Origin of the sequence: Kitasatospora sp. NPDC058048 (assembly GCF_042885555.1) — a bacterium.
In the GTDB taxonomy this organism is placed as follows: Bacteria; Actinomycetota; Actinomycetes; order Streptomycetales; family Streptomycetaceae; genus Kitasatospora; species Kitasatospora lactacystinica.
This window is the reverse complement of record NZ_JBHVRT010000014.1, coordinates 1-57,671: the sequence shown is the minus strand read 5'-3', so window position 1 is coordinate 57,671 and position 57,671 is coordinate 1. Positions and strand designations below refer to the sequence as shown.

Below are 57,671 nucleotides of genomic sequence, written 5' to 3'. Positions count from 1 at the left end.
CCCCATCACAGCACAGGCCCGCCCGGCCGCCTCGGCCGGGGGCGAGCTCCGCCGAGGGCAGTCGCCCGGCCCCGCAGGTGACATCCGGTTCGACGGCCCGACTTGAGCGACGGGGTCGAGCCGCCCTGGACCTAAGCCGTAGGGTTGCCGTGTGACGGATGAGCTGTTGTTGGAAACGACGCAGGTTGGCGGGGCCGACGGGGCGGGCTGCCCTCGGTGCGAGGAGACGACAGAGATCACCGTGTTCCGCGAGCGGTACCGGCCCGTGCTCCGGGGCCGGGGTGTCGTGCGGTTCCTGGCGGCGGTGGTGCTCCTCGTCCTGGCCGCGAAACCGCTGCTCGGCGGGCACGCTGTCGGCGTGGTGCTGCTCGCCCTCGGCGTGCTGTCCGCCGTGTCGTGCGCGCGGGCCGTGGCACGGGCTCGCTCCGGCGGGCCGGTCGATGTCGTCTACTGCCACCATTGCACCGCCCGGTCCACGCGAACGGCGTGATGGGCGAGGCGCACACGCGACGAGACCACAGGTATTGACCGCCTCCCGGAGGGCCTCGGCCCGGCGACCTGAGGCGACGGACGCGGAGGACCGCGATCAGCACAAGGGGCTTCCGCCGCACGGAAAGTCGGACCGGCCGACTTCCCGTGCAGCGGGTGGGCTCCGTGGGCCACGCCGCCGTCAGGAGCACCGTCAGGAGCGCCGGCGACCGTTCCGGCGGGCGAGACGGAACACGGCGGCACCGACGCCCACGCAGAGCAGTGCACTCATCAGGAGGGCCGGTGTGCTGCTCCCGGTCTCGGGAAGCTGGCCCCCACCGTGGCCGGGCACCGGACCGGGCGAGTGGTGGTGGCTCGGGCCACCCGTGGGCGACGGGCCACCGGACGCCGTGTGGCTCGGGCCGGTGGTCGGGGACTGCGAGTGGGTGGGCGAAGCCGTCGGTGACGGCGAGTGGGTGGGCGAGGAGGTCGGGGACGGCGAGTGGGTGGGCGAGGAGGTCGGGGACGGCGAATGGGTGGGAGAAGCCGTCGGTGACGGCGAGTGGGTGGGCGAGGAGGTCGCGGTGGAGGACGGGGACGGGGACGGCGAGGGGGTGGCGCAGGCGACCTCCTCGATCACGACCTCCCCGTTGCCGCCGCGCGCTCCGGTGGTGAAGGCCGCGGAGGCCGGACCGAGGCTGGAGCCGCCGCCTCCCCCGCCGCCGTCGAGCGTGCCCTCCGTGGAGGAGCCGCCCGCGCCGCCCCCGTGGGCCCCGCCGCCGCCTCCGCCGCCGGTGCCCATGTGGGGGTCGCCGACGTTGATGGCCGCGTCGCCGCCCTTGGTGCCGGTGGCGCTGCCGCCGGCGAAGCCGTCGCGGTCGGACCCGGTGGTGGCGGTTCCGCCCGCGCCACCCGCTCCCCCGCTGCCGCCGGACTTGCCGCCCTTGCCCGCCGCGCTCTGCCCGGTGTCGGCCCCGTCGGTTCCGGCCTGCCCGCCGTCGCCGCCCCGCGCGGTTCCGTCGTTGGTGAAGCTGCCGGCGCCTCCGCCGCCGCCCCCCGCGATGATCAGTGCGCTGCCACCCGTCGTCACGGTGGTGGCGCCTCCGCCGCCGGCACCGATGGCGCCGTTGCCGGGCCGGTGCTCCGCGTTGTAGGAGCCGCCCTGGCCGCCACCGCCGTACCCGCCGTAGGCCATGCTGCCGGGGACGGAGAGGTCGCCTCCGCTGCCCGCCTGCCCCACGTCGACGGTCAGCACCTGACCGCTCGTGACCCGGACCGTGGCTCGGACCTGACCGCCCTTCCCGCCGGGCGACCCGTAGACGGCGTCCCCTCCCGCTCCGCCGGAGGCCCGCACCACCAACTCGCAGATCCCGTCGGGGACCGCGTACTGCTCGGGCGCGCCCTTGTAGTCGAATGTGTGGATTCCGGGGGCCGCCGACGCCTGTCGCGGGGCGCAGACGAGAAGGGCCGCCAAGGCGGCCGAGGCGGCGATTCCACCGGCTCCGTAGTGGATGTTTCTCATACGAATCTTGTAATCGAGCCGCGTTCCCCTCGGGGGTCAACACACGGTGCCGTCCGGGTGAACCGCGCGGGGCGGGAGCACGCCACTGTCGAGTGACGAGCATCAACCCGCCCCGAGAGCACGGGGGTTGGCGGTCCCCGTCGCTCGGACCACCTGACCGGCCGTCGGCCCGGCGCCGTGACCCCGGAGAAGTTGTCGGCCCCGGAAAGCCGACTGGCACCGGAAAACCCGTTGGTCACGGCAGCCCCATCAGTGGTAAATATGTGACATGTTACAAGGCACTCGCATCACCCTCCGGGCCCGTCACGACGCCGACCTCCCGGTGCTCCTGGCCGAGCTGTACGACGACGTGGCGACCCGCTCGCGGGCCGACTCCCGCCCCTGGCGGCCCATCTCCCCGGGCTCCGCGGACTCCCCGTACGTGGTCGCCGGGCCGTCCGACGAGGCGGCGTGCTTCTCCGTGGTCGAGACGGCCTCCGGGGAGCTGGCCGGCGAGGCGCTGCTGTGGGGCATCGACGCCCACAACCGCAGCGCCCACGTGGGCCTCGCCCTGCTGCCGGGACACCGGGGGCGCGGGCTCGCACCGGACGTCCTGCGGGTGCTCTGCGACTACGCCTTCCCGGTGCTCGGCCTGCGGCGCCTGCAGCTGGAGACGCTGGCGGACAACGCCCCGATGCTCCGGGCCGCCACCGGCGTCGGCTTCACCGTCGAGGGACGGCTGCGCCAAGCCGCCTGGGCGTACGGGGAGTTCGTGGACCAGATGGTGCTCGGACTGCTGGCCGAGGAGTGGCGGGGGTGACCGAGGGCCCGTCCGGGCTGCGGCCCCTCCCGCACGGCTGGACCAACCGCACCGCGGGCGACGGCACCGTCGTGGTGAAACGCTACGAAGGTCCGGACGCCGAGGAGCGGCGCCGGCGCGAGCACCGGCTGCTGACCCTGCTGCACGGGCTGCTGCCGGTTCCCCCGGTGCTCGGCACCGAGCCGGGCGCCATCACGCTCGGCCACCTGCCCGGAGTGCCCGCGCAGGACCTGCTGGACGCCGGGCACGGCGCACAGGTCCTGGCCGCCTGCGGGCGGGTGCTGCGACGGCTCCGGGCCGTCGACCCCGGCGTGGCCGGGGACGGTCCGGCGCCCCCGGGGTCGGTGCTGGTGCACGGGGACTTCGGGCCCAACAACCTGCTGCTGGACCCGGCGACCTTCGCCGTCACCGGCCTGCTGGACTGGGAGTTCGCCCGTCTCGGCGAGCCGGTGGAGGACCTGGCCTGGTGCGAGTGGATCGTCCGCATGCACCACCCGGCCCGGGCGGGCGCCCTGCACCACCTCTTCGACGCGTACGGGCAGCCGGTGCCGCCCTGGCCGCGGCGCCGGGCCGCCATGCTCGCCCGGTGCGCCCGGCTGGAGGAGTTCTGCCGCCGGGGTGACCCGGACGGGCCGGGGGTGCGGCAGTGGCAGGAGCGCGTGCGCCTGACGGCGGGCTGGCCGGAGCGGCCGGGGCCGCCCTCCTGACCCCGGTGGGGCAACGTTCCGGGCCCGCACGCCAAGGGTTGTGACGAACTGTGAACGGATCTGGCGCGCGCGTTCACCGTTCCGATACGGTCTGGACCAATCAGCGGCCGATCTTCCTCCGGCATCGGTCCGCCGCGCTCCGAAAGCCCCCCGGGAGTCGTCATCAGCGCCCAGCCCGTCCCCGTCCCGCTCACGCTTCCGGCGCTCCTGGACCACCGGGCCGCGCTCCATCCCGACCGCACCGCGCTGCTCGTGCCCGGCGGCGGGAGCCTCACCTACGGCCGGTGGCGCGAGCGGGCGGTGCGGGCCGCGCACGGGCTGGCCCGGGCGGGCGTGCGGCCCGGGGACACGGTGGCGCTGCTGTTCACCAACCGGGAGTGGGACGCGTACGCCGTGGCGTTCCTGGCCGCCCACTACGCGGGCGCGGCCGGGCTGGTGATCCGCGAGGACCTGGCCCCGGCCGATGTGGAGCGGCTCGTCGAGGCGGCCGGGGCGCGCTGGGCGGTCGCCGGGAACGGCCCGCGCACCACGCTGCCCACCTTCGCGCTCGACGGCTTGGAAGCCGGGCTCGACGGTCTCGACCCGACGGACGGCGCCCCGGACGGGATCGAGCCGCCGCACCGGGTCGCCCCCGGCGACCTGGCCCAGATCATCGGGACCTCCGGCACGACCGGCACCCCGAAGGGCGTCCGGGCCGCGCACGCGAGCCTGACCGCCGGCCTGGTCCTCAACCCCCGGCCCCGCCCGTACGCGCACTCACGGCACGCGGTGCACGCCTTCCCGATCGGCACCAACGCCGCCCAGGCGGTTCTGGTGAACGCGCTGACCGCGCAGCCCACGACGATCTGCCTGCCGCGCTTCGACGCGGAGGAATTCGGGCGGGTGGTCGAGGAGTTCGGCGCGGGCACGGTCTTCCTGGTGCCGTCGATGGCGGTGGAACTGCTGAACTCCGGGACGGCCGGCCGCCGGGACCTCGGCAGCGTCCTGCTGGTTGGTTCCACCGCCGCCGCGCTGCCGCCGGCCGTCGCCGCCGGGCTGAGCGCCGCGCTGCCGAAGGCGACGGTCGTCAACACCTACACCTCGGCCGAGGCCTCCCCCGCCCAGATCTCCGCGATCGTGGACCCCGGCCGCCCCGGCTCGGTGGGCCGCCCGACCGACCCGGCCGACCTGCGGATCCTGGACGAGGCCGGGGAGCCGGTACCGCCCGGCGGGACCGGCGAGATCTGGCTGCGTCAGCCCGGGCCGCCGCGCGGATACGCCGGGGCGGCCTCCAACACCGTCTTCCGGGACGGCTGGGTGCGCATGGGCGACCTCGGCAGGCTGGACGGGGACGGTTTCCTCCATTTGGTCGACCGGGAGAGCGACATCGTCAAGTCCGGTGCGCTGAAGGTCTCGACGCTGCGGATCGAGGCCGTGCTGCACGAGCACCCGCAGGTCGCCGACGCGGCCGCGCTCGGTCTGCCGCATCCGGTGATGGGCCAGGTGCCGGTCGCCGCGGTGGTCCCGCTGCCGGGCGGAATCGATCCGGACGGTCTGCGGCTGTTCCTGAGCGAGCGGCTCGCCAGGCCCGAACTGCCGGTGCGCATCCTGGTGGTGGACTCCCTGCCCCGCAACCCGAGCGGCAAGGTGGTCAAGCACGAGCTGCGGACCGCGTTCGACGAGCCCGCCCCGGTGACGGGAAGGGCCCCGGAGACGGAGCGGGAGCTCGCCCTGGCCGGCCTGTGGCGGACGGTGCTGGGACGGCCGGTCCGGGCGGTGGAGGAGGAGTTCTTCGCCCTCGGCGGGGACTCGTTCCGCGCGGTCCAGCTGGCCGCCGCGATCTCCGCCGAGTTCGGCGTGGCGGCGCGCACGGCGCTGGTCTTCGAGCGCCCCTCGCTCCGCGCCCAGGCTGCCTGGCTGGAGCGGGCCGAAGCCTCGGCGGCCGGGCCGGTGGAGCGGTCCGGGGCCGAGGTGTCGGACTTCCTCCGCTCGCTGCGCGCACAGCCGCACGATCTGCCGCTCACCTCCCAGCAGGAGAACTTCCTGCGCTGGATGGCCGAGGCCCCGGGCCGCAACGTCGGCGCGGTGGCGGTGATGTTCCGGGTGACGGAGGCCCTGCGGACGGACGTCCTGGCCGACGCCCTGCACGAGGCGATCCGCCGCCATCCCGCGCTGCGGACCAGGTTCGTCCCGGTGCCCGGCGCCGAACCGGGGGTGCTGCGGGCCGTCCTGGACGACGAACCGCACGCGGACGTGGTGCTGGTGGAGGCGCCCGGCGCGAGCGACGACGAGGTGTCGGCGCGGCTGGTAGCCGTGCGCGACCGGCTGACGGACGTCGCCGCGGGGCCGATGACCAGGCTGGCCGTGGTGAGCCGCGGACCGGAGGACCACGTCGTCCTGCTGGCCGTCCACCACCTCGTCAGCGACGGCTGGTCGCTGGGCGTGCTCCTGCGCGAGCTGGGGGTGGCGTACTCGGCGCTGCGCCACGGGCGCCGGGTGCCGGCCGCCCGGCCCGGCCCGGAGTACCGCGAGCTGGTGGAGTGGTCGAACGCCCACTGGCCGGCGTCCCGGACGCACTTCGCGGCGGCGCTCGCGGACGCGCCCGCCGCGATCGACCCCTTCCCGGGGCGCCGGCACACCGAGGTGGTGCTGAGCGCCGCCCACGCGTTCACGGTGCCCCCGGAGGCGGCGGACGCGCTGCGGGCCCGGGCGGCGGAGCTGGGGGCCACGCCGTTCCTGGCGGTGGCGGCGGTCTGGAGCGGCCTGCTGGCCGCCCGCAGCGGACAGCCGGACCTCGTCCTCATGACGCCGGTGCCCGGCCGGACCAGGCCGGAGGCGGAGCGGGCGGTCGGCTGCTTCGTGCAGTCGCTGCTGGTGCGGGTGGACGTGTCGGGCGCGCCGGGCTTCGCCGAACTGCTCGACCGGGTCCGGTCCGCCGCCACCGCCGCGCTCGACCACCAGCTCTACCCGTTCGCGGAGTTCAGCCCGCTGGTGCCGTTCGCGGCCTGGCTGAGGTACGAGAGCTGGAGTGCGCCGGCCCAGCTGCCGGGGGTGGCCTGCGCGGCATGGGAGCTGCCCCGCAACGCCACGGTGCCGTACCCGCTGCCGGGCGGTGACCGGCACGTCCCCGAGCTGGCGGTCACCGAGCAGCCGGACGGCGCGCTGCGGTGCTGGCTGCGGTACAACGAGCACGCCTTCGAGGCGGCGGCGGTGTCGGCGCTGGCCGAGGACCTCGCCGCGGCGCTGGCCGGGGCGGCCGGTATCTGACACGAGGAAAGCGGGGGTGCGGCCATCACGGCCGCACCCCCGGAACGCCCCGGAGCGCCCCCGGAACTCCCTCGAAACGCCCCCGGAACGCCCTCGGGCCCGGCTTCCCCTGCGCGCGGAAGCCGGGCCCCGCCCGTTCAGCCGGAGAGGCGCCCGGCCGCCTCCTCCTCGGTGAGCGCGTCGATCTCGGCGATCAGCAGCGCCTCGATCCGGGCCGCGAGGGCGGCCGGTGTGCTGCTCTCGAACACATCGCGGATGGGGATGTCGAGTCCGATCCCGGCCCGGATCCGCGCGGCGACCCGGGTGACCAGGAGGGAGTCCCCGCCGAGCGCGAGGAAGTCGTCGAACACCCCGACCCGCGGGACTCCGAGGACCTCCTGCCACAGGTCGGTGACCAGCTGCTCGGCGTCGGTGCGCGGCGCGACGTAGCCCGCGCCGGCGGCCGGCCCGGGGTCGGGCAGGGCCGCGAGGTCGGGTTTGCCGTTCGGGGTCAGCGGCAGCCGGGCCAGGGTGAGCACGGTGTCCGGGACCATGTAGGCGGGAAGCCGCAGGGCGAGGTGCTCGCGCAGCTCGGCCGGTCCGGGCTCGGCGCCCGGGCACGGGACGGCGTACGCCAGCAGTCTCCGGCCGTCGCGGACCAGCACGGCGGCCTGGGCGACGGCCGGGTGCGCGGTCAGCGCGGACTCGATCTCCGCGGGCTCGATCCGGTAGCCGCGCAGCTTCAGCTGGGCGTCGCCGCGCCCCAGGAACTCCAGCCGGCCGTCCGCCCGCCACCGGGCGCGGTCCCCGGTGCGGTACATCACGCCGCCGAGGAACGGATCGGGCACGAAGGCGGTCGCGGTGAGGTCGGGCCGGCCCAGGTAGCCCCGGGCCAGGCCGCTGCCGCCGATGTACAGCTCGCCCTCGGCTCCCCGGGGCAGCAGCCCGCCGCGCTCGTCCAGCACGTGCAGCGCGACCCCGGGCAGCGGGCGGCCCAGCGAGGGCCGGCGCTCGGTGTCGGCGGCCGTCAGCTCGGCCGCGGTGACGATCACGGTGGCCTCGGTGGGGCCGTAGGTGTTCACGAGTCGGACGGCGTCCCCGTGCCGTCGGCGCCACCGGGCGACCGTGTCGGCGCGCGCCTCGGAACCGCCGATGACCACCAGGCGCAGTGCCTCCGGCCAGCGGGTCTGCTCGCCGAGGCCGACGAGTTCCTCCCAGTAGGCGGTCGGCAGGTCGAGCACGGTGACGGACCGGCCGGACGGGCCGTCCAGCAGGTCGGGCAGGGTCCGGCCGCCGCCGGGCAGCAGCACGACGCACGCCCCGGCCGCCAGGGCCGGCCAGAGCTCCTCCACGTGGGTGTCGAAGCCGAGGGAGGCGAACTGGACGATCCGGTCGGCGGGGCCCAGCGCGTAGCCGTCCGGGCCCGTCATCCAGTCGATCCGGGCGGACACCGCCGGGTGGTCGACGGCGACGGCCTTCGGTGTGCCGGTGGATCCGGAGGTGTAGAGGACGTAGGCCGGGCCCCGCGGGTCGGGCGGGGCGAGGTCGGCGGTACCGGCGCCCGGCAGGTCCGCACCGGTGAGGGTGAGGACGGCGTCGGCCTCGCGGACCATCAGGGCGCGGCGGTCCTCGGGGTGGGCCGGGTCGAGCGGGAGGTAGGCGGCGCCGGCCTTCCAGATCGCGGTCAGGGCGACGACCAGGTCGAAGGAGGGCGCCATCGACACCGCGACCACCCGGCCGGCCACCGGGCCGAGCCGGTGCGCCAGTTCGGTGGACCGCCGGTCGAGTTCGGCGTAGGACAGCGTCCGGCCGTCGCAGTCCAGGGCGGGCGCGTCCGGCCGCGCGGCGACCTGGTCCGCGAACCGCTCCAGCACCGTCCGCACGGTGGCGGGAGCCGTCGGCCCCGCGCCCAGGGCGAGCAGCGCCGCCCGCTCCCGCGCTCCGACGAACCAGTCGCCGTGCAGGGGGAGTTCCGGGTCCTCGACGATCCGCGTGTACAGCTCGTGGCACCGGCCGCCGAGCGCCTCGACGGTCTCCCGGTCGAAGAGCTCGCGGTCGTAGCAGAAGGAGAGCGTGATGCCGCCGTCGGCGGTGCGCCAGCTGTCGAGCAGCAGGTCGGTCTTGGCCTGCTCGAAGCCGGAGTCCATGCTCGTGGTGCGGACGCCCGCGGGCAGCGCGGGTCCGCCGGAGCCGTCCGCGAGGTCGTTCTGGCTCTGGTGGACGAAGACGGCCTGGTAGAGCGGTCCGGCTCCGGTGTCCGCGGGCAGGCCGAGGTGGGCGGCGAGCCGCTCGGCCGGGGCGTCGGGACGGCTCAGGGCGGCGAGCACGGCGGACCTGGTCCGCTTGAGCACCCCGCGGAAGTCGGGCTCCCCGGTCAGGTCGGACCTGATCACCGCGGTGCGGTTGAAGTAGCCGAGCAGCGCTTCGTGCGCCGCCTCGGTGCGGCCCGCCAGCGGGGTGCCGACCACGAAGTCCCGGCAGCCGGTCCAGCGGGCGAGCACGCACTGGTAGCCGGTGAGCAGCACCATGAACGGGGTGCACCGCTCCTGGCGGGCCAGCCGGTCGAGGGCGGCTGTCAGCTCGGGGCCGAGGTCGACGGTGACGAAGCCGGCGGGTCTGGTGGGGTCCGACGGTCTCGGCCGGTCGAACGGGAGACGCAGCGCTCCGGTGCCGGCGAGCCGGTCCGCCCAGAACCGGAACGCCTCCTCGCCCGCCTCCCCGCCGGTCCTGGCCTGTTCGGCGCGGGCGAAGTCGCCGTACTGCAAGGGTAGTTCGGGCAGCTCGGCCGGTGCCTCGCCGATCGCCTCGCGGTAGAGGGCCAGCAGTTCGCGCCACATCGTGCGGAAGGACCAGCCGTCGGCGACGATGTGGTGGACGACGACGCTGACCGCGTGTTCCCGCTCCCCCGCGCTGATCAGGGTCGCGCGCAGGGGCGGCGCGGCGGCGAGGTCGAACGGCGCGTTGACGTACGGGCGGCAGGCGTCGGTGAAGTCCGCCTCGGTGGCTCCCTCGGGCAGGCGGAGGGTGACCAGGTCGATCGCGGCGGGGGGCTGGACCAGCTGGACGGGCTCCGCGGCCTCGGGGTCGTCGTACCCGAAGCGGGTGCGGAGGATCTCGTGCCGTTCGGCCAGCCGGCCGAGGGCGGTGCGCAGGGCCCGCGGATCGATCGGCCCGGTCCAGCGCCGGTTGAGGTACATGTTGAAGCCGGCGTCGTCCGGGTGGAGCTGCTGGAGGAACCAGAGCCGGCGCTGTTCGGCGGTCAACGGGTGGGTGGCGGTGGTGGTCACCGGACGGTCACCTCGGTCTCGGAGCGGTGCGGGAGGGTGGGCGCGGCGGCGGCGTCGGCGTCGGCGTCGCCGGACGGCCGGGCGGTGCCGGCGGCCCGGTCCTGGATGGCCTTCAGGCCGACCAGGTCGTCGGGCTCGGCGTCGGGGACGTCCCGGTCGAAGTGCCGCAGCACCGGGACGGCCAGGCAGACCAGCGCGAGGGCGGCCATGGCGAGGCCGAACAGCAGGTAGAGCAGTCCGATGCCGCGGCCGTCGCCGGTGCCGATGAGCCGGCCGACGGTGGAGGCGAGCGCGCCGCCACGGTCCATCAGCGGTTGGAGGAGTCCGGGGCCGAAGGGGGCGACGACGGCGAACCCGACCGGCAGGGTCGACCAGGCGACCATGGTGTTGACCGCGATCACCCGGCCGTGGAAGCGCAGCGGCACCTTGGTCTGCACGATGGTCGCGTAGGCGCCGTTGAGCAGAGCGAGCGCGAAGGTCATGCCGAACGCGCCGAGGGCGACCGTCCAGATCGACGGGCGCAGCCCGGTGAGCAGGCAGGCCCCGGCGACCGCCAGGGTGGCGAGCAGCACCCCGCGCAGCTTCCGTCGGCGCGGTCCGCCCCAGGCCACCAGGGTGATCCCGCCGAGCACGGCGCCGAGGCCGGCCGCCGTGGACACCCAGCCGGCCGCGGAGAGCGGGGCGAAGGAGAGCACGAGCGGGGTGGTGAGCAGGAACAGCGGGGAGAGGAAGACGTTCAGGACCGCGAAGTACAGCAGCATCGCGCGGAAGTGGCTGCTGCCTAGGGCCCGTCGGAAGCCTTCGCGGATCTCGGCGGGAATGCTCTCCCGCCGGGTGGAGCCCATCACGTCCGGGAAGCGCACAGCGAGGGTGACGCCGATGGCGACCGCGTAGCCGGCCACGTCGAGGGCGAGGATGCCGCCGAGTCCGATGGCGGCGAGCAGGCCGACGGCGAACAGCGGGACGAGGAACTGGGCGAGGCCGAAGGCCATCTGGACCACGCCGTTGGCGCGGCCGAGGTAGCGCTTGGGGACGAGCTGCGGCACGGCCGCGTTCCAGGCGAGCCGTTGGAAGGAGAGGGCGGCGGACAGCACGGCGACGAGCGCGTAGGCGTGCCAGACCTCCAGTCCGCCGGTGGCGTACAGCAGGAGCAGGACGACCTGGGTGAGGCCGGCGGCGAAGTCGCCGAGGAGCATGGTCCGGCGCCGGTCGCCCCGGTCGACGATCGCTCCGGCGATCGGGGCGGCGAGGATGCCGGGCACCAGGCCGCAGGCGGCCAGCAGCCCGAACTGGGCGAGGGAGCCGGTGCGCAGGTAGATCCAGACCGGGAGGGCGAACTCGGTGAGCGCCGATCCGATCATCGACACCTGCTGCCCGGAGGCGACGGTGAGGAAGCGGCGCATGGTCGGGCGGACGGGCGCCTGCGCGTCCTGCGCGTCCTGCGCGACCGGCCGTTCGGCGTCCCGGGAGAGCCCGGCGAGCCACCAGGTGGCGCCCTCCGTCCGGCGGTGGCGGTCCTCCTCCCCCGCGGCGATCGACCGGTGGACGCCGGTGACGACGGCCGCGAGCTCGGCGGCCCGGTACTTGAGGTAGAAGTGGCCGGCCTCGTCGAGGACCACCACGGCGGTGGTGTCGGCGATCCGGTGCCACTCGCGGAAGCGCTCCTGGTAGAACTCGGTGGCCGGGTCGCGGTCGCCGCAGACCGCGATCACGGGGGCCTTGATCCGTCCGCCCTCGGTCCCGAACATCCGGGTGAAGTACCGTTCGACGTCCTTGGTGCCGGTACGGCGGTTGCGGACGATCAGCCGCAGCTGCTCCGGGTCCAGGTCGTCGGTGTCCATCCCGGCGGCGGCCAGACCGTTGATCATGTCCTGGTCGCTGCGCATCCGGTCGAGGAGTTCGGCCCAGCGCTCGCCGACGGCCGCGCCGCGTCCCCTGGGGCGGGCGAAGGGGAAGATGCCGCCGAGGTGGACGGCGTCGATCTCCCGGCCGGCGGCCTCGACCCGGCGGGCGATCTCGACGGCGAGGCGCACGCCCACCCCGCAGTGCCCGTACAGCACGATCCGGCCCTCGACGCCCTCGACGATCTCGCGCGCGCACCGGTCGGCGACCTCGTCGACGTCCATCGGTTCCTCGCCGAGTTCGTGGCCGGGGACGGCGATGGAGTGCAGCGCCCAGTCCTCGGGCAGGGCGTCGGCGAGCGGCTTGTAGATCAGCGCGCTGCCGCCGCCGTAGGGGGCGCAGACGACGCTCGCGGCGGTGCGGCGGCGTTCGGGGGTGAGCCGGTGCAGCAGCCCCTGCGGACCCCGGTCGGCGCCCGGGTCGGTGACGAGCCCGGCGAGCTGCCGGACGGTCGGAAAGCGGAAGAGGTCCATCACGCCGACCGGGGTCGGCAGGTCGGGAAAGGTGCGGCGCAGCCGGGCGACGACCTGGGTGGCGAGCAGCGAGTGCCCGCCGATCTCGAAGAAGTCGTCCAGGGCGCCGACCTTCGCGACGTCGAGCACCTCGGCCCAGATCGCGGCGATCAGCGTCTCGGTGTCGCCCTCGGGTTCGACGTGTCCGGCGGCCGGGGCGGTGTCCTCGGGTTCGGGCAGCGCCTTGCGGTCGACCTTGCCGTGGGCCAGCAGCGGCAAGCGGTCGAGGACGACGAACCGGGCGGGGACCATGTAGTCCGGCAGGACCTCGCCGAGCGTCACCCGCAGTTCGGCCGCGGCGGGGACGGCCGCACCGGCCGCGCGTTCGAGGTAGGCGACGAGGTTCTGCCGGATCCCCTCGCCGCGGACGGTGACGAAGGCCTGGGTGACGCCGGGCAGCGCGGTGAGCGCGGCCTCGATCTCGCCGGGCTCGACCCGGTAGCCGCGGACCTTGATCTGGTCGTCGGCGCGGCCCAGGTACTCCAGCACGCCTCCGCCGGCCTCCGGCCGCCAGCGGGCCAGGTCGCCGGTGCGGTACATCCGGCCGCCGGCGAAGGGGTCCTCGACGAAACGTTCCGCCGTCAGCTCGGGACGGCCCAGGTAGCCGCGGGCCAGCCGGTCCCCGCCGAGGTACAGCTCGCCGGTCACGCCGGGCGGCACCGGCCGCCGGGCCGCGTCCAGGACGTAGCAGCGCGCGCCGGCGAGCGGGGTGCCGATCGGGGTGTTCCCCGGGCCGTGCTCCCCCGGCAGGACCTCGTGGACGGTGACGCCGACCGTCGCCTCGGTGGGGCCGTAGTGGTTGAACACCGCGCAGTCGCCCCGGCCGGCCAGGTCGGCGGCCCAGGCCCAGGACGAGGCCTCCCCGCCGAGCACCAGGGCGCGGCGCGGCAGCAGGCGTTCGAGCGGGGCGTCGGCGGACAGCGCGGCCAGGTGGGAGGGCGTCATCTTGAGGTAGTCGAGCGCCGACGCCTCGATGTGCGCGGCGAGTTCGGCGCCGGCGATGCGCCGCGGCAGCAGGTGCACCCGGCCGCCGGTGGTGAGCGCCAGGTAGAGCATGGTGATGCTGAAGTCGAACGACAGGGACTGCAGCAGCCCGTAGCGGGCGCCGGGCTCGATCCTCAGCCGTTCCCGCACGCCGGCCAGGTAGTTGAGGATCTCGCGGTGCTGCACCGCGACGCCCTTGGGCTGTCCGGTGGAGCCGGAGGTGTAGATGACGTAGGCGAGGTCGTCCGGCCCGGACGCCTCGGCGAGCGGCGCGTCCTGCGGCACTCCGTCCGGCGCGGGGTCGGCGCGGTCCACCAGCAGCTCCGCGCCCCCGTACGCGGGGAACCGCTCCCGCAGCTCCGTGTCCGTCACCAGCACCCGCACGTCCGCGTCGGCCACCAGGTGGGAGAGCCGCGCGGGCGGCTGCTCCGGGTCCAGCGGCAGGTAGCAGCCGCCGGCCTTCAGCACGGCGACCAGGGCGACCGCCAGGTCCGGGGACTGTTCCAGGCACACCGCCACCCGGTCGTCCCGGCCGACGCCCAGGGCCCGCAGCCGCCGGGCCAGGGCCGTCGCCCGCGCGTCGAGTTCGCGGTGGGTGACGGTGGCGTCCTCGAAGACCAGCGCGGGGCGGTCGCCCGCCTGCCGGGCCGCCGCCGCGAGCAGCGCGGTCAGCGTTCCGGGCCCGTCCTCGGGGAGCTCCGGGCCGGCCGCCCACTCCTCGACCAGGTCGCGGTGCTCGGTGCGGGTCGTCACCGGCAGGTCCTCGACGGCCCGGTCCGGATCGGCCGTGGCCGCCGTCATCAGGACCTCGAAGCGCTCGGTGAGCCGTCGCACGGTGTCGGCGTCGAAGAGGTCGGTCCGGTAGGTGATCAGTCCGAAGAGCCCGCCGTCCTTCTTCTCCCGCAGGTAGAAGGCGAGGTCGGAGTGGCTCGTGGTGGCGGCGTGCCCGAAGCCCTCCGCGCCGGCGGCGGGTGCGGTGGGGGCGGCGCGGTCGCCGTAGTTCTGGAACGCGAAGGTGGCCTGGAACACCGCCGAGCGGCTGACGTCCCGCTCGATGTCCAGGTCGGCGACCATCTGCTCGAAGGGCACCTCCTGGTGGGTGTAGGCGTTCAGCGTGGTCTCCCGCACCCGGCCGACCAGCTGTCCGAAGGTGAGTCCCTCCTCCAGCCGGGCGCGGATCGGCAGCATGTTGACGAAGGCGCCGACCACCGCCTCCAGTTCCCGGTGGAGACGGCCGGCCACGGCCGAGCCGATCGCGAAGTCCCGCTGGCCGGTGTGCCGGCCGAGCAGCACCTGGAGCCCGGCCATCAGCACCATGTACGTCGAGGCGCCGCGGGCGCGGGCGCACTCGGCGACGGCGCGGGCGAGTTCCGGGCTCCAGTGCAGTTCCACGGCGGCGCCGTCGAAGGTGAGCAGCGGCGGCCGGGGCCGGTCGACGGGCAGTTCCAGGGCGGGGACGTCGGCGAGTTCGGTGCGCCAGTAGTCGCGGGAGGCGGCCAGGGCACCGCTGTCCAGCCGGTCCCGCTGCCAGCGTGCGTAGTCCCCGAACTGGACGGGGACGGGCGGGAGTTCGTGCTCCGCGCCGTGGGCGTACCGGGCGTGGAGCAGGTCCAGTTCGCGGTTGAGGATGTCGATCGACCAGCCGTCGCCGACGATGTGGTGCATGACCAGGGCGAGGACGTGGTCCTCGGCGGAGAGCCGGACGAGCAGGGCGCGCAGCAGCGGCCCGGTGGCGAGGTCGAAGGGTCTGGCGACCAGCGCCCCGATCTCGTCGGCGGCTCTTCGGCCGGGGTCGGGATCGTCCGAGGCGTCCACGAACGCGGCGGCGAAGGGGCCCGGTTCGGCGACCAGGACCTCGGCCCTGCCGTCCTCCGTGACCGGGAAGGTCATCCGCAGGCCCTCGTGCCGTGCCACCAGCGCGGCCAGCGCGGTGTCCAGCGCCGAGCGGTCCAGCGGGCCGCGCAGCCGCCGGGCCGGGGCGAGCGTGTAGGCCGTCCCGCCGGGCGAGAACTGGTCCATGAACCAGAGCCGTTCCTGTCCGCTGGACAGGGGCGGGGCGCTGCCCTCCGGGCGGGGCTCGACCATCCGCACCGGGGCCGCGGCGCCGCGCAGGCGCTGGGCGAGGAGGGATCGTTTGGTGGCGGACCAGCCCGCGGGCAGGTCCTGGGTGTCGGTCATCGGCAGTCCGTTCGGGCGTGGAGCGGGGAGGACGCGCAGGGGCGGTCGGCGGCGGTCAACGCCGCTCTCGCACGACGGCGGCCAGGGCGGCCGGGGTGGAGGCGTCGAAGATCAGGTCGAAGGCGAGCTCGACCCCGTAGGCGGCGCGGATCCGGGCGGTGATCTGGATGATCGTCAGCGAGTGTCCGCCGTGGTCGAAGAGGTCGTCCTCGGGGCCGAGGCCGGAGACGCCCAGGACCTCCTCCCAGATCGCCAGGACGCCCGCCGTGACGTCGTCGGCCTCCGCCGCTCCCGCGGCCCGCGCGCGCGGCGGGTCGGGCAGGGCGCGCCGGTCGAGCTTGCCGCTCGGGGTGAGCGGCAGGCGGTCGAGGGTGACGAACTGCCGGGGCACCATGATCGCGGGCAGGGTGCGCAGCAGGTGGTCCCGCAGGTCCGCGTCGGGCAGCGGTGCGCTGCCGGGAGCGGGCACCCGGTAGCCGACGAGGGCGGGCTCCCCCTCGGCCTGCTCGCGGACGGCGACGGCCGCCGCGGCGACGGCCGGGTGGTCGAGCAGCGCGGCCTCGATCTCGCCGAGTTCGATGCGGTGGCCGCGGATCTTCACCTGGTCGTCGATCCGGCCGTGGAACTCCAGTTCGCCGTCCCGCGTCCACGCCACGAGGTCGCCGGTGCGGTACATCCGGCCACCGGCGAACGGGTCACCGACGAAACGTTCCGCCGTCAGTTCGGGCCGCCCCCGGTAGCCGTCCGCGAGGCCGTCGCCGCCCAGGTGGAGCTCTCCGGGGATCCCGATCGGCACCGGGAGGCCGTCGGCGTCCAGGACGTACGCCCTGGTGTTGGCGACCGGCCGGCCGATCACCACGGCGTCCGGCTCCGCGGGGACGTCGGCGCAGGTGGCGTAGATCGTCGCCTCGGTCGGGCCGTACCCGTTGATCAGCCGGCCGAGGGAGCCCCGGAGCTCGCGGGCCAGCGGAAGCGGCAGCGCCTCCCCGCCCACGATCCCGGTCAGCCCGGCCGGCAGCGGCCCGGCGCTGAGCAGCACGCGCCAGCCCGAGGGGGTCGCCTGCAGATGGGTCACGCCCTCCCGCCGGATCAGCCCGACGGTGCCCGGCGCGTCCAGGGCGGCGCCGTCCGGCGCGAGGACCAGCCGGCCGCCGGTGACCAGCGGCAGCAGGATCTCCAGCCCGGATATGTCGAAGGAGAGCGAGGTCAGGCCGAGCCAGACGTCCTGCGGTCCCGAGCCCAGCCGCTCCGCGAAGGAGGTGAGGAGGTTCACCAGGGCCCGGTGCCCGATCTCCACGCCCTTGGGCCGCCCGGTCGAGCCGGAGGTGTACAGCACGTAGGCGAGGTCGCCGGGCGGGGCCGGCTCCGCCCCCGGGGCCGTCGGTTCCGTGCGGCCGCCGCCGAGGCGCAGGACGGCCGGTGCCGCCGCCACCACGTCGGCGGCGGGCTCCCGGTCGGCGACCAGCAGGGCGGCGCCCGAGTCGGCGAGCAGGAACGCGAGCCGCTCGGCGGGGTGGCCGGGGTCGAGCGGCAGGTAGGCGGCGCCGGCGGCGTGCACCGCGAGCAGGACGGCGGGCAGGTCGGCGGAGCGCTCCAGGTGCAGGGCGACGACGTCACCGCGGCGGACCCCGGCCCCGGCCAGGACGGCGGCCAGTTCGTCGATCCGCTCCACCAGCGCGCGGTAGGTCAGCCGCTCGGTGCCCGCGCCGACGGCGACGGCGTCCGGCGTCTCGGCGGCCCGCTCCCGCACCAGGTCCAGCGCCGTGCGCTCGCGCGGGTAGGCCCGGGCGGTGGCGTTCCACTCCTCGGTCACCAGGTGCCGCTCGCACTCGCCCAGCAGCGGCAGGGCGCTCAGCGCGGTGTCGGGCGCGGCCGTCGCGGCCTCCAGCAGCGCCGTCCAGTGCCCGGCGATCCGGTCCACGGCGTCCGGCGACAGGACCGCCGGAGCGTACTGGAGCGAGAACGCGATCCCGTCGGCGGTGTCGACCGCCTGGAGGTGCAGGGTGTTGCGGGCGGCGCCGTTGAACACCGCGCGGTCCACCCGGACGGTGCTTCCCGGGAACACCGGGTCCGCGGCCGCGCCGCGCCGGTAGCCGAACGACACGGGGGCCAGCCCGGCGCGCGGTGTGAGGCCGCCGACCGCCGCGCCGAAGGGCACCGGGCGGAACGGGTAGCCGCCACGGACCTCGGCCCGCACGGCCCGGGCGAAGGCGGCGAAGGACGTCCGGGCGGTCACCCCGGCCGGTGCGTGCACCGGCAGCTCGTTGACGAACAGCCCGATCTCCCCGGCCTGTTCGGGGGTCCGGACGGACAGCGGTACGGCGACCGGGACGGCCTCGCCGCCGTAGCGCAGCAGCAGGGCGTGCAGGGCGGCGAGCAGGAACTCGAAGACGGTGACGCCGCAGCGCTCGGCGGCCTCGGCCAGCTCCGCCCGGCCCCGCGCGTCGATCCGCCACGCGTCGGACCCGCCGGACGCCGGGGCCGTGACGGCGTGCGGCAGTCCCGGGAGGACGGGCTCCGTCGCCGCGGCCCACCGCGGGCCGTACCAGTCGGCGGCCCGGCGGACGAGGTCGGGGTCGGGCGGGGAGAGGGGCGCGGACGGGATCCGGTCGGCGGCCGGGGCGGCCTCGCCCACGGCCTGCGCGTAGGCCGCGGCGAGCTCCGCCACCAGGACGTCCTTCGACTCCCCGTCGAAGACCGCGTGGTGCGCGACGGCCAGCAGTTCCGCCGCCTCACCGCTGCCGCGGTAGAGGGTGAACCGGGCCAGGGGGCCCGCCTGGAGGTCGAACGGTCGTGCCGTCTCCTCGGCCAGCCGCTTCTCCCGGCCCCGCGCGCACTCCTCGGAGGCGTCGACCAGGTCGAGGACCGGGGCGGGGCCGGGCTCCAGCACGAGGCTGCCGTCGCGTTCCACGAACACCCGGGACAGGGCGGGGTGACGTGCCGTCACCGTCGACACGGCCCGGGCGAGGGCCTCGGCGTCGACCCGGTCGAAGGAGAGCAGGACGGGCATGTGGAACACCCCGTGCGCCTGGCCGAGGCGCTCGGTGAACCAGACGCCCCGCTGGAAGGGCGAGGCGGGCAGGGGGAGGGAGTGTGGCATGTGCGGCTCGATTCGGCAGTCGGTGAATGGCGCGTTCCCCGTGGCCGGGCGCCGACGTGGCCGGCGCCGCGGATGCTCTGGCGACCCGGCCGCCGGGTGGCGTCCGACCGGCCCCCGGCCGGCCGACGGGCCGCTCCGGCCTCGACCCTCCCGGCCCGCAGATCCCCCCTGCGCACGACCGGTTCGGAGCCGGTCCTCTCCCCCGATGAAAAAGACCGATCTTGGTCCAGACCTGCCGAGAGGTTGGCAGAGATGCCCACCGCCGTCAAGGGTCGTCCACCCCGCTGACAAAGGCGTCATGAACGCGTCCAGCCTGCGGGAATGCCGTCCCGGCAGGCCTTCTGATCGTTCGTCATCGTCGTACCGCCCGCCGACCGGACCACGGGGCACCGACGGCCCCGCACCCTCGCCCGGCCACGCCCGCCCGGGGCGCGCCGCCCCGGCGCCACCCCGGCGGGTCCGCGTGGCGCCGCGGAACCGCCCGGCACGGGCTCCGGATCAGGCGAGCGGGCGGCAGAGCAGGGCGGCCGGGGCCCCGTACTGGAGGCGCTGCCAGGTGGAGGCGACACCGGCCAGGTACTCGCCGTCCGCGCACTGGCCCTTGTAGCGGCCCGGCGCCCAGTCGCTCGCCACCGAGCCGCCGGCGGCGGGCCGGTTGTCGCCCCGGTCGAACCAGAGGGTGCGGCCGTTCAGCGGCAGCGGGGCGGCCGCGGGTGCGCACAGCAGGGCGGCCATGCCGTTGCCGCGCACGCCGTAGCCGACCGCGAAGGTGCGGTCGGGGCACTGGAGCTTGTCGTAGCCGGACGCCCAGTCGCCCCCGGTGACGTAGCGCTCGTCGGTGACGGTGGTCCAGTCGCCGCTGCCGGCGGCCGGTTCACCCGCGTCGGTGCACAGGGCCCGGCTGTCGCCGCGGGCGAGGGCGGTCAGCCGCTGGCCGTCCGGGCAGTTGCCCTTGCGGTTGCCCGGGCTCCAGTCCGCGCGGGCGAGCATCCGCCGGGAGAGGTCCTGGTCGCCGTGGTCGAGGGCGAGCATGTTCCAGTGGGTCACCGCGGGCACCGGGCCGCTCGCCGCCGGGGCGTCGATCAGCCTCGTCCAGTCGGCGGCCCGCCAGTCGCCGGGGTCGGTGAGGCCGGTGCGCCTGCCGTCGGGGCCGTAGGAGAGCAGCGCCCAGCTGTCCAGCGGGCGGCCGGTGGTGTCGGCCCAGCCGACCAGCGGCCAGACGGCGAAGTCGGTGTCCTCGCGGACCAGGATGTCGGTGAACGCGTGCAGCCAGGCCTGCTCCTTGGCGTCGGTCGAGCCGCGGCCGCCCGCGCCGAACTCGCTGATCCACACCGGGGCGGTGAAGTGCTGCCCGGCCCCGGTGACGAACAGCGCCTCGTCGTCCACCACCCGGGCGAGCTGCTCGGGGGTGAAGTCCTGGTAGCGCGGGTCGGCGGTGGATCCCGGACCGCTGCCCGCACCGGTGTTGGCCGGGCCGGTGTAGGCGTAGAAGTGCGCGGAGTAGACCAGCTTCCCGGAGTCGATCAGCGTGTTGGAGAGGTTGCGCACCGGGGTGAGCATCGGGCGGCCGTGGCTGAACCCCGCGGCGGGGACGCCGTACCAGTTGATGCCCTCCATGACGACCAGCAGGTCCGGGTCGGCCCGGAGGATGCGGTTGCCCGCCTCCTCGAAGGCGGCGTACTCGTCGTGGGCGTCGCCGAGGCCCCAGTTGGGGTCGTCCCAGACGTCCCGGCGGACCTCGTTGCGCAGGTCGGCGCCGACCACCCGCTTGTCGGCCTTGTAGCGGTTCACCATGAACAGCCAGTCGTCCTCCCACTGCGCGGTCGACTGGCCGCTGTTCCAGCGCTCGTTGCCGTCCAGGCCGCAGCAGAAGCGGTAGCTCGTGGTGTGGTTGTTGAGGATCACCGCGAAGCCGTCGGCGGTGAGCGCGGCCACCACGGCGTCGAAGACCTGGAGCGGGGTCCGGCCGCGCAGCTGGGGGTTGGCGGCGACGGCGGAGTCCGGGACGGGGACGGTGTCGTGGATCATCGCGTTGGCGAACGGCAGCCGGATGCTGTTGACGCCGAGCCCGTGGAAGTCGGCCAGCAGCCGGGCCACCGGCACCCGGTCCAGGCCCAGCGGGATGTTGTGCGACACCTGCCCGGCCTGGTTGTTCGCCGGATCGTCGGCGCTCCCGCTGCCCTGCCAGGTGCCCTGCGCGCCGGCCCAGTTGGCGGACTTCAGCTTGAAGCGCTCGCCGTTGGCGTCCACCACGTAGCGCCCGCGGGTGCTCAGCGGTCCGGTCCAGGACGCGGCCGGCCGGGCCCCGGGTCCGTCGTCCGGCGCCGCGACCCCGGGGCCCGCCGCCAGGACGGCGAGCACCGGCAGGGCCGCGGCCAGGGCGAGCAGGCGCGCCGCAAGACTCTTCATCATCGTCCCCGCTGTGGTGAGGTGGCTCGGGCCGTGACCGGGCGCACCGGCGCCGTCGACGGGGGACGACGATATGACGGAACCCCGGGCGCGGGAAGGGCGCGTGCCGTCCTCGCGGGGAAATCCGGGTGAACGTCAGCGGACGCGCCGCAGGACGCGGCGCACCCGGGGCCACCGCGACGCGGCGGCGAGGAAGCCGGCCGCCGTCAGCAGCCAGGCGCCCGCCGCGATCCACAGCAGCACCCGGCCGAGCGGGCGCAGCCAGTCCACCCCCGTCGCGGTCGCGGCGGTCAGGGCGGCGACGGCGGTCATGCCGAGCGGGAACACGGTGGCCCAGCGCCGGAGGTCGTAGTCCGGGCGCGGGTTGCGCAGCTCCGCCGCCAGGAGGACGGCGTAGCCGGCGAGGGCCAGGCCGAGCAGCACCCAGGTGGCGATGCGCAGGGCGTCGTGGAGGCCCGGCGTCCGGTCCGGCAGGGCGGTGAGCTTGCCGGCGGCGAGGGCCGAGATGGACAGCGCCCCGGCGATCACCCACTGGTCGCCGGCCCCGGTGAGGACCTGGCGGAGGTCGAAGCGGACCAGGGCCCCGAGGTAGAGCAGGAGGCCGAGGCAGAAGGCGGCGAGCGCGGCGGGCGCCAGCAGGTCGGGCCCGCCGGCCGGGGCGACGGTCGCGGCGAGGACGGCGAGCGACTGGGTGGAGACACAGACCAGGAAGACCGCCCCGGGCATGCCGCGGCGCCAGTGGCGCACGACGGAGGCCAGCAGGAACGGCCAGGCCAGGGTGGCGAGGGCGAGCAGCGCGAGGGCGGCGCCCTGTTCGCCGAGCAGCGAGATCCGGGTGCCGAGGACGCCGGTGGAGGCGACGGCGGTGAGGGCGGGCGGGGTGGCTGCCTTGAGGGTCCATTCGCCGCGGGCGTTCAGGAAGGTCAGGGCGAAGGCCGTGGCGAGCAGCGCCCAGAGGCCGGCGGCGAGGGCCAGCAGGACGTACGAGAGCACCTCCTGCCCGGTCAGGTGGAGGCCGACGGAGACGATCCCGGTGGCCATCACCGCTGCCCCGGCCGCGGGCGGGACGGTGCTCCACCACCCGTTCCGGGCGTCGGGGCGCGCGCTCCGGGGGCTGGTCGCAGAGTTCATGTGCCCATTCGAGCGGAACTCCGGGCGGGGAGGCCGGAGCCGCCACGCCGGTGCCGCCGTTGTGATGGTTCGTCCGCTTCGTCCGCATAGCTTGGTCCCCGGTCGATCCGTGGGCAGCAGTGGTCAGGAGTCCGTCATGGCTGAGTCGACGTCGGAACCGGGAGAGCTCCTGCTGCGGGCCGGGCGGTTCTTCCGCCCGGGCAGGGCCGCCGCCGACCTGCACCGGGTGGAGGTCGAGGGCGGCCGGGAGGGCGACGCCTTCTACCGCGACCGGTGGAGCCACGACAAGGTCGTGCACTCCACCCACGGGGTGAACTGCACCGGGTCGTGCCGCTGGAAGGTGTACGTCAAGGACGGCATCATCACCTGGGAGACCCAGGCGACGGACTACCCGTCGGTGGGCCCGGACCGCCCGGAGTACGAGCCGCGCGGCTGCCCGCGCGGGGCGGCGTTCTCCTGGTACACCTACTCGCCGACCCGGGTGCGCCACCCGTACGTCCGCGGGGTGCTGCTGGAGCTGTACCGCGAGGCGAAGGCCCGGCTCGGGGACCCGGTACTGGCCTGGGCGGACCTCCAGGCCGATCCGCGGCGCCGCCGCCGCTACCAGCGGGCCCGCGGCAAGGGCGGCCTGGTGCGGGCGACCTGGGACGAGGCGGTGGAGATCGTCGCCGCCGCCCAGGTGCACACCATCAAGGCGTACGGGCCGGACCGGATCGCCGGCTTCTCCCCGATCCCGGCGATGTCGATGGTCTCCCACGCGGCGGGCGCCCGCTACCACGCGCTGATCGGCGCGCCGATGCTGTCGTTCTACGACTGGTACGCGGACCTCCCGGTGGCCTCCCCGCAGGTGTTCGGCGACCAGACCGACGTGCCCGAGTCCGGCGACTGGTGGGACGCGGCGTACCTGCTGATGTGGGGCTCGAACGTGCCGGTCACCCGCACCCCCGACGCGCACTGGATGACCGAGGCCCGCTACCGCGGTCAGAAGGTCGTGGTGGTGGCGCCCGACTACGCCGACAACGCGAAGTTCGCCGACGAGTGGCTGCACCCCCACCCGGGCACCGACGCCGCGCTGGCGATCGGCATGGGGCACGTCCTGCTCAAGGAGTTCTTCGTCGACCGCGAGGTGCCCTTCTTCACCGACTACGTCCGGCGGTACACCGACCTGCCGTTCCTGGTCACGCTGGCCGAGCGGGACGGCGGGTACGTGCCGCACAAGTTCCTCCGGGCGGCCGACCTCGGCGACGGGGGCGAGGGCGCGGACTGGAAGACGGTGCTGCTGGACGAGGCCACCGGCGAACCCGCCGTCCCGGGCGGATCGCTCGGCTTCCGCTGGACACCGTCCGGCGAGGGCCGCTGGAACCTCGACCTCGGCGCGTTGCGGCCCGCCCTGTCCCTGCACGGACGCGCGGGCGAGGCCGTCGAGGTGCTGCTGCCGCGCTTCGACACCGAGGGCGGCGAGCACGGCCAGGGGCGCGGCGAGGTGCTGCGCCGGGGTGTGCCCGCCCGCCGCCTGGGCGGCGCGGACGGGCCGCTGGTGACCACGGTCTTCGACCTTCTGCTCGCCCAGTACGGGGTGGGCCGCCCCGGCCTGCCCGGTGACTGGCCCACCGGCTACGAGGACGCCGAGGCGCCCGGCACCCCCGCCTGGCAGCAGCGGCACACCTCGGTGCCGGCCTCGGCCTGCGCCCGGATCGCCCGCGAGTTCGCCACCACGGCGGAGAAGTCGCGGGGCCGCTGCGTGATCCTGATGGGCGCGGGCACCAACCACTGGTTCCACTCCGAGACGATCTACCGCTCCTTCCTGGCGCTGCTCCAGCTGACCGGCTGCCAGGGCCGCAACGGCGGCGGCTGGGCGCACTACGTCGGGCAGGAGAAGTGCCGCCCGTCCACCGGCTGGGCGACGCTGGCCGGGGCCGCCGACTGGGCCCGCCCCGCGCGGCAGGCCATCGGCACCGGCTGGTTCTTCCTCCACACCGACCAGTGGCGCTACGACCACTTTCGCGCCGAGGTGCTCGCCTCCCCGCTGGGCTCCGGGGCCTTCCGGGGGATGACCGCCGCCGACTGCCTGGCCCAGGCCGCCCGCACCGGCTGGATGCCCTCCTACCCGACCTTCGACCGCAACCCGCTGGACCTCGGGGACGCCGAGGACCCGGTGGCCTCCGCCGTGGCGGAGCTCGGGGCCGGGACGCTGCGCTTCGCCGGCGAGGACCCGGACGCCCCCGGGAACTGGCCGCGGGTGCTCACCCTGTGGCGCTCCAACCTGTTCGGCTCCTCCGCGAAGGGCGCCGAGTACTTCTCCCGGCACCTGCTCGGCACCCACTCCGGACTGCGCGCCGCCGAGGCCCCCGAGCCGGTCCGTCCGCGCGACGTGCGCTGGCGCGACGAGGCCCCGGAGGGCAAGCTCGACCTGCTGCTCTCGCTGGACTTCCGGATGACCTCCTCCACCCTGCTGTCGGACGTCACCCTGCCGGCCGCCACCTGGTACGAGAAGCACGACCTGTCCAGCACGGACATGCACCCGTTCGTCCACGCCTTCGCCCCCGCGATCGACCCGCCCTGGCAGGCCCGGACCGACTTCGACGCCTTCCACGCCATCGCGCAGCGGTTCAGCGAGCTCGCCGTCACCCACCTGGGCACCCGCCGCGACCTGGTCGCCACCGCGCTCCAGCACGACACCCCCGGCGAGACCGCCCAGCCCGGCGGCACCGCCCCGGACTGGCGGGCCGGCGACTGCGCACCCGTCCCCGGGCGGACCCTGCCCGGTCTCACCGTGGTCGAACGCGACTACACCGCGGTCGCCGCGAAGATGGCCGCCCTCGGGCCGCTCGCCGAACGGCTCGGCCTGCCCGCCAAGGGCATCGCGCTGCACCCGGACGCCGAGATCGCGGCCCTGGCCGCGTCCAACGGCACCGCCCGGGGCGGGGCGGCGGACGGCCGCCCGCTGCTGGACACCGCCGTGAAGGCCGCCGACGCGATCCTCGCACTGTCCGGCACCACCAACGGCCGCCTCGCCGTCCAGGGCTTCCACACCCTGGAGCGGCGCACCGGGCAGCCGATGGCGCGGCTCGCGGCCGAGCACGAGGGCAAGCGGGTCACCTACGCGGACACCCGGGCCGCGCCCGTCCCGGTGATCACCTCGCCGGAGTGGTCGGGCAGCGAGGCGGGCGGGCGGCGCTACACCGCGTTCACGCTCAACACCGAGCACCTCAAGCCCTGGCACACCCTGACCGGCCGCCAGCACTTCTTCCTCGACCACGACTGGATCCACGAGCTGGGCGAGGCCCTGCCGGTCTACCGTCCGCCGCTGGACATGCACCGGCTGTTCGGCGAACCCCGGCTCGGCCCGGACGGGCAGCGGGAGGTGACGGTCCGCTACCTGACCCCGCACAACAAGTGGTCCATCCACTCCGAGTACCAGGACAACTGGTTCATGCTCGCGCTCTCCCGCGGCGGCCAGCTGATCTGGATGAGCGACCGCGACGCCGCCGCCATCGGCGTCGCCGACAACGACTGGATCGAGGCGGTCAACCGCAACGGCACGGTCGTCGCCCGCGCCGTGGTCTCGCACCGGATGCCGCCCGGCACCGTCTACCTGCACCACGCCCAGGACCGCACCGTCAACGTGCCCCGGACGGAGCGGGAGGGCCGGCGCGGCGGCGTCCACAACTCGCTCACCCGGATCCTCCTCAAGCCCAGCCACCTGATCGGCGGCTACGCCCAGCTGTCCTGGGGCTTCAACTACCTGGGGCCGACCGGAAACCAGCGCGACGAGGTCACGGTGATCCGCCGCCGCTCCCAGGAGGTGCAGTACTGATGCGCGTGATGGCACAGGTCGCGATGGTGATGAACCTCGACAAGTGCATCGGCTGCCACACCTGTTCGGTCACCTGCAAACAGACCTGGACCACCCGGGCCGGCGTCGAGTACGTCTGGTTCAACAACGTCGAGACCCGGCCCGGCCAGGGCTACCCGCGCCGCTGGCAGGACCAGGAGCGGTGGCGGGGCGGCTGGAGCCTCAACCGCCGGGGCCGGCTCACCCTCACCTCCGGCGGCCGGGTCGAACGGCTGGCCAGGATCTTCGCCAACCCGGTGCTCCCCACGATCAAGGACTACTACGAGCCCTGGACGTACGACTACAACAGGCTCACCGACGCCCCGCTCGGCGACGACTACCCGGTGGCCACCCCGCGCTCGATGCTCACCGCCAAGCCGATGAAGATCGAGTGGAGCTCCAACTGGGACGACAACCTCGGCGGCCTGCCCGAGCACGCCGACGCCGACCCGATGGTCGCCCGGGTCCGCCGGCAGGCCGAGGAGAAGGTCCGGTTCGCCTTCGAGGAGAGCTTCATGTTCTACCTCCCGCGGATCTGCGAACACTGCCTCAACCCCTCCTGCGTCGCCGCCTGCCCCTCCGGGGCGATGTACAAGCGCGCCGAGGACGGCATCGTCCTGGTCGACCAGGACCAGTGCCGGGGCTGGCGGCAGTGCGTCACCGCCTGCCCGTACAAGAAGGTCTACTTCAACCACCGCACCGGCAAGGCCGAGAAGTGCACCTTCTGCTACCCGCGGATCGAGGTCGGCCTGCCCACCGTCTGCTCGGAGACCTGCGTCGGCCGGCTGCGTCACCTCGGGGTCCTGCTGTACGACGCCGACAAGGTCACCGCCGCCGCCTCGGTGAAGAACGAACAGGACCTCTACGAGGCCCAGTTGGGCGTCTTCCTGGACCCGGCCGACCCCGCGGTGCGGGCCGCAGCCGAACGCGACGGCATCACCCACGACTGGATCGAGGCCGCCCGGCGCTCCCCGGTGCACGCCCTGATCGCCCGCCACCGGGTCGCCCTGCCGCTGCACCCGGAGTTCCGCACCCTGCCGATGGTCTGGTACGTCCCACCGCTCTCCCCCGTCGTCGAGGCGCTCACCGCGACCGGCTTCGACGGCGAGGACGCCGGCAACCTCTTCGGCGCCATCGACGCGCTGCGCATCCCCGTCGAGTACCTGGCCGGGCTGTTCACCGCCGGTGACCCCGGGCCCGTCCGCACGGCCCTCGGCCGGCTCGCCGCCATGCGCACCCACCTGCGCGCCCGCAACCTCGGCGAGGAACCCGACCCGGCCGTGCCCGCCGCCGTCGGGCTCACGGCACCGGACATCGAGGAGCTGTACCGGCTGCTGGCCATCGCCAAGTACGAGGAGCGGTACGTCGTCCCCACCGCCGCCCTCGCCGACGCCCGCGCGCTGGAGGAGTCGGCCGTCCCCTCCGAATGCGCCGTCGAGCACCAGGACGCACCGGGCGGCAGCGGCCCGTTCGGGGAGAACTCCGGCCGCCGGGCCCTGCCGATGGTCTCCCTGGAGTCCTTCCACGCGCTGCGCCGCCGCCAGCGCGCCGACCGCGAGGAGGACACCCGATGACCGGCCGAGGACTCCGGATCACCCGCCGGGGAGGCCCGAACAGCCGCGGCGCCCACCGCCGCGCCGTGGTCCGCCAGGCCGCCGCGCTCTGCCTCGTCCACCCGGACGCCGAGCTGTACGAGCGGCTGCCGCTGCTGCGCGAGGCCCTCGCCCTCCCGGGGGTCTTCGCCGGAACCCTCCCCGGGGCCGACGGGCTGCTGCGCTTCCTCGACCACGCCGAACGCATCGGCCCGGCCGCCCTGGCCGAGCACTACGTCGAGGTCTTCGACTTCACCGAGCGCCACAGCCTCCACCTCAGCTGGTGGACCGACGGCGACACCCGGCGGCGCGGCGCCGCCCTGCTCCGGTTCCGCGACACCTACCGGCGCCACGGCCTGGACCAGCTCGACGGCGAACTGCCGGACTTCCTCCCGGTCGTCCTGGAGTTCGCCGCCGCCACCCGCACCGACGACCTGCTGCGCGACCACCGGCCCGGACTGGAACTGCTGCGCCTGGCCCTGCTGGAGGCCGGCACCCCCTACGCCGGCCCGCTCGAAGCCGTCTGCGCCACCCTGCCGGGCCCGAGCCCCGCCGACCGCGCCCAGGCCCTCGCCCTCGCCCGCTCAGGCCCGCCCCGCGAAGAGGTCGGCGCCGGGAGCGGCCTTCCGCCGCACGGGCAGCCGCCGGCGGACGGACCGCTCGCGCCCTACGGACACCTGCACCAGCTCCCCGTGATCACCGGAGACCGCTGATGGACGCCTTCCTGTGGGGCGTGCTGCCCTACCTCGCCTTCGCCTCCCTCGTCCTCGGACTGCTCTGGCGGCACCGCTACGACCGGTTCGGCTGGACCACCCGCTCCAGCGAGGTGTACGAGTCCCGGCTGCTCAACCTGGCCTCGCCCGCCTTCCACTACGGCATCCTCCTCGTCCTCGCCGGACACCTGCTCGGCCTGTTCGTCCCCGCGGGCTGGACGGACGCCCTCGGCATCGACGAGCACGCCTACCACCTGCTCTCGCTGATCGGCGGTACCGCCGCCGGCGTCCTGGCGGTGGCCGGGCTCGCCACCCTGCTCTACCGGCGGCGCACCAACACGCCCGTCTTCCGCGGCACCACGCGCAACGACAAGGCGATGTACCTGCTGCTCTTCGGCGAGATCTGCCTCGGCCTGTACAGCAAACTCACCAACTCCGGCCCGAGCGGGGGCTACGACTACCGCTCCACCATCGCCCCCTGGGCCCGCAGCCTGTTCACCCTGCGGCCCGACACCGGCCTGTGGGCCGGCGTCCCCACCACCTACCAGGCCCACGCCGTGCTCGGCATGCTGGTGATCGCCGTCGTGCCGTACACCCGGCTGGTGCACATGTTCAGCGCGCCGTGGTTCTACCTGTTCCGCCCGTACCTGGTCTACCGCAGCCGCCCCGCCGGGCAGCCGGCCGAGCGCGCGCCGCGCCGCGGCTGGGAGGGCATCGACACCTGAGCCGGCGTCCGGCCGGGCCCAGCAGGCCCAGCAGGCTCCGGCGGGCCCCGGTGGGCCCCGGCGGGCCCCGGCGGGCCGAAATCCCCCAACGGGCTCCGGACGGCCGGCGGGCTCCGTACCATCGAGCCCACGCCCGTACGGCGACACCAGTGGGGGGATCGTGCCGTCAACAGCACTGCGCGCCCTGGCCCGGCTGATCGACCGCACGTTCGCCCGGGTCGCCGCCGCCGCCGTCGACGCCCGCACCTTCGACCGGGCCCTGATCGCCCGGGAGACGAGCTTCTGGAGCGATGTCGAACCGGCCGTCGCCGCCCTCGCCGCCCGCCCCGGGACGGGGCGGGAGCTGCTCGCCCGGCGGACGCTGCGGTGGATCGCCGGCCACGGCGAGGACCGCCACGCCTGGGCGGCGGAGGACCCGGGCACGGCGGGGCTGCTGCTCCCCCCGCGGCCCGAGGATCCGGCCCTGCCCTCCTGGGACACCTGGGGCCACATCGCGCCGCCCTGGAGCCAGCCCCTCGGCGAGGACGCCCGAGCCGCCCTCTCCCCGTACGATCCGGCGGACTGCCGGTTCCTCGGCCTCGAAGCGGAGTTCCGCCGGGACCGGCTCGACGCGGCCCTGACGGTTCAGCTGCCGCGCCGGTACGACGCCGGCGAACGCGTCCGTGCCGGGGCCCGGCTGGGCATCGAACTCGAAGCCGTCTCCGAGCTCTCCTTCACCAGCGGCAGCGGCCCCACCGGCGCCCTCACCTGGCACACCGGGAACGGCCGGGTCGAGGTGCTGGCCGGCGAGCACGGCCGGCTGGTCGCCGAGCGCGCCGTCCTGCGGATCGGTGACGCCTTCTGGCACCTCAGCGAACCCGGCCGGGCCGCCGCCGCCGTGACACCTCGCCACCACCGCGGGCGCCGCCCCGAGGAGTGGCCGCTCGGCCCGGCCTTCGCCCTCGGCGTCCCCCACCACGCGAGCAGCCGGCTGGCCTCCGCGCTGGTACGGCAGGCGCTGGCCGGCATCTCCCGCGCCCGCGGGGTGGAACGGGTCGACCAGCGGCACATCCTCACGCTCTGCCGGGTCTTCGAAGGCGCCGGAACGGAACTGCTCGCCGCCGGCGCGCAGGGCGGACGGGCGTTCCGCCGGCTGATCCTGCGCTGGGTGGAACGCGGCGGGGAGCCGCTGACCGACTGGTTCGCCGGGATCCTCCACGTGAACAGCCGCCGCGGCCCGACCGGCGCCTGGGCCCGGAAGCTGGCCGTCGAACTGACCCGGCGCTCCGGCCCGCGACCGCCCGGGCCCTGGACCCCACCGCCCGAGTCGCCACCGAAGCTGCCCCGGACGGCCGTCCTGCGGCTGCTGTCGGTCGACTTCGACGAGCACCAGCACGAGCGCTCGACCGCCGGGGCCACCGTCCAGTTCGCCGTACCGCCCACCGACGGCGGCGGGCGCAGGGACGGCTGGGACCTGGTCTCGGTCGGCATCGACGGCCTCGACCGGCTCCGCCTCTCCCCCGGAGCCTTCGCCGGCCCCGACCGCCTCGAACCGCTCCGCCGACGGAAGGTGTCGCTGGAGTCGGGCTCCGCGCTCGCCCTGTCCTGGCACGACGGACGGGTTCCGGTGGCGTGGACGGGGTGGCCGACGGCGGTCGGACGGATCCGCGCGGTCGGCCCGGAACCGGTCGTCCCGATCGTGCCGCTGCCGGAGGAGCGGCGGCGCGGCGCCACCGGCTGACGCCTCCGGACCGCTCCCTGCCGAACCGGCCCTACGCCTCCTCCTCCGGGCCGTCCTCGCCGCGCTGGTCCTCGGTGCGCCCGGCCCGCCAGTACCCCATGAAGCAGACCGCGCGCCGGTCCATCCCCCGCTCGCCGACCAGGTGGCGGCGCAGCTCGCGGACCCCGGCCGCCTCCCCGGCGATCCAGGCGTACGGCCGGCCGCCCGGCAGTTCGGCGGCGCGCACCGCCCCGGTCAGGCCCGGCGCGCCGTCCCGGCGGTAAATCCAGACGGTCTCGACGCCGGCGCGGCCAGGCGACAGGTAGGCCTCCTCCCCCGGCCCGTCCACCTCGGCGAAGACCCGGACGGGAAGGTCCCCGGGCAGCTCCTCCAGGATGGCGGCGATGGCCGGCAGCGCCGACTCGTCCCCGGCCAGCAGCACCCAGTCCGGGTCGGCGGGCAGGGTGAACTCCACCCCGCCGGCCCGCTCGACGGCCGGCCCGTACACCGCCACCCGATCGCCCGGGGCGGCCCTGACGGCCCATCGGGAGCCCGGGCCGGCGTCCCCGTGCACGGCGATGTCGATGTCGATCTCGTCGGGCTCGCGGCGCCGGCCGCGGACGGTGTAGGTCCGCAGCACCGGGCGCACCTCCGGGGACATCTCCCGCCAGCTGTGGTACCAGCCGAAGTCGCCGTCGCCGGGCGGGATCAGCGGCTCGGTCTGGCCGGCGAGCGGCAGCAGCAGCTTGATCCGCTGGTCGAGGCCGCCGTTGACGAACCCGGTGAGGCTCTCCCCGGTGAGCGTGATCCGGACCAGGTGCGGCGTGAGGCGCGCGGTGCGGGCGACGCGCAGGGGGAAGAGCGCGAAGCGGGCGGGAGCGGTGACGGTGGACAGGGCGGGCTCCTTCCATCGGTACGGGCGGACGCCGCGGCCGCGCCGGTTCGTACTCTCCCGACGCACATCGCAGCTTAGGTGAGGCTAACCTAATATTTCTGCCGCGAACACCCGCCCGCGGCGGTCCGTGCGAGCACGGGGCCGGACCGTCCCCGGGTCCCGACCTCCGTTCCGGACGGGCCGGACGGGCGGACTCCTGTCGGTGTTCCTCGTCGCGCTCGCCCCCGACCTGGACGCCGCTTCGAACGGTTCTACGCCTGCCTCAACGACGACCCGACGCTTCCGCACGCGACCGTCGCCCTCACCCTCACCCTCAGCGGTGTGTCCCCCTTCTCGACCACCGCGAGGGCCGTCGTCTCGCCCACCGGGCCGTTGCGCTCCGGCGGGCTGCCGGCCGTGGAGGACTCCGGACGCCCTTTCCTGTCCAGAGCCCTGTGCGTTCCCGACCGGGCCGCCGACCACCTCCTCGTCCACGACGCGTTCCCTCGTCGGCTGCGCCCGTTCCTGAACCCCCTCCCGACGCCGCCACCGCTTCCGGGCCCGGCCCAGGCGACCGCCGACCGCCTCGCGGCGATCCTGGGCGCACCCGATCGCTGCCCCGTCCACGTCCGCCACCGGCCCGGGCACGTCGGCGGGGAAGCCGAGACCGTCGCCGCGGCGACCGCGCACGCGCTCGGCCGCCCCCTCCTGCGCCTGGACTGGGACGGCCTCAGCGCCCTTTCCGACGCGGACGCCCTGCTGGCCGAAGCCGTCCTGGAAGCCCGACTGCGCGAGGCTCGCCGGTGTGCCTCGGGCGGAATGCGTGGGATTCTCCGTATTCCAAGGGGAGGGCGGCCGGGTCAAGTCCTTCAACTGGACCTCAAACTCGTCCAATTCCTCGCAATTCTTCGTGACCAACCTGCTCGGAAAGGAGGAGGGCACTTCTCAGGTCTCCCGGAGCTGGGCAGAAGCGATCATGGAAACCTCAACTGCGACTTCGGCGCGTTGACCCGCCGTCGGCGCCTGCTCGAAGCTTTGACCGATCACTTCCACACGCGCACGCTGCTCCGACTCGCGGACGGAATCAGAGGCGACGATATGCCGGAGCCTTCTCCGGCACCGCCGAGAGTCTCGGGGACGGCCGGAAGCTGCGCCGGGCGACGGCGAGGCGCCGATCGGCAGCCAAGTTGTCTGCACGGGATCCGTCTCGTTGTTGATCCCAGTAGGAGTAGTCGGGGCCGCCAATGAGGTCGACCGCGGCCTGCATTGTGTTGCGGCGAAGGTCCTCGGCACCGATCAGTTGCCGCTCCCACAGTTGTACAACTGCCAGGAAGGCCCGGGCGCCGCGGACGCCAACACTGTGAGTGGCGCGGCCGGGCACCGGGCACTGGGGGATTTCCGTCAGCATCCCGTCAACGCGGCCGATGTTGTCGACCGTGACCGAGAACATCTCCTGTATGACCTGATCCGTCTCCCTGTGGAGCCACTGGAGTTCCTCCAGGTCGGCCGGCGAGACTGTGATACGGCGATAGAGCAGGTTGAATGCAATCGCGGTCGGAGGACCAATCCTGTCCAGGAGGCTGTTCCCGGTCGAGATATCCGTCGCGGTCGGGACTGTGAACGAGGTTGCGAGTCGGTGGAACCCACCGCCGGACCACATGGCGACGCAGTCGTTCCAGCCGAGGTCCACGGCCTTGCTCAGGTGCCTGAGCGCGCTGCTCTCGTCGTACGCCGCCTCGACATCAGCCAGCATGGCGTGCAAGTGAGCTTCCATCCACGCCGGCCCGAACTCGGACGCGCGTGTCAACAGCCGTTGCAGGGCGCCGCCTCGCTGCCTCTCGTCACCACTGATGGCCGTCCTGACCGTGTCATAGAACTGCCTGAACGTGACTTCCATGTCCCCATTGCTCCACGTCATGGTCGACGGCCGGTCAGCCGCGCCCGGACGGCGAAAGTCTGACGGGCTCAGCCGGTTCCGTCCAGAGAGAGGATCCGCCAACTTCGGAGTTGGTGATGACACGCTGCCACCGGACCACCAGCGCATCCTCGCGATCGTGCGCGACGCGGGCGGGCCGGTGGCGGTCAAGCAGGTCGGCGAGGAACTCGGGCTGGAGGTAGCGGTGTGGGGCAAGCTGGAGCCGCTGCGCGGGAAGCTGTCCAAGCTCGCCGGGCCGGCTGCGCAAGCTGCCCGACGGCAAATTCACCACGCGCCTGTGACCTGCGGCGCCGCGGAGTGTCGGCCGTAACCACGTTGCCCCCGGCGGCCGTTGGAGTAGTGCGACGAATACCGACGAGCCCGCCGAGGGCAACTCCCTTGTCCACCAATGCCGCCTGGACCTGTCCACGAGCACCAACGTCTACTCCGTGACCTGCTGCGATCCTCGCCTGAAGGCGATCCGATCCCCGTTCCGGTCGCAGCCTGCGGGCCGGACAGCGGTGCTGGTGCCGGCGATGCTGCGGCATGACCAGCGCCTGCTGGACCTGGCCGGCGGCAACAGCGTGCCCGAGTCGACCCTGCGGCGCTGGCGCGACGAGATGATCGACCTGCTCGCCGCGAAGGCTCCGCGCCTGGACCGGGCGCTTCGCAGGATCGCCGCGCGGGGCGAAGGGGTCGTGCTGATCGACGGCACCTTGATCCCCACCCAGCGCCGCACCGGGAAGGCGAATCGGCCTAACTACTCCGGCAAGCACCGCCGACGGGAGACCGGCGACCGCTACTACGCGGCCCTGCGAAACCTGTTCAACCGCACGCTCGGCCGGCTCCGCCACTGCCTGACCAGCCGCCAGAAGTTCGATGAGACGTTTGCGTTCACCCCACCAAAGCCGTCACCGCTCGCCGCAGCTGCTTGACCCCGTAGCCGCCTGGGGTGTCTTGTCGGCACTGACGCTGTCAGGCGTGGTGCGAGGGCGGCCGGTCGTGAGACGCGGAACCCGGATCTTGTCCATGACGGGCTCGAACTGGGTGCAGTCGGCGCATTGTCCCGGCGCGATGGCCAGGGCCAACGCCCGGCAGCGGCCCCCCGCGCCCAGGTGGATCTTGGTGCTGCGACCGCCTAGGGACCGCCCGAGGGCCTCGCCGGCCGCCCGGGCGGCGGGCGAGCCGGGGCTCGGCCCGTGGGTGATGCTCGGCAAGACCTTCAAGGGGCCGACCGACCGGACGCTCGCCCGGCAGACCGCCGAGTTGCTCGCCCGGGAGACCGGGCGGGACGCCCGGGACGGTGCCGGTCCGGCCGGAACCGGTCGTCGAGGTCGCCTTCGACGGCCTCCGGCGCAGCCGCCGCCACCCCGCCGGGCCGGCCCTGCGGTGCGCCCGGGTGGTGCGCTACCGGCCGGACGAGAGCGCCGCCGAGGCCGACACGGTGGCCTCCGTACGGGAGTTGGCCACCGCCGAAGGCTTGTGAGGCCGTCCGTGTGGACGGGTCCGCCGACCCGCCCGGCGAAGTACCGCGGGTTGAACGCATTGTGCCGCCATGGGGGTTCACCCACAGGGGCCGAATCAGCCGTTCTCGGTCCGGCCACCGTACCCGTCCGTAAACGGACCGGCGACGGCTAGTTTGACCGTGACAACGAGAGGCGGCCGCCGGGCAGCCGGCGCCGCCCTGGCGAAAGGTGCCCGACATGCAGGTGAGCGTCGACCGGGACCGTTGCTGCAGCTCCGGCTTGTGCGTGACGAACGCCCCCGCGGTCTTCGACCAGGACGACCGGGACAGTCTGGTGATGCTCCGTCAAATCGTCCTGCTGCCCGAGCAGTTCGACGACGTCAGACTCGCCTCCGAGCTCTGCCCGGGCCGGGCGATCACCGTCACCGGGGACGAGCCCGCGCGGACCGGGGCCTGACGGACCCCCGCCGCCGGCCCCGCAGGCCGCCGGGAACCTTCCCGGGCCCCGAACCCCACGAGAACACCCGCGACGTGAGGAGACCCCCGCCTTGACCACCGCACCCACCACCCCCGTCCTCCCAGTGCCGGCCCGGCACTCCGGCGGCTGCCCGTTCGGCCCGCCGCCCGCGTACTCCGAGGCCGCCGCCACCGGGCCGGTGACCAGGGCCAAGCTGCCCGACGGCGACCTCTGCTGGCTGGTCACCGGCCTCGCCGAGGTCCGCACCGTGCTGTCCGACCGCCGGTTCAGTGCCGACATACGCCACCCGGCCTTCCCGCTGCTGGTCGCCGGCGCTCGCGAGCTGATCACCGACAATCCGGACTTCCTGCGGCTCGACGACCCCGAGCACGCCCGCCAGCGCCGCATGCTCACCGGGGAATTCCTGGTCAAGCGGGTGGAGGTGCTGCGCCCGGAGATCCAGCGGATCGTGGACGAGGCACTGGACCGGATGACCGCGGGCCGGACCACGGCCGACCTGGTCACCGACTTCGCGCTGCCGGTGCCCTCGCTGGTGATCTGCCTGCTGCTCGGCGTGCCGTACGAGGACCACGACCGCTTCCAGAGCCTGAGCCGCACGATGCTCAACCAGGAGAGCACCGTGGAGCAGCTCCGGGAGGCCCAGGAGGAGGTCCTGGACTACCTGCGCGACCTGACGGCCCGCAAGCGCGCACAGCCGGAGGACGACGTCCTCAGCCGACTCGCGGCGCGGGACGACCTGACCCCGGACGACGCGGCCGCCATGGGCGTGCTGCTGCTGATCGCCGGGCACGAGACGACCGCGAACATGATCGCGCTGTCGACCGCGCTGCTGCTGGAGCACCCCGAGCAGATCCCCGGCCTGGCCGACCCGGCCACCCTGCCGGGCGCGGTGGAGGAGCTGTTGCGGCTGCTGACCATCGTGCACACCGGCCTGCCCCGGGTGGCGCTGGAGGACGTGGAGCTGGGCGGCGTCACCGTCCGGGCCGGGGAGGGCGTGATGGCGATGCTCTCCACCGCCAACCGGGACGAGGCGGCGTTCGGCGGCGCCGGCCATCGGGCGACGGACGAGCTGGACCTGTACCGGGACGCCCGGCGGCACCTGGCGTTCGGCTTCGGCGTGCACCAGTGCCTGGGCCAGCCGCTGGCCCGCGCCGAACTCCAGATCGCCCTGGAGACGCTGTTCCGCCGGCTGCCGGGGCTGCGGCCTGCCGGCGAGCGCGAATTCCGTACCGAGTCGTTCATCTACGGGATGCGGTCACTGCCCGTGACCTGGTGAGCGGGGCCCATTGGAGAACTCTCACCGGAGTACCGGGCGGAGCTGTCCGGGCGATCATGTGCGGAGCCGGATGACGAGAGCGGCTGCGGTGACGGCGTGCGCGCGAGGGGCGGGGTCCGAAACCGCCCCGATCGGACCCCGCCCCTCGTTGAAGTTCCGCGCAGAACCGTTCAGTCGAGGGCCTCCCGCTGCCCCCGGGCCCTGCTCCAGGCGCTCTCGCGCAGCAGTCGCAGGCCGTTGAGGCCGACGATGACGGTCGAGCCCTCGTGGCCGAGCACGCCCAGCGGCAGCGGGAGGGTGGCGACCAGGTCCCAGACGACCAGGACGGTGATGAACACCGAGGCGATCACCAGGTTCTGCACCACGAAGGAGCGGGCCCGCCGGGAGAGCGCCACCACGGCCGGGACGGTGGCGAGTTCGTCGCGGACGATCACCGCGTCGGCGGTCTCCAGGGCGAGGTCGGAGCCGGCCCGGCCCATCGCGAGGCCGGCGTGGGCGGCGGCCAGCGCGGGCGCGTCGTTGACGCCGTCGCCGACCACCAGCACCTTGCCTCCGGCCGCCTCCCGCTCCCGGACGGCGGCGACCTTGTCCTGCGGCAGCAGTCCGGCCCGGACGTCGGTGATGCCGACCTCGGCGGCCAAGTGGGCGGCGGCGCGCGGGTTGTCGCCGGTGAGCAGCATCGGCGCGGTGCCGGTCAGCGCCCGCAGGGACGCGACGGTGGCGGCGGCGTCCGGGCGCAGCCGGTCGGCGAGGCCGAGCACGCCGACCGGTACGCCGTCCGCCTCGACCAGGACGGCGGTGCGCCCGCCCTCCTCCAACTCCGCTGCCAGCGCGGCGGCTTCGGCGGAGGCGGCGTCGGTGCGCCCCAGGATCAGCCGGGCCGGCGCGCCGACGGCGAGGACCCGGCCGTCGACGGTGGCGGTGACGCCGACGCCGGGGGTGGAGGTGAAGTCCTCGGCGGCGGCCGGGGTCAGGCCGCGGGTGCGGGCGGCGTCGACGACGGCGCGGGCCAGCGGGTGCTCGCTGGGGTGCTCGGCCGCGGCCGCCAGCGCCAGCAGCCGTTCCTCGGAGAGGCCGGAGCCGGTGAGCGGCCGGAGGTCGGTGAGGCGCGGGGTGCCCTCGGTGAGGGTGCCGGTCTTGTCCAGTGCGACGGCGTCGACCTGGCCCAGACGCTCCATCACGACGGCGGACTTGACCAGGACGCCGTGCCGTCCGGCGTTGGCGATGGCGGAGAGCAGGGGCGGCATGGTGGCCAGCACCACCGCGCACGGGGAGGCGACGATCATGAAGGTCATCGCCCGGAGCAGCGAGCCGGTGAAGGCCGCACCGAAGGCCAGCGGGACCGCGAAGACCGCGAGGGTGGCGGCCACCATGCCGAGCGAGTAGCGCTGCTCGACCTTCTCGATGAACAGCTGGGTGGGTGCCTTGGTCCCGGAGGCCTCCTCGACCAGCTGGACGATCCGGGCGATCACGGTGTCCGAGGCGTCCCGCTCGACCCGCAGCCGCAGCGCCCCGGTGCCGTTGAGGGTCCCGGCGAACACCTCGTCGCCGGTCTCCTTGACGACGGGCAGCGGCTCGCCGGTGATGGTGGCCTGGTCGACCTCGCTCGCGCCGTCGAGCACCCGCCCGTCGGCGCCGATCCGTTCACCGGGCCGCACCAGCACGGTGTCGCCGATGGCGAGCTCCTCCGTGGGCACGGTCTCCTCGCCGCCGTCGGGCAGCAGCCGGGTGGCGGTGGCCGGGGCGAGGTCGAGCAGTCCGCGCACCGAGTCGGCGGTACGGGCGGTGGCCAGCGCCTCCAGGGCGCCGGAGGTGGCGAAGATGACGATCAGCAGCGCGCCGTCCATGACCTGCCCGACGGCGGCGGCGCCGAGCGCGGCCACGATCATCAGCAGGTCGACGTCGAGGGTCTTCTCCCGCAGTGCCTGGAGCCCGGCCCAGGCGGGCTCCCAGCCGCCGGTGGCGTACGCGAGGGCGTACAGCGGGCCCCAGGCCCAGGCGGGGGCGCCGGTCAGCTGGAGCGGCAGGGCGATCAGGAAGAGCACGGTCGCGGCGGCGGCCCAGCGGGCCTCGGGCAGCGACAGCACCCGGGTGCGCCGTGCGGGCACGGTGTCCGGGCGTGGCGCGGCCGGGGGCGCGGAACGCCCGGTCAGGGTGGTGGTGGACATGGCGGGGGGACCCTTCGGGCAGGCCTGGGCAGGGCGGGGCCGTTGACTCGTTCACGATACATGAACATATGAAGGCTCGTTCATCTATGAGTTGTAGGATGGCCCGCATGGGTCATGGAGCCACCCCCGCCACCGCCGTCCCGCACACGCGCCTGGACGCGACCAGCGCTGCCCGGGTGGCCACCACCCTGCAAGCCCTCGCCACGCCCTCCCGGCTGCTGATCCTCTCCCGGCTGCGCGAGGGCCCCTGCGCGGCCACCGAACTCGCCGCCGAGGTCGGCCTGGAGCAGTCCGCCTGCTCCCACCAGCTGCGCCTGCTGCGCAACCTCGGCCTGGTCATCGGCCGCCGCAACGGCCGGCAGGTCGTCTACGCGCTCTACGACAACCACGTCGCCGCACTGCTCGACCAGGCCGTCTACCACATCGAGCACCTGCGGCTGGGCCTCAGCGACGCCGTCGACCCGCAGGACGCGGACGACGAGCACGAGCCGGTCGGCGGCGCCGCGCGCTGACGCGCCACGGCGCCCGATCGGACCTCAGGCGCGGTGTCCTCGGGGCCTCGCACGAGTGTCCCTTCGGACCTCAGGCGCGCGTTCCGCCGCCGGGCCCGGACCCGGCCGACCGGTCGGAGACCCCGGGGCCGAGCCGGGCCTGACGGGCCAGCAGGTCGGCGAACGCCACGGTGAGCGGATCGGGGCGGGTGCGGGTGTAGGCGGTGAGGGTGCGCAGGATCGGGGGGTCCGGGCGCAGCAGGGCGCCCTCGAAGTGGGCCGGGACGATGTTGGCGGGCACCAGGGCGGGGCCGAGCCCGGCCGCGGCCAGCAGCGGGGCGGCCGAGGTCTGTTCGGCGCGGATCGCCGCGCGGGGGTGGAAGCCCGCCCGGGCGCAGACCTGGTCGAGCAGGTCGGCGAGGCCGTTGTCGGGGGCGTAGTGGACCCAGTCGCGGTCGGCGAGTTCGGCGAGGGCGACGGTGCCGGCCGGACGGTCGGCCAGCGGGTCGTCGGCGGGCAGGACGACGGTGAACTCCTCGACGCCGAGCTCCCGGATCGGCCCCTCCCAGCCGCTCGGCGCCGGGCCGATGGCGAGGTCGGCGCGGCCCGCCGCCATGGCCTCCCGGAGCGCTTCGGTGTGCGGGTACTCGCGCAGCCGGATCCGCACGCCGGGGTGGCGGCGGCGCCACTCCCGCAGCACGGGCGGCAGGATCCCGAGGCTGACGGAGTAGACGACGGCGACCTCCAGTTCGCCCTCCTCCAGGCCGGCCGACCGGCGGGCCGCCGCCTGCAGCCGTTCGGCCTCGGCGAGCGCGGCGCGGGCGTGCGGCAGGACCGCCCGGCCCATCGGGGTGAGCCGCACCGAGCGCGGCAGGCGCTCCAGCAGCGGGCCGCCGAGGGCGCCCTCCAGGGCACGGATCTGGTGGGACAGCGCGGGCTGGGTGACGTGCAGCTGTTCCGCCGCACGGGTGAACGATCCGGTGTCGACCACGGTGGCCAGGTATTCGAGCTGTCTGAGCGTCGGCGTTGCCATGAACAGATTTTATCGTCGGGGTAGAAAACAAGCCTTGGACTCATCAGCACTGGTCGGGAGAGGGTCGAGGTGCGGCCGCCGCGGGAAGCAGCGGGCGGCCGGTTCCCCAATCGTCCGAAGGAGTTCCACCATGTCCGACACCACCTCCCTCCAGGGTCAGCGGCTCGTCGTGGTCGGTGCGGGTTCACGCACCGGGCAGGCCGTCGCCAAGTCCGCCTCGGCGGCCGGCGCCGCCCTGGTGCTGGCCGGCCCCGACCCTCGCAAGCTCGAGTGGACGGCCGGCGAGCTGTCCGGACCGTCCGAGGTGATCGCCCTGGACATCGCCGACGAGGCGTCGATCGCCGCCTTCGCCGCCCGGGCCGGCCGCTTCGACCACCTGGTCTCGACCGCCGCGATGCCCGCCAACGGCCCGCTGCGGGAGCTCGAAGCGGCCGACGTGCAGCGGGCGTTCGCGGCGAAGGTGATCGGCCCGCTGCTGCTGGCCAAGCACCTGGTCGGGCAGGTCTCCGAGCGCGGCTCGTTCACCTTCTTCTCCGGTGTGGCCGCGTGGCGCCCGGCGCCCGCGCGCACGGTGATGGCCACCACCAACGGCGCGCTGGCCTTCCTGGTGCAGGCGCTGGCGGTGGAGATCGCGCCGGTCCGGGTCAACGCCGTCTCCCCCGGCATCGTCGACACCGGCTCCTGGGACGGCCTGGGTGCCGACAAGGACGCGTTCCTGCGCGGGGTCGCCGAGCGCAACCCGGCCCGGCGCGTCGGCACGCCGGAGGACCTGGTCAAGGCCGTTCGCTACGCCATCGACAACCCGTACGTCACCGGCACGGTGCTGCACGTCGACGGCGGCGGCCGGCTCGCCTGACCGCCTGACCCGCCGGTCCGCCGGTCCGCCGGTCCGCCGGTCCGCCTCCGGCGGCATGGTTCCCCCGCCCCGGCCGGCCGGAGCTTCCGACCGGCCGACCACCCCCGCACGCCCCGATCCGCCGGCGTGCCCCCGAACCGAGGAGCTGTTCCCATGCGCTCGCGCACCCTGATCCGTACCGCCGCCGTCCTCGCGGCGGCGGCCGGTCTGGCGGGCGGCACCGCCGCGGCCGCCCCCGTCCACGACAGCGGCCACCACGACTCCGCACGCGACTGGCCGCAGCGCCTGATCGACCGTTCGCCCGGCCTCGTCCAGCCGAAGGCGCTCACCGCGGACCGCTCGATCGGCGCCCGGCGCGCCGCCCAGGAGGTCCACCTGGCACAGCAGCTGTACACGTTCTGGAACACCGGGCAGCAGCGGTACCTGGACGCGGCGATCAGCCCGCGGTTCCGGGACAACACGCTGCCGCCGGGCCGCCCGCAGGGCCCCGCCGGACCGGCCTTCGCCTCGAAGAACTTCCGCGCCGCGGTGCCGGACCTGACCTGCGAGCTGTCCGACGTCCTGATCAGCGGCGACAGGATCACCGCCCGACTGGTCTTCCGCGGCCACTTCACCGGTACCTTCGACGGCGTGCGGGGACAGGGCCAGAACATCGAGTTCAATGCCATCGACATCCAGCACGTCGGGGCCGACCGGATCACCGAGGACTGGCACATCGAGGACAACGCGACCCTGCTGGCCCAGCTGGGCGTCCGGGCCTGAGGCCGTGCCGGGCGCACGCGGGCCTGCGGGTGGTCACCGGGCGAAGGCCGTCACCACGTCGGTGTACTCGACCTGCGGCTCGTCCGCCAGGAGTTCCGGGAAGCGCGCCAGCAGGTCGGTCACGTAGGAGGAGGCGAAGTGGGCCTCGCGCGCCGGGCGGTCGGCGTACCGCTCCGTGACCACGAACCGGCCGCCCTCCTGGCGGCCCACCGCGTAGGCAAGCGCCCCCGGCTCCTCCCGGGTGCGCTCCGCGACCTCGCGCAGGGCTGCCGCGAGGGCATCCTCCCGTCCGATCCTGGCCTGCAGGATCGCCACCACCATGGTCATCGCACGTCCGCTCTCCGTCGGTTCCTTCGGTCAGGGCCCAGCCTGGCGGGGAGCGGGCAGCCGCTCATAGTAGAAATGCGACAGGCCCTGACCCAGCAGGGCCATCGGGGGCCGACCGGTGAAATGCCGGAACTCCCGGACGACATGCGCCTGGTCGTAGTAGCCCGCCTCCAACGCCCTTGGCAGGTAACGGCGTTCGCCGGACAGCAGCAGCGCACGGGTGAGCCGCTGGAACCGGGCCACCCGCTGGAACGCCTTCGGACCCGCGCCCACCGCCGCCGGAAACGCCCGCTGCAACCGGCGGACGGTGACCCCGAGGTGCTCGGCCAGCGCGTCCACCCGCACCTCGCCGGGACGCCGGTGGACGAGCCGCACCGCGGCGTCCAGCCACGGGTCGGCCCGGTGGTGGGCGGCGAGCAGCTCGGCGAGCGCCCGGTCGAGGACCGCCGCCTGCTCCGCCGGCCCGGACGCCAGGCACACCTGCTCGGCCGTCCGCCGGGCCCACGGCCCCCAGACCTCGGCGGCACTCACCACCCGGTCGGCCACCTCGTCGACCCCCGGCGCCAGGAAGTGCCGCAGGGCGCCGGCCCGGAACCGCACCGCCACGAAGCCGCCCGCCTCCCGCGAGACCGGCTCCCAGCGGGCCCCGCGGAGGCAGACCAGGTGCGCGGCGGGCAGCGGCACCGGCCCGGCCCCGTCGTCCAGGTGGACCCCGCCGGCCCAGTGGATCCACAGCTCGGCACCCGTTCCGGGCAGCAGCCGGGGCAGGTCGCCGGGGCCTGCCCGGTACCACCAGTAGCGGTCGATCCAGGGCCTCAGCGCCGGGCCCGGCACCGCGTGTTCGACTCGCACCCGTCCTCCCCCCGTTCCGGTGACGGCCGCGCCCCGGTCACGGGCGCTCGGCGGCCACCGACGGTACCCGCCCGGCCGTCGGCCGTCACCCGGGTGGCGGGCCGTGGTGGCGGCGCCGTCCGGCGGCCAGCACCGTGGTCGGGGGGCGACGATCCGCAGGACGGTCAGCCAGGGACGGTGCAGATGAACGCGAACGACTCCGCTCCCCGCGTCGTGGTCGGCGTCGACGGCTCGCCGTCGTCGTACGCCGCACTGCGCTGGGCGGCCCGGCACGCCACGCTGATCGGCGGCGTGGTGGACGCGGTCGGCGCCTGGGAACCCCCCAGCCACTTCGGCTGGTCGGCGCCCGTGGTCGACAGCACCTTCGACCGGGAGCTGGCCGAGCGGCGGTTCGCCGAGGAACTGCACACCGTGCTCGGCGACGACTCCCCGGTGAACGTCCGCCAGACGATGGTCATGGGCGACCCCGCCGAGATCCTCCTGGACGCGGCCCGGGGTGCCGAGCTGCTGGTGGTCGGCAGCCACGGCCGCGGCGGCTTCACCCGCACCCTGCTCGGCTCGGTGAGCATCCACTGCGCGCAGCACGCCGCCTGCCCCGTGGTCATCGTCCGGGCCCCATGACGAGAGGAACACCGGACACCATGCCGTACATCACCGTCGGCCAGGAGAACTCCACCCCCATCGACCTCTACTACGAGGACCACGGCTCCGGGCAGCCCGTCGTCCTCATCCACGGGTTCCCGCTCGACGGGCACTCCTGGGAGCGGCAGAGCGCCGCCCTGCTGGACGCGGGCCACCGGGTGATCACCTACGACCGCCGCGGCTTCGGACAGTCCTCCCAGCCCACCACCGGCTACGACTACGACACCTTCGCCGCCGACCTCCACACCGTGCTGGAGACCCTCGACCTGCGGGACGCCGTGCTGGTCGGCTTCTCGATGGGCACCGGGGAGGTCGCCCGCTACGTGTCCCGGTACGGCTCCGGCCGCATCGCCAAGGCCGCCTTTCTGGGCTCCCTGGAGCCCTGCCTGCTGAAGACCGACGACAACCCGGAGGGGGCCGGTCCGAAGGACTTCTTCGACGGCATCGTCGCCGCCGTCAAGGCCGACCGGTACGCCTACTACACCGCCTTCTACCGGGACTTCTACAACCTCGACGAGAACCTCGGGAGCCGGATCAGCGAGGAGGCCGTCCGCAACAGCTGGAACGTCGCGGCGAGCGGCGGCTTCTTCGCCGCCGCGGCGGCGCCGTCCACCTGGTACACGGACTTCCGGGCCGACATCCCGCGCATCGACGTGCCCGCCCTGATCCTGCACGGGACCGCCGACCGCATCCTGCCGATCGACAGCACCGGGCGCCCCTTCCACCGGGCGCTGCCCTCCGCCGAGTACGTGGAGGTCGAGGGCGCGCCGCACGGCCTGCTCTGGACCCATGCCGAGGAGGTCAACGCGGCGCTGCTCGCCTTCCTGGCGAATTAGTGGCACCGCACGCACCGCCACGGCGCGCACCGCGGGTGCGACCGTCCCTACCGGCAGCGCCCGCCGGGGCATCGGGAGCGGGCCGTGGAGGCCGACAGGGCCGGTCGTCGTGCGCGCGGGCCTCCTGTCACGCATCCGCTGCCTGGTGGAGACCGAGGACGCCGACGAGATCCGCACCCCGGGCGGGGGCGGCTACGGTGGGTAACGCCGTCCGCCCTTCCGCGCTCCGCCCTTGTCCGCCGTACGCCCTGGCCCTGGCCCTGGCCCCGTCACCCCGTCCGGTCCGCCCCCGAGGAGCACGCCGATGACCGACCTCACCCGCCCGCACCTGCTCGCGGCCATCGAACTCGCCGCCTCCGCCCGCGCCCACGGCAACCACCCCTTCGGCGCGCTGCTGACCGACGAGTCCGGAGGCGTCCTGCTCACGGCCGAGAACACCGTGCTGACCGACCACGACGTCACGGCGCACGCGGAGACCAACCTGGTCCGCCAGGCCTGCCGCACCCTGGCCCCGCACCAGCTCTCCGCGACCGTCCTGTACAGCAGCACCGAGCCGTGCGCGATGTGCGCCGGCGCGATCCACTGGAGCGGCATCCGGAAGGTCGTCTACGCGCTCGCCGCCACCGAGCTGAACGCCATCGCGGGAGTGGACCCGGACGAGCCGGTGCTCGACCTGCCCTGCCGCCAGGTCTTCGCGGCCGGCGGCGGCACCGTGGAGGTCTCCGGCCCGCACCTCTTCGAGGAGGCCACCGCCGTGCACACGGGGTACTGGGGCTGACCGGATCGCCACCCTCCCCGGACGGCTTCTCCGCCGTCGAGCACGCGGTGGCCGCCGCGGAGCGGGAAACTGGACCCCGGGCGCGCACCGACCCCGCAGGCCGAGCGGCAGGAGACGGCGATGAGCAGCACGCAACCCCTACCGGCGGAGACCTGGGCCTGGGCGGTGGAGCACCCCGGGCCGGTCGGTGGGCCGGGGCCGGGGCCACTGGTCCGGGAGCGGCGGCCGCTGGACGCGCCCGGCCCCCAGGAGGTCCTGGTCGAGGTGGAGGCCTGCGGGGTGTGCCGCACCGACCTGCATCTCGCGGAGGGGGACCTCTCCCCCAGGCTGGCCCGGTGCACGCCCGGGCACGAGGTGGTCGGGGGCGTGCTGGCGACGGGGGCCGGGGTCGAGGGTTTCGCCATCGGGGACCGGGCCGGGGTGGCCTGGCTGGCCCGGACCTGCGGCGACTGCGGGTACTGCCGCAGCGGGCGGGAGAACCTCTGCCCCGCGTCGCGCTACACCGGCTGGGACCGGCACGGCGGCTACGCCGGGCACCTCACCGCGGACGCCCGCTTCGCCTACCGGCTGCCCGAGGGCCCGCCCGCCGAGGAGCTGGCCCCGCTGCTGTGCGCCGGGATCATCGGCTACCGAGCCCTGGAACGGGCCGAACTCCCGGCGGGCGGGCTGCTCGGCATCTACGGCTTCGGCGCGTCCGCGCACCTGACCGCCCAACTCGCCCTCGCCCGGGGCGCCCGGGTGGCCGTGTTCACCCGGGCCGCGGCGGCCCGCCGGCTGGCGCTGGACCTCGGCGCCGACTTCGCCGGCGACTCCTACGACCCGCCCCCGCAGCCGCTGGACGCCGCCATTCTGTTCGCCCCGGTCGGCGAGCTCGTGCCCGTCGCCCTCACCGCGCTGGACCGCGGCGGCACGCTCGCCGTGGCCGGCATCCACCTCACCGACATCCCGGCGCTGGACTACCGGCGGCACCTCTTCCAGGAGCGCACCCTGCGCAGCGTCACCGCCAATACCCGGGCAGACGGACGCGCCTACCTCGCCGAGGCCGCCCACACCCGCCCGGTCGTCCACGTCACCCGCTACCCCCTGCGCCGTGCGGACGCGGCACTCGCGGACCTCGCCGCGGACCGGGTGACGGGTGTCGCGGTGCTCGTCGCGGAGTAGCGCACGGTGGTCGGCGTCCCGCACGCGATCCGGCCGCCCGACGCGCTCGGGCGTCGGGCGGCCGGGGGGAACGGCGGGGTCAAGGGGTTCAGCAGGTTCAGACGGTTCAGACGGTTCAGAAAGTGAGGTTCCAGGCGTCGATCGTGCCGGTGTCGCCGGAGGCGCCGTCCTTCACCCGGAGCTTCCAGGTGCCGTTCGCCGCACTCGCGGCGGCGTTGACGGTGTAGGTCTTGGCGACGTTGTCGGTGCTGTCGCTGTTCGGGAAGTCCTCCAGGAGATAGACCGTGCCGTCGGGCGCGACCAGGGAGAGGACGAGGTCGCCGCGGTAGGTGTGCTTGATGTCCACGCCGACCTTGAGCGCCGCCGGGGCGTTGCCGCTGACGCCGGTGACGGTGATCGGGCTCTCCACCGTGGTGTTGTCGGGGATCGCCACGTCGGCGGTGTTCTCGAAGTACGTGCCGGTGGGCGGGGTGGCGCCACCGACCGCCTTCAGCGCGTCGACCTGGCCCTCGCCGAAGAAGCCGTTGACGGCGGTGGTGCCGGTGCAGCGGCTGTCGGAGGCGGGGCAGGCCAGGTCGTTGGCCTGGCTCGCCAGCCGGGCCCGGATGTCCGCCGGGGTGAGCGACGGGTTGGTGCTCGCGATCAGCGCGGCCACTCCGGTGACGTGCGGGGAGGCCATCGAGGTGCCGCTCTTGGTGCCGTACTTGCCGCCGGGCAGGGTCGAGTAGACGCCGGTGGCGCCGTCGCCGCCGGGCGCCGCGACGTCGATGACGCCCCGGCCGAAGTTGGAGTAGGAGGCCTTGCCGCTGCCGCTGCCCGTGGCAGCGACGGTCACCACGCCGGGGAGTTCGGTGGGGATGTCGACGCAGGCGTTGGTGATGGTCCGGGTGACCTTGGTGGAGTCGTTCGGGCTCTCGCTGTCGGTGGTCTTGTTGGCCAGGTCGTAGTTGGAGTTGCCGGCCGCCGCGACCTGCAGCGAGCCCTTGCCCTCGGCGTACTCCTGGGCGCGCTTGACGCCCTCGATGATGGCCGCCTGGTCGAGGTCGTTCGGGCAGTTGAACTGCCAGGGGTCGGTGTAGTAGCTGTTGTTGGTGACCTTGAAGCCGTGGTCGCCGGCCCAGACGAAGCCGCAGACGGTGTTCTCGGCGTAGAAGAGGGTGCTGGTCGGCTCGGCGATCCGGACCGAGGCGATCTTCACGCCCGGTGCGACGCCGATGACGCCCTTGCCGTTCTTCGCGGCCGCGATGGTGCCGGCGACGTGGGTGCCGTGGGTGTCCACGTCGCGCCAGGCGCCGGTGCGGGTGTCGGGCTTGCCGTAGGCGCAGGAGGCCGAGTCGGCGGCGTCGAAGTTCGGTGCGAGGTCCTGGTGCTGGTCGTCGACACCCGTGTCGAGCACGCCGACCTTGACGGACGGGGAGCCGGTGGTGACGTTCCAGGCCTGGTCGGCCTTGATCTGGGTCATGTCCCAGCGGTTGGACTCGGTGAGCGTGGTGGCCGCCTGGGCGGGGTTGGCGGGCAGGGCCGGGTTGTAGGCGTCGGCCGGCACGTCGGAGGTGCGGGTCGCGCCGACCTGCTGGATGCCGGTGACGGTCCGCAGCGCGGCGGCGAAGCCGGCGCTGGTGGAGTGGGCGACGATGACGCCGATCGCGTCGTAACTCGCGAAGACCGTACCGCCCTTGGCGGCGACGGCGGTCTTGGCGGCGGCGATGTCGGCGGGGGCGCTGATCACCAGGTAGGCGCGGGTGCCGGCGGCCCAGCCGGCCGCGGCGCCCGCGACGGCGGGGGCCTGGGCGACGGGAGCCTGGGCGGCGGGCGCGGAGACGGCGCCGGGGACGGTGGGGGTGGTGGCCGTGGTGGCGGCGGTCGCGAACGCGGTGGGGGTGGCGAGCGCCATGGCCGAGAGCACGGCGAGGGCTGCGGCCGGGCGGCCGAGCCGCCGGGATATCAGGGGTGACACGTGTCCTCCTGTTCGGCCCGTGCGTGAGGGGGATCGCACGGGAATTGAAGGAAACATGCCAGATTGGGCAGGACTTGGGGAAGACTTTACGCCCGACGACTTCTCACGGAGACGTTACGTTTTGATGTCGCGGGGTCTGCGGCACCCCGGACGGGGTGCGCACGGCCGGCCGCGGGGCCCGCGGCCGCACCTCCGTCGCGGTGGGTCCGGCGGGGCCGATGAACGGCCGGGCGGCATCGGTCAGTTCACGGAGCGACGCCGCATCGTGGCGCCGAACTCGGGACGGACCGACCGGCCCGCCCGCGAGGGAAGAGGATCGCGCAGCCTGGCCACATACCGCTGGTACGCCCGCGCCTCGGCCGAGACGCCCTCGACGGCGGCCAGGCGGTCGGGGAACAGCACTCCCCCCGCGTGCAGTTGGGCATTCGTCCCGAACTGGTTCCCGTGCAGACGGCCGGTGACCAACCGGCCCCGGTTCCGGGAAATCAACCTCGACCCGCCGGCCACCACCGGCCCGCGGTTGACCTGGAACCAGACCTCGCGCCGATTGCCGAACAGCACGACACTCTCGCGGAGATCACGCACGTCGGTGTACACGTCGAAGTCCCAGTCACCCGGGGCTCCGCCCGAGCCGTAGCACCCACGAAGGTGGTGCATGAACCGGGGCAGGCCGACAGGGGCACCGAACGGAATCACCGCGTCGGCACAGGGCTCACCGGCGATGAAATAGACCCTGAACTCCAAGCCGTACAGCCGTCCCCGGACCTTCTTCCTGATCCAGAGCGAGAACAGGTCCGCGTCGCCATGGCTGGAGCGGCTCTCGGTACGGACATGCCGACTCAGGTACTCGAACGACAGCGTCTCCCGATCGACCAACAGGCCGGGGATCCGTTCGACCGAGCCGTGCAGCAGATAGAGGCACATCAGGTCCACCAGATGCCTGTCGTGTGCCAGCCGCGTAAGGAATCCATCGGAAAAACTGTCCCGCAAAAGTGTCTCCAGCCGTCCCATCCACCCTGCGCCCGCATCCTGGGCACGGGTAAATCTACGGCCTTCGGGACGGTTTTCGGCGCCCCATCGAACCGGGGCGGAGACGACCGTGCTCACGTCGTCGGTCGCTCGGTCGGCCGAGGCTCAGGGATCCGTCGGGGGCAGCCTTCAACCTGAGGTGGACTTCGACGGGCGAGAAGATGGGCCCCGGGGCGGACATGCTCCGGACCTCAGACGGACGCCTCGCGTCCCGGCGACCTGGCACAGTGTCAACTGTCTTTGTTGTGACGGATGTTGACGGCATCCGTCGGTCGATTTCGGGAGGACGGCATGGCGGACGGGGCGGCGGATCCGAGGCTCGGGAGGATCGGTTCGAAGGGTCGGCGGTGGCGGGGCACGGCCGGGCGGTCAGCGGTCGTCGTACTCGCCGGCGCGGGCCTGCTGGCGGCCTTGGCTCCGGCCGCCGGTGCGACGGACGCCCCGGCGGCGCCCTACCGGGTGGCGGCGGGCGGGGCGCGGAAAGCGGACGGGGCGGCCCTGGACGCGGTGGTCCGGGCCATGGTGCGGGAGGGCGGCGCAGCGGCGACGCTGGCCCGTGTCCGGGAGAACGGCGCCACGGTCTGGAAGGGTGCGGCCGGCGTGGCCGACCTGGCCACCGGTGCCCCCGCCGATCCGGACGGCCGGTTCCGGATCGGCAGCGTCACCAAGACCTTCGTCGCGACGGTGGTCCTCCAGCTCGTCGCGGAACACCGCCTCGGCCTCGACGACTCCGTCGAGAGCCGCCTGCCGGGCGTGGTGCCGAACGGCGCCGGCATCACCGTGCGCCAACTGCTCAACCACACCAGCGGCATCCACGACTTCACCGAGGACCCGGCGTTCGACGTCGGCAACGAGGCGACGCTGCGGCAGTGGCTGGCGGGTGGGCGCTGGACGTCCTACCGACCGCAGCAGCTCGTGGACATCGCGAACAAGTACCCGCCGTACTTCGCCCCCGGACAGGGCTGGCACTACTCCAACACCAACTACGTGCTCGTCGGCATGATCATCGAGCGCCTCACCGGTCGCAGTTGGGCGCAGGAGGTGAACCGCCGCATCATCCGGCCGCTGGGCCTGACGAGCACCTCGATGCCCATCGACTCGCCCTTCATTCCCGGCTCGCACGCGCACGGCTACTACAAGCTCGCCACCGGCCCCGCCGACGTGACGCTGCTCAACCCGTCGATGGCGTCCTCGGCCGGGGCGGGCATCTCCACCACCGCGGATCTCACCCGTTTCATCTCCGCCCTGCTCGGCGGGCAACTGCTCGGCCCGGCCGAACTCGCCGAGATGAAGCGCACCAGCGGCCCGGGCGAGGCCGTCGGCTACGGCCTCGGACTCCAGCGGATGGCCACGCCCTGCGGCGAGTTCTGGGGACACGACGGCGGCATCCCCGGCTACAACACCCTGATGGTCGGCGAGGTCACCGGAAAGCGGCAGTTCGCCACCTCGATCAACCGGTACGACCTGTCCGACCATGCCGCGATGCAGCGGACCTCCAACGACCTGTACTCCACAGGCACCTGCGGCGGCCGCCCGCCGGCCTCCTCGCCGCCGGTCCTCCCGCCCGCCTCCGCGACACCGCGGTCCGCCGGACCGCTCACCTGATCCGGGGCCCCGGATCCGTGCGCCGCCCGTACGGCCACGGACGCGCGGATCGCCGCCCTCCCGGCGGCCCGAGCCACCAGTGGAGTCCGGGCCGAAGCCGGTCAGGTGCGGGCGGCGCCCTTGCGCAGGCCGTAGGCGGCGGCTCCGGCGGCGATCACCGCGGCCCCGGACAGGACCGAGGCGAGCGGCAGGGCGAACGCGAGGACCACACAGCCTGCGGCGCCGACGACGGGGACGATCCGGGCGGGGCGGCCCTCGGCGGGGGTGAGGGTCCAGGCGGAGACATTGGCGACGGCGTAGTAGGCCAGGACGCCGAAGGAGGAGAAGCCGATCGCGCCGCGCACGTCCCCGGTGGCGGCCAGTATCGCGACCACCGCGCCGACCGCGAGTTCGGCGCGGTGCGGGACCTGGAAGCGCGGGTGGACGGCGGCCAGGGCGTGGGGCAGGTGCCGGTCGCGGGCCATCGCCAGGATGGTGCGCGAGACCCCGAGGATCAGCGCGAGCAGGGACCCGATCGCCGCGACGGCCGCCCCCGCACGCACCACGGGGGCGAGTCCCGGGACGCCGGCGGCACGCACGGCCTCTGCCAGCGGTGCGGTGGCGTGGGCGAGCCGGTCCGGCCCCAGCACCACGAGGACGGCCACCCCGGCGGCCGCGTAGACGATCAGGGTGATGCCCAGCGCGAGCGGGATCGCGCGGGGGATGGTGCGCTCGGGGTCGCGGACCTCCTCTCCGAGGGTGGCGATGCGCGCGTAGCCCGCGAAGGCGAAGAACAGCAGCCCAGCTGCCTGGAGCACCCCACCGGGGGTGGCGTCCGCGCCGATGGCCAGGCGCGCGGTGTCGGTGGCGTCGCCGGTGAGGCAGGCGGTGACCACGGCGGCGAGGACCGCCAGGACGACGGTGACGATGCCCCTGGTCAGCCACGCGGACTTCTGCACGCCGACGTAGTTCACGGCCGTCAGCGCCACCACGGCGGCGACCGCCACGGCGTGGGCCTGGGCGGGCCACACGTAGGAGCCCACGGTGAGGGCCATCGCCGCGCAGGAGGCGGTCTTGCCGACCACGAAGCCCCAGCCCGCGAGGTAGCCCCAGAAGGGCCCGAGGCGCTCGCGGCCGTAGACGTAGGTGCCGCCGGACTGCGGGTAGCGGGCGGCCAGCCGGGCGGAGGAGGTGGCGTTGCAGTACGCCACCACCGCGGCTGCGGCGAGCGCGGGCAGCAGGGCGGAGCCGGCGGCGGCCGCGGCGGGGGCGAGGGCGGCGAAGATCCCCGCGCCGATCATCGAGCCGAGCCCGATCACCACGGCGTCGAACACGCCCAGATGGCGCTTCAGCTCCCCGCCCCGGGCGGATGCCGACGTCCCCATGCCCACTCCTCAGCCTCCCGGCCCGCCACTGTGTCGGCCTCCGGTCCCGGCGCAGGATAGAGGAGCGAGGTGTCCCGCGAACGTGGGCCGGGCGCGTTCTCCGGCCGCGGTCGGGCCTACGACCCCCTGCGCGCGCTCACCCGGACCGGTCCCCGGACACACCCCGCCGTCCGGGTTTGCCGGTCCGCTGCCCGGCTAGCCGCTCTGGTATGGAAACCACACCACTGCACACCCGCCGGTGGTCCCGCCGACTGCGCCGAGCCATGGACGCACCGGAGCGCTGGGACCTCCTCGACGCCCCGGCCCGCCCTCTCGCCAAGGCGGTCGAGGCCCTCCCGCTCGGGCCGTACCGAGACGCGCTGCACGGCGTGTGGCTCGGCCACCCGCTCCACCCCGCGATGGTCCAACTGCCGATCGGCTGCTGGATCTCCGCCGCCCTGCTGGACTACCTCCCGGGCGGACACCGGTCCGCCGACGCCCTGGTGGCGGCCGGACTGCTGACCGCCGGGCCCACCGCCCTCACCGGCTGGGTGGACTGGGCCCGGCTCGACCCGCCGCGCCGCCGCACCGGCCTGGTGCACGCGCTCGGCAACACCACCGGCGTGCTGCTGTACGCCGGCTCGCTCCTCGCGCGCTGCCGGGGGCACCGGACCCGCGGCCGGCTGCTCGGCCTGGCCGGGGCGACCGCCGTCTCGGCCGCGGCCGCGCTCGGCGGGCACCTGTCCTACCGGCAGGCCGCCGGGCCGAACCGGGCCGCCGCCGTACCGCGCCTGGCACCGGCCGACTGGGTCCCCCTCGGCCCCGTCGAGGACTTCCCGGACGGGAAGCCCGTACGGGCGACGGCCGGCGAACTGGCCGTGGTCGTGGTCCGCGAGGGCGAGCACTGCCACGCACTGGCCGAGCACTGCGCCCACCTGTCCGGGCCGCTGTCCGAGGGCACCCTCGTGGAGGGCTGCCTGCGCTGCCCGTGGCACGGCAGCACGTTCCGGCTCCGGGACGGCGAAGTCGTGCACGGCCCGGCCACCGCACCCCAGCCGGTGCTGGAGACCCGGGTGCTCTCCGGGCACCTGGAGATCCGGCTCCCCGCGGCCAACTGATCGTCCTTCCGGGCCGTGGGCCCGCTCCGGCCCGCCGCTGCGGACGGCTTCGGCGCGCACACCCCCGTCCCGGCCTGGTTGCGGCCGTGGACGAGGACCGTGTCGATCGGGCGGAGCCTGGCCGGCCATTCGACCCGGAGGCGGGCCTGTTCCCCGGTGCCGAACACGGCCAGGGTGGCGGCGTCGGGCCGGGCCATGGCGTGGGTCGCCAGGGCGCCGGCGGCGGCGGTGCGCCAGGCGGTGAGCAGGCCGCGGTCGTCGAGGATCGCCCGGATCCGGCCGGTTCGGGCGCTGACGACGCAGACCGATGAAGAAGGCGTCGAAGAGCGGCAGGTTGCGGGCGATGAGGACGCGGTTGCGGTCCAGGATCGTGGCGCGGGCCTTGAGCGCGACGCGGGCCTGGTCGTCGGCCAGGGCGAGCCGCCGTTCGACGTACGTCACCCCGTGTCGATGCGGCGCCCGGTGACGGCGGCCGGGCGGATGCGCACCCAGAGCGGGCGGGCGCCGCCGGCCCAGGGGGTGGTGCCGGGGAGTGCCGCGAGGTGCTGTTCCTCGTCCGAGGTGTCGACCAGATGAGCCTGGCCGAGGATCAGGACACTCCAGCCCGCGCTCCGGTGCTCGTCGATCCGGTCCACCTCGAACGAGACGGGCGAGCCGTCGGCCGGGGCGGCGGCTCCCCTGGGGGCCGTGCGGTAGGCGATCGTCCGGTCGTCCACCGCGAAGTTGACCGGGAGCACGACGGGCGCCGAGGAGCCGGGCAGGCCGACCCGGCCGACGCCGCGGGTGCCGAGCAGTTCCCAGCACTGCGGTTCGGTGAGACGCAGGAGCTGACCGCGGCGGCCGGTGTCGGTCTGCCCCGGCGGGGCGTCCGGACGGTTCCCCGACAGCAGCTCCGGCCAGGCCATCCCCAGCACGGCAGCGATCCGGACGAACCCGGGTGGATCGAACTCCGGCCCCGAGTGGAGGAGTTGTCGCAAGTAGGCAGGGGACATCGAGGCCCGGTGGGCCAGCATGCCTTCGCTCAGACCGAGCTGATCGCTCCGTCGGAGGATCCGGCGGGCGATGTCGCCGCAGTCGGGATGCGCGGTCATGGTGTCGGCTCCTCCGTACACGGCGTTCAGGTCCGGAACACCGCGACCTTGAGCGCGCCGGTGTCGGCCGCGTCGGCGAAGACGTCGTAGGCCTCCTGCATCTCGTCCAGGCCGAAGCGGTGGGTGACCAGCCCACCGGTGTCGAGCCGGCCGGCGGCCAGCATGTCCAGCAGCATCGGGGTGCTGCTGGTGTCCACCAGGCCGGTGGTGATGGTGACGTTGCGGATCCAGAGGTCCTCCAGGTGCAGCACCGCCGGTCTGCCGTGCACGCCCACGTTGGCCACCCGGCCGCCGGGGCGCACCAGGCGGGTGCAGAGCTCGAAGGTCTCGGGCACGCCGACGGCCTCGATCGCGACGTCCACGCCGAGGCCGTCGCGGCTCAGCTGCCGGACGGCCTCGGGGGTGGCCTCGGCGGAGGTGAGCACGGTGTCGGCACCGAAGCGCTTCGCTGCGTCGAGGCGGCTGCGGGCGAGGTCGACGGCGATGATCCGGGCCGGGCTGTAGAGGCGCGCGGTGAGGACGGCGGCGAGTCCGATCGGTCCGGCGCCGACGATCGCGACGGTGTCGCCCGGGCCGACGCCGCCGTTGCGGACGCCGACCTCGTAGGAGGTGGGCAGGATGTCGGCGAGCAGCAGCGCGTCCTCGTCCCGGACGCCTTCGGGCAGCCGGTGCAGGGAGGTGTCTGCGAAGGGGGTGCGGACGTATTCGGCCTGGCAGCCGTCGATCAGGTGGCCGAGGATCCAGCCGCCACCGCCGGTGCACTGCCCGTAGGCCGCTGTACGGCAGTAGGAGCAGCGGCCGCAGGCGGAGACGCAGGAGACCAGCACCCGGTCGCCGGCCGTGATCGTGCGTACGCCCGGGCCGGTCTCGGTGACGGTGCCGAGGGCCTCGTGGCCAAGGACGCGGCCCTCCTCGACCTCGGGGACGTCGCCCTTGAGAATGTGCAGGTCGGTGCCGCAGATGGTCACCGCGTCCACCCGGACGACGGCGTCCTCCGGGTCCCGGACGGTCGGGTCGGGGACGTCGCCCCAGGTGCGGCGGCCGGGTCCGTGGTAGGTGAGCGCCTTCATACCGCGATCACTCCTCTCGGAGGGCGGAGCCGGGACGGTTCCGCCCGCCCTTCCAGACTTCTCCACGGCCGCGCCCGTCGCCAGGGGGCCGGTGGGGTGCTCCCGGTGGGCCGATGGACCCCGTTGCGCCCCGCTGCCCGGTGGACGAGCCCGGGCCGGTCGGTGGGCATTGGGAGCAGGGCACGGAGGCGTCAGTGCGGGCGCTGGTGCTGCTGCTGCTCGGATTCGGCGTGGGCGGCGATGACGGCGGCCTGGAGGCGACGTTCCACGCCCAGCTTGGCGAGCAGCCGCGAGACGTGGTTCTTCACGGTCTTCTCGGCGAGGTAGAGCTCCTGGCCGATCTGGCGGTTCGTCCTGCCCTCCCCCACCAGGGCGAGGATCTCCCGCTCGCGCGGGGTGAGCCCGGCGAGCGCGGTGTCGGTCGCGCTCTCCTCGTGGTGGCGCAGGCTCTCCATCAGCCTGTGGGTGGTGGCCGGGTCGAGCATCGACCGGCCGGAGGCCACCGTCCGCACCGCGCCGACCAGTTCGGCGCCCTTGACCTGCTTGAGGACGTAGCCGGCCGCGCCGGCCATGATCGCGTCGAGCAGGGCGTCGTCGTCGTCGAAGGAGGTCAGCATCAGGCAGCCCAGCCCGGGCATCCGGTCCCGCAGGTCCCGGCAGACGGTCACCCCGTCGCCGTCCGGGAGCCGTACGTCGAGCACCGCGACGTCCGGGCGCAGCGCCGGTACGCGGACGAGGGCCTGGGCACAGGTGCCGGCCTCGCCGACGACCTCCATGTCCGGCTCGGCCTCCAGGAGGTCACGGACGCCCCGGCGGACCACCTCGTGGTCGTCGAGCAGGAACACCCGTACGGGCTGGGGCGAGTCCATGGCCTGCTCCTGGGTGCGCGGGGCATTGACACCACCGATTCTCCGCGCCCGCTCCCGCCCGCGCAGCGCGTCGGCGGCCCGGGCCCGTCGGACGTCCGGGACGGCGGCCCGGCGGGCGGCGGCCAGGCTCTCCGGGGAGCCGTCGACAGTGGCGAACGCGACCGTCCCCACGCCTCCGCTCAGGCCGGCGCGCCGAGCCGGAGTTCCACGTCGACCACGCCGGGCACGGAGCGCACCAGCCTTTCCAGGAGGGGTCCGGAGAGGGTTCCCGGCAGATCGCCCGTCAGGGTGATCCGGCCGTTCTCGGAGCGGACGTCGCTCTCGACGGCGGCATCCGGGCCGAGGGTGGCGGCCGGCTCGAATCGGACCCGGTCGTCGTTCACGCGGTCGTGGCAACGAGACACAAAGGATACTGCATGGTCACGTCAAGACTGCTCGCCGGGACACGCAGCGGCGGATTTCAGCTGACTACAACCGCGACGGGGCCTACCTGGACGTCTCGCAGACCGCGGGCAACGGACACTGGCCGTGGCAGGCCAAGAACCTGCTTCAGGTCACCGGGCAGGCCCACTTCCAGACCCCCGAAGCCTACGACGGGCCGGGCAACTGGGTACGGGCCTGCAGCGCGTCGTTCGCGGTGGGCGACCCGTGGGGCAACCCCCAGTGGGGTACCAACATCAACTGCACCGCCTGGAACTGACCCACCCGCCGTGTGTGCCCTGTTGTCCTCACGCGGTGCAGGAACGGGCACCGGCTGCGGCGAGGCGGCTGCGGTGTTGGCCCCGGGGCCGGCGGCGGTTTCCAGGGGTCGTAGCAACACGTGGTTGGTTTGATCAGGCCGCGATGAGTTTATGCAGGCGCTCGGCTGGGGTTTCCCAGCCGAGCGT

General features: G+C 74.5%; 42 protein-coding genes and 1 pseudogene. 23 read left to right on the top strand and 20 right to left on the bottom strand.

The annotated features are described in order from the left end of the window. Positions 1–151: 151 nt before the first annotated feature. Positions 152–490 (top strand): hypothetical protein, encoded by a 339-nt coding sequence (locus ACFVVA_RS16850; protein WP_387690177.1) that lies wholly within the window; start codon positions 152–154, stop codon positions 488–490. Positions 491–682: 192 nt separating this feature from the next. On the opposite strand, the gene ACFVVA_RS16845 is transcribed toward ACFVVA_RS16850, so the two are convergent. Beyond that, positions 683–1,990, bottom strand: a complete 1,308-nt coding sequence (locus ACFVVA_RS16845; protein ID WP_387690175.1) for a hypothetical protein — start codon at positions 1,988–1,990, stop codon at positions 683–685. Between the two features lie 268 nt (positions 1,991–2,258). Here ACFVVA_RS16845 and ACFVVA_RS16840 point away from each other — a divergent pair, with 268 nt between their 5' ends. The 3 genes from ACFVVA_RS16840 (at position 2,259) to ACFVVA_RS16830 (ending at position 6,742) form a co-directional block, all read left to right on the top strand. Next, positions 2,259–2,789 (top strand): GNAT family N-acetyltransferase, encoded by a 531-nt coding sequence (locus tag ACFVVA_RS16840; RefSeq protein WP_387690173.1) that lies wholly within the window; start codon positions 2,259–2,261, stop codon positions 2,787–2,789. After that, positions 2,786–3,496 carry a phosphotransferase family protein gene (locus tag ACFVVA_RS16835; RefSeq protein WP_387690171.1) on the top strand — a complete coding sequence of 237 codons (711 nt, stop codon included), beginning with the start codon at positions 2,786–2,788 and terminating at the stop codon, positions 3,494–3,496. The genes ACFVVA_RS16840 and ACFVVA_RS16835 overlap by 4 nt, the downstream gene beginning before the upstream one ends. A 99-nt stretch (positions 3,497–3,595) precedes the next feature. Continuing rightward, positions 3,596–6,742, top strand: a complete 3,147-nt coding sequence (locus ACFVVA_RS16830) for an AMP-binding protein (RefSeq protein ID WP_387690381.1) — start codon at positions 3,596–3,598, stop codon at positions 6,740–6,742. A gap of 137 nt (positions 6,743–6,879) precedes the next feature. On the opposite strand, the gene ACFVVA_RS16825 is transcribed toward ACFVVA_RS16830, so the two are convergent. The 5 genes from ACFVVA_RS16825 to ACFVVA_RS16805 all read right to left on the bottom strand — a co-directional run bounded on the left by ACFVVA_RS16825 (position 6,880) and on the right by ACFVVA_RS16805 (position 22,224). Continuing rightward, a complete protein-coding gene (locus tag ACFVVA_RS16825) occupies positions 6,880–10,008 on the bottom strand; it encodes an amino acid adenylation domain-containing protein (RefSeq protein ID WP_387690169.1) in 3,129 nt (1,042 codons plus the stop codon). Beyond that, positions 10,005–15,584, bottom strand: a complete 5,580-nt coding sequence (locus ACFVVA_RS16820; RefSeq protein WP_387690167.1) for an amino acid adenylation domain-containing protein — start codon at positions 15,582–15,584, stop codon at positions 10,005–10,007. Before ACFVVA_RS16820 ends, ACFVVA_RS16825 begins: the two co-directional genes overlap by 4 nt. Positions 15,585–15,639: 55 nt before the next feature. Continuing rightward, a complete protein-coding gene (locus ACFVVA_RS16815; protein WP_387690165.1) occupies positions 15,640–18,684 on the bottom strand; it encodes an amino acid adenylation domain-containing protein in 3,045 nt (1,014 codons plus the stop codon). Positions 18,685–19,182: 498 nt separating this feature from the next. After that, complete coding sequence (locus tag ACFVVA_RS16810; protein WP_387690379.1) at positions 19,183–21,093, bottom strand: glycoside hydrolase family 5 protein; 1,911 nt, start codon at positions 21,091–21,093, stop codon at positions 19,183–19,185. A gap of 135 nt (positions 21,094–21,228) precedes the next feature. Next, a complete protein-coding gene (locus tag ACFVVA_RS16805; RefSeq protein WP_387690163.1) occupies positions 21,229–22,224 on the bottom strand; it encodes a tellurite resistance/C4-dicarboxylate transporter family protein in 996 nt (331 codons plus the stop codon). A gap of 136 nt (positions 22,225–22,360) precedes the next feature. Between ACFVVA_RS16805 and ACFVVA_RS16800 the strand changes: the two genes are divergently transcribed. The 5 genes from ACFVVA_RS16800 (at position 22,361) to ACFVVA_RS16780 (ending at position 30,809) form a co-directional block, all read left to right on the top strand. After that, positions 22,361–26,041, top strand: a complete 3,681-nt coding sequence (locus ACFVVA_RS16800; protein WP_387690161.1) for a nitrate reductase subunit alpha — start codon at positions 22,361–22,363, stop codon at positions 26,039–26,041. Beyond that, positions 26,041–27,633 (top strand): nitrate reductase subunit beta, encoded by a 1,593-nt coding sequence (narH, locus tag ACFVVA_RS16795; protein ID WP_387690159.1) that lies wholly within the window; start codon positions 26,041–26,043, stop codon positions 27,631–27,633. The genes ACFVVA_RS16800 and narH overlap by 1 nt, the downstream gene beginning before the upstream one ends. Further along, a complete protein-coding gene (gene narJ / locus ACFVVA_RS16790; protein WP_387690158.1) occupies positions 27,630–28,364 on the top strand; it encodes a nitrate reductase molybdenum cofactor assembly chaperone in 735 nt (244 codons plus the stop codon). The genes narH and narJ overlap by 4 nt, the downstream gene beginning before the upstream one ends. Continuing rightward, positions 28,364–29,089: a respiratory nitrate reductase subunit gamma gene (narI, locus tag ACFVVA_RS16785; protein WP_387690156.1), complete on the top strand. Its 726-nt coding sequence runs from the start codon at positions 28,364–28,366 to the stop codon at positions 29,087–29,089. Before narJ ends, narI begins: the two co-directional genes overlap by 1 nt. A 160-nt stretch (positions 29,090–29,249) precedes the next feature. Then, a complete protein-coding gene (locus tag ACFVVA_RS16780) occupies positions 29,250–30,809 on the top strand; it encodes a hypothetical protein (RefSeq protein ID WP_387690155.1) in 1,560 nt (519 codons plus the stop codon). Between the two features lie 31 nt (positions 30,810–30,840). On the opposite strand, the gene ACFVVA_RS16775 is transcribed toward ACFVVA_RS16780, so the two are convergent. Together ACFVVA_RS16775 and ACFVVA_RS16770 are read right to left on the bottom strand one after the other, a co-directional pair. After that, positions 30,841–31,749 carry a siderophore-interacting protein gene (locus ACFVVA_RS16775; RefSeq protein ID WP_387690153.1) on the bottom strand — a complete coding sequence of 303 codons (909 nt, stop codon included), beginning with the start codon at positions 31,747–31,749 and terminating at the stop codon, positions 30,841–30,843. A 997-nt stretch (positions 31,750–32,746) separates the two neighbouring features. Next, on the bottom strand, positions 32,747–33,559 hold the full coding sequence (locus ACFVVA_RS16770) for a hypothetical protein (protein ID WP_387690151.1): 813 nt from the start codon (positions 33,557–33,559) through the stop codon (positions 32,747–32,749). Here ACFVVA_RS16770 and ACFVVA_RS16765 point away from each other — a divergent pair. The 5 genes from ACFVVA_RS16765 (at position 33,558) to ACFVVA_RS16745 (ending at position 36,796) form a co-directional block, all read left to right on the top strand. Continuing rightward, the gene (locus ACFVVA_RS16765) at positions 33,558–33,908 is read left to right on the top strand and encodes a hypothetical protein (RefSeq protein ID WP_387690150.1); all 351 of its coding nucleotides are present in this window, start codon (positions 33,558–33,560) and stop codon (positions 33,906–33,908) included. The two genes, ACFVVA_RS16770 and ACFVVA_RS16765, sit on opposite strands and share 2 nt — an antisense overlap. 118 nt (positions 33,909–34,026) lie before the next feature. Continuing rightward, positions 34,027–34,512 (top strand): hypothetical protein, encoded by a 486-nt coding sequence (locus ACFVVA_RS16760; RefSeq protein ID WP_387690148.1) that lies wholly within the window; start codon positions 34,027–34,029, stop codon positions 34,510–34,512. Positions 34,513–34,880: 368 nt separating this feature from the next. Beyond that, a complete protein-coding gene (locus ACFVVA_RS16755; RefSeq protein ID WP_387690146.1) occupies positions 34,881–35,063 on the top strand; it encodes a hypothetical protein in 183 nt (60 codons plus the stop codon). Between the two features lie 217 nt (positions 35,064–35,280). After that, complete coding sequence (locus ACFVVA_RS16750) at positions 35,281–35,499, top strand: ferredoxin (RefSeq protein WP_387690144.1); 219 nt, start codon at positions 35,281–35,283, stop codon at positions 35,497–35,499. Positions 35,500–35,590: 91 nt separating this feature from the next. After that, entirely contained in the window at positions 35,591–36,796 is a 1,206-nt protein-coding gene (locus tag ACFVVA_RS16745; RefSeq protein WP_387690142.1) for a cytochrome P450, read from the top strand. Between the two features lie 170 nt (positions 36,797–36,966). Here ACFVVA_RS16745 and ACFVVA_RS16740 read toward each other — a convergent pair whose 3' ends face one another. Continuing rightward, complete coding sequence (locus ACFVVA_RS16740; RefSeq protein ID WP_387690140.1) at positions 36,967–38,964, bottom strand: heavy metal translocating P-type ATPase; 1,998 nt, start codon at positions 38,962–38,964, stop codon at positions 36,967–36,969. A 107-nt stretch (positions 38,965–39,071) separates the two neighbouring features. Here ACFVVA_RS16740 and ACFVVA_RS16735 point away from each other — a divergent pair, with 107 nt between their 5' ends. Beyond that, complete coding sequence (locus tag ACFVVA_RS16735) at positions 39,072–39,476, top strand: ArsR/SmtB family transcription factor (protein WP_380352967.1); 405 nt, start codon at positions 39,072–39,074, stop codon at positions 39,474–39,476. Between the two features lie 70 nt (positions 39,477–39,546). On the opposite strand, the gene ACFVVA_RS16730 is transcribed toward ACFVVA_RS16735, so the two are convergent. Then, positions 39,547–40,488: a LysR substrate-binding domain-containing protein gene (locus ACFVVA_RS16730; RefSeq protein WP_387690138.1), complete on the bottom strand. Its 942-nt coding sequence runs from the start codon at positions 40,486–40,488 to the stop codon at positions 39,547–39,549. A 130-nt stretch (positions 40,489–40,618) separates the two neighbouring features. Here ACFVVA_RS16730 and ACFVVA_RS16725 point away from each other — a divergent pair, with 130 nt between their 5' ends. Then, positions 40,619–41,344 carry an SDR family oxidoreductase gene (locus ACFVVA_RS16725; protein ID WP_387690136.1) on the top strand — a complete coding sequence of 242 codons (726 nt, stop codon included), beginning with the start codon at positions 40,619–40,621 and terminating at the stop codon, positions 41,342–41,344. Between the two features lie 153 nt (positions 41,345–41,497). Then, positions 41,498–42,106, top strand: coding sequence for an ester cyclase (locus ACFVVA_RS16720; protein WP_387690134.1), 609 nt, complete (start codon positions 41,498–41,500; stop codon positions 42,104–42,106). Positions 42,107–42,139: 33 nt separating this feature from the next. Here ACFVVA_RS16720 and ACFVVA_RS16715 read toward each other — a convergent pair whose 3' ends face one another. Both ACFVVA_RS16715 and ACFVVA_RS16710 read right to left on the bottom strand, forming a co-directional pair. Further along, positions 42,140–42,433: a putative quinol monooxygenase gene (locus ACFVVA_RS16715; protein ID WP_387690132.1), complete on the bottom strand. Its 294-nt coding sequence runs from the start codon at positions 42,431–42,433 to the stop codon at positions 42,140–42,142. Between the two features lie 30 nt (positions 42,434–42,463). Next, a complete protein-coding gene (locus ACFVVA_RS16710) occupies positions 42,464–43,285 on the bottom strand; it encodes a helix-turn-helix domain-containing protein (RefSeq protein ID WP_387690130.1) in 822 nt (273 codons plus the stop codon). Between the two features lie 183 nt (positions 43,286–43,468). Here ACFVVA_RS16710 and ACFVVA_RS16705 point away from each other — a divergent pair, with 183 nt between their 5' ends. The 4 genes from ACFVVA_RS16705 to ACFVVA_RS16690 all read left to right on the top strand — a co-directional run bounded on the left by ACFVVA_RS16705 (position 43,469) and on the right by ACFVVA_RS16690 (position 46,702). Next, complete coding sequence (locus ACFVVA_RS16705) at positions 43,469–43,906, top strand: universal stress protein (protein ID WP_387690129.1); 438 nt, start codon at positions 43,469–43,471, stop codon at positions 43,904–43,906. 20 nt (positions 43,907–43,926) lie between these two features. Beyond that, positions 43,927–44,763, top strand: coding sequence for an alpha/beta fold hydrolase (locus ACFVVA_RS16700; RefSeq protein ID WP_387690127.1), 837 nt, complete (start codon positions 43,927–43,929; stop codon positions 44,761–44,763). 304 nt (positions 44,764–45,067) lie between these two features. Further along, positions 45,068–45,541, top strand: a complete 474-nt coding sequence (locus ACFVVA_RS16695; RefSeq protein ID WP_387690125.1) for a nucleoside deaminase — start codon at positions 45,068–45,070, stop codon at positions 45,539–45,541. A 120-nt stretch (positions 45,542–45,661) separates the two neighbouring features. Further along, positions 45,662–46,702 (top strand): zinc-binding alcohol dehydrogenase family protein, encoded by a 1,041-nt coding sequence (locus tag ACFVVA_RS16690; protein ID WP_387690123.1) that lies wholly within the window; start codon positions 45,662–45,664, stop codon positions 46,700–46,702. Positions 46,703–46,817: 115 nt separating this feature from the next. On the opposite strand, the gene ACFVVA_RS16685 is transcribed toward ACFVVA_RS16690, so the two are convergent. Beyond that, positions 46,818–48,608 (bottom strand): S8 family serine peptidase, encoded by a 1,791-nt coding sequence (locus ACFVVA_RS16685; protein WP_387690377.1) that lies wholly within the window; start codon positions 48,606–48,608, stop codon positions 46,818–46,820. A 291-nt stretch (positions 48,609–48,899) separates the two neighbouring features. Continuing rightward, positions 48,900–49,766: a hypothetical protein gene (locus ACFVVA_RS16680; protein ID WP_387690121.1), complete on the bottom strand. Its 867-nt coding sequence runs from the start codon at positions 49,764–49,766 to the stop codon at positions 48,900–48,902. A 213-nt stretch (positions 49,767–49,979) separates the two neighbouring features. Between ACFVVA_RS16680 and ACFVVA_RS16675 the strand changes: the two genes are divergently transcribed. Continuing rightward, the gene (locus tag ACFVVA_RS16675; RefSeq protein WP_387690119.1) at positions 49,980–51,293 is read left to right on the top strand and encodes a serine hydrolase domain-containing protein; all 1,314 of its coding nucleotides are present in this window, start codon (positions 49,980–49,982) and stop codon (positions 51,291–51,293) included. 101 nt (positions 51,294–51,394) lie between these two features. On the opposite strand, the gene ACFVVA_RS16670 is transcribed toward ACFVVA_RS16675, so the two are convergent. After that, positions 51,395–52,657: an APC family permease gene (locus ACFVVA_RS16670; protein ID WP_387690117.1), complete on the bottom strand. Its 1,263-nt coding sequence runs from the start codon at positions 52,655–52,657 to the stop codon at positions 51,395–51,397. Positions 52,658–52,866: 209 nt separating this feature from the next. Between ACFVVA_RS16670 and ACFVVA_RS16665 the strand changes: the two genes are divergently transcribed. Beyond that, positions 52,867–53,754, top strand: coding sequence for a Rieske 2Fe-2S domain-containing protein (locus ACFVVA_RS16665; protein ID WP_387690116.1), 888 nt, complete (start codon positions 52,867–52,869; stop codon positions 53,752–53,754). A 65-nt stretch (positions 53,755–53,819) separates the two neighbouring features. Here ACFVVA_RS16665 and ACFVVA_RS16660 read toward each other — a convergent pair. The 5 genes and pseudogenes from ACFVVA_RS16660 to ACFVVA_RS16640 form a co-directional block, all read right to left on the bottom strand. Beyond that, positions 53,820–54,050 (bottom strand): annotated as a pseudogene (locus ACFVVA_RS16660) (ornithine cyclodeaminase family protein); the annotation flags it as partial. 141 nt (positions 54,051–54,191) lie between these two features. Next, on the bottom strand, positions 54,192–54,845 hold the full coding sequence (locus tag ACFVVA_RS16655; protein ID WP_387690114.1) for a pyridoxamine 5'-phosphate oxidase family protein: 654 nt from the start codon (positions 54,843–54,845) through the stop codon (positions 54,192–54,194). Positions 54,846–54,871: 26 nt separating this feature from the next. Next, positions 54,872–55,915 carry a zinc-dependent alcohol dehydrogenase family protein gene (locus ACFVVA_RS16650; protein WP_387690113.1) on the bottom strand — a complete coding sequence of 348 codons (1,044 nt, stop codon included), beginning with the start codon at positions 55,913–55,915 and terminating at the stop codon, positions 54,872–54,874. Positions 55,916–56,106: 191 nt separating this feature from the next. Then, positions 56,107–56,784: a response regulator gene (locus tag ACFVVA_RS16645; RefSeq protein ID WP_387690375.1), complete on the bottom strand. Its 678-nt coding sequence runs from the start codon at positions 56,782–56,784 to the stop codon at positions 56,107–56,109. Between the two features lie 179 nt (positions 56,785–56,963). Beyond that, on the bottom strand, positions 56,964–57,167 hold the full coding sequence (locus ACFVVA_RS16640) for a BON domain-containing protein (RefSeq protein ID WP_387690111.1): 204 nt from the start codon (positions 57,165–57,167) through the stop codon (positions 56,964–56,966). Positions 57,168–57,671: the final 504 nt, after the last annotated feature.

What these genes read in the sequence shown, in the direction of transcription:
- ACFVVA_RS16845 (WP_387690175.1), bottom strand. Translation starts at nt 1,990, where the DNA reads ATGAGAAACATCCACTACGGAGCCGGTGGAATCGCCGCCTCGGCCGCC.
- ACFVVA_RS16840 (WP_387690173.1), top strand. Translation starts at nt 2,259, where the DNA reads ATGTTACAAGGCACTCGCATCACCCTCCGGGCCCGTCACGACGCCGAC.
- ACFVVA_RS16820 (WP_387690167.1), bottom strand. Translation starts at nt 15,584, where the DNA reads ATGACCGACACCCAGGACCTGCCCGCGGGCTGGTCCGCCACCAAACGA.
- ACFVVA_RS16815 (WP_387690165.1), bottom strand. Translation starts at nt 18,684, where the DNA reads ATGCCACACTCCCTCCCCCTGCCCGCCTCGCCCTTCCAGCGGGGCGTC.
- ACFVVA_RS16810 (WP_387690379.1), bottom strand. Translation starts at nt 21,093, where the DNA reads ATGAAGAGTCTTGCGGCGCGCCTGCTCGCCCTGGCCGCGGCCCTGCCG.
- ACFVVA_RS16805 (WP_387690163.1), bottom strand. Translation starts at nt 22,224, where the DNA reads ATGAACTCTGCGACCAGCCCCCGGAGCGCGCGCCCCGACGCCCGGAAC.
- ACFVVA_RS16800 (WP_387690161.1), top strand. Translation starts at nt 22,361, where the DNA reads ATGGCTGAGTCGACGTCGGAACCGGGAGAGCTCCTGCTGCGGGCCGGG.
- narH (WP_387690159.1), top strand. Translation starts at nt 26,041, where the DNA reads ATGCGCGTGATGGCACAGGTCGCGATGGTGATGAACCTCGACAAGTGC.
- narJ (WP_387690158.1), top strand. Translation starts at nt 27,630, where the DNA reads ATGACCGGCCGAGGACTCCGGATCACCCGCCGGGGAGGCCCGAACAGC.
- narI (WP_387690156.1), top strand. Translation starts at nt 28,364, where the DNA reads ATGGACGCCTTCCTGTGGGGCGTGCTGCCCTACCTCGCCTTCGCCTCC.
- ACFVVA_RS16765 (WP_387690150.1), top strand. Translation starts at nt 33,558, where the DNA reads ATGTCCCCATTGCTCCACGTCATGGTCGACGGCCGGTCAGCCGCGCCC.
- ACFVVA_RS16770 (WP_387690151.1), bottom strand. Translation starts at nt 33,559, where the DNA reads ATGGAAGTCACGTTCAGGCAGTTCTATGACACGGTCAGGACGGCCATC.
- ACFVVA_RS16750 (WP_387690144.1), top strand. Translation starts at nt 35,281, where the DNA reads ATGCAGGTGAGCGTCGACCGGGACCGTTGCTGCAGCTCCGGCTTGTGC.
- ACFVVA_RS16740 (WP_387690140.1), bottom strand. Translation starts at nt 38,964, where the DNA reads ATGTCCACCACCACCCTGACCGGGCGTTCCGCGCCCCCGGCCGCGCCA.
- ACFVVA_RS16735 (WP_380352967.1), top strand. Translation starts at nt 39,072, where the DNA reads ATGGGTCATGGAGCCACCCCCGCCACCGCCGTCCCGCACACGCGCCTG.
- ACFVVA_RS16730 (WP_387690138.1), bottom strand. Translation starts at nt 40,488, where the DNA reads ATGGCAACGCCGACGCTCAGACAGCTCGAATACCTGGCCACCGTGGTC.
- ACFVVA_RS16725 (WP_387690136.1), top strand. Translation starts at nt 40,619, where the DNA reads ATGTCCGACACCACCTCCCTCCAGGGTCAGCGGCTCGTCGTGGTCGGT.
- ACFVVA_RS16720 (WP_387690134.1), top strand. Translation starts at nt 41,498, where the DNA reads ATGCGCTCGCGCACCCTGATCCGTACCGCCGCCGTCCTCGCGGCGGCG.
- ACFVVA_RS16715 (WP_387690132.1), bottom strand. Translation starts at nt 42,433, where the DNA reads ATGACCATGGTGGTGGCGATCCTGCAGGCCAGGATCGGACGGGAGGAT.
- ACFVVA_RS16705 (WP_387690129.1), top strand. Translation starts at nt 43,469, where the DNA reads ATGAACGCGAACGACTCCGCTCCCCGCGTCGTGGTCGGCGTCGACGGC.
- ACFVVA_RS16700 (WP_387690127.1), top strand. Translation starts at nt 43,927, where the DNA reads ATGCCGTACATCACCGTCGGCCAGGAGAACTCCACCCCCATCGACCTC.
- ACFVVA_RS16695 (WP_387690125.1), top strand. Translation starts at nt 45,068, where the DNA reads ATGACCGACCTCACCCGCCCGCACCTGCTCGCGGCCATCGAACTCGCC.
- ACFVVA_RS16690 (WP_387690123.1), top strand. Translation starts at nt 45,662, where the DNA reads ATGAGCAGCACGCAACCCCTACCGGCGGAGACCTGGGCCTGGGCGGTG.
- ACFVVA_RS16675 (WP_387690119.1), top strand. Translation starts at nt 49,980, where the DNA reads ATGGCGGACGGGGCGGCGGATCCGAGGCTCGGGAGGATCGGTTCGAAG.
- ACFVVA_RS16670 (WP_387690117.1), bottom strand. Translation starts at nt 52,657, where the DNA reads ATGGGGACGTCGGCATCCGCCCGGGGCGGGGAGCTGAAGCGCCATCTG.
- ACFVVA_RS16665 (WP_387690116.1), top strand. Translation starts at nt 52,867, where the DNA reads ATGGAAACCACACCACTGCACACCCGCCGGTGGTCCCGCCGACTGCGC.
- ACFVVA_RS16655 (WP_387690114.1), bottom strand. Translation starts at nt 54,845, where the DNA reads ATGACCGCGCATCCCGACTGCGGCGACATCGCCCGCCGGATCCTCCGA.
- ACFVVA_RS16650 (WP_387690113.1), bottom strand. Translation starts at nt 55,915, where the DNA reads ATGAAGGCGCTCACCTACCACGGACCCGGCCGCCGCACCTGGGGCGAC.
- ACFVVA_RS16645 (WP_387690375.1), bottom strand. Translation starts at nt 56,784, where the DNA reads ATGGACTCGCCCCAGCCCGTACGGGTGTTCCTGCTCGACGACCACGAG.